The sequence below is a fragment of the Rhizobium oryziradicis genome, from assembly GCF_001939045.1.
In the GTDB taxonomy this organism is placed as follows: Bacteria; Pseudomonadota; Alphaproteobacteria; order Rhizobiales; family Rhizobiaceae; genus Allorhizobium; species Allorhizobium oryziradicis.
Genome location: NZ_MKIM01000028.1, coordinates 803,620 through 858,527 on the forward strand (window position 1 = coordinate 803,620; position 54,908 = coordinate 858,527).

The window sequence follows — 54,908 nt, forward strand, 5'->3', positions numbered from 1 at the left end:
CTTGGCGTTAATTGTATCATAATAGGGAATGTGTCACTACGGAACGGTTAGAAGGGCAGAACGCGCCCAAGCTTTGCGACTGCGCCTCTGTGATGCTATGGATATCCGTTGCATGACACGCGTATAAGAAGAGTGATGCGTGATCTGCTAAAATTCAAGCCAAGTGGCAATGGCTGAATGATCATGGTGTTAGCCGCGTTTGCCGGGCCTCAAAAGCGATCCGGTCAGGCAAAGCGGCCTGAGTAGGCGTAAACGAGGCGTACCTATGGCGAACAAAAAGACAAGCGAGTCGATTGACGATAGCGCTTTCCAGGCCCTCGAGGCAGCCCTGAGGATCGACTTCGAAAACGAAGACGATACGGCAGCGTATAGCGCCAGTTCTGAATCCGCGGAGGCGAAAGTGTCCGAGAGCCTGAAGCAAAGCAAGTCTGTGCAACGCGCCGATGCCGCTCTTCGCGAAAAGGAGCAGGCCGCCAAGCGCGCCAGCACCGCAGCGCCTCAGGCACCCGCTGCCAAGCCCGTGCCCCCTCGCCCGCAGTCCAAAGCTGCAAAACACCCAGCCATGGCACCGGCGGAGCCCGCACCAAAATCACCTTTGCTCGCCCCTGCCAATGATACATCGCGCCGCGCGCCATCAACGCTTTTGAAATCGCTGGACGGCGGCTCCATGAAGAGCGCCATGCGTAACGCCAGCATTGTTTCGCTGGTCTGGGGCATCGGCGGTTTCACCCTAACCCAATTGCTGTATAGCTCCACCATGTGGAGCGGTGGCCTGGCAGGCCTGTTTGCCAACCCCGGCATTATTGCCATTTTGGTCGGCACTGTTTTGCCGATTTTCGTCTTCTTCTCCTTCGCCATCATGATGTCGCGCGCTCAGGACATGCGCAACGCAGCCCGCTCCATGGCCGAGGTGGCTTTGCGTCTGTCCGAGCCTGAAACGGCTTCAAGTGATCGCATGCTGTCGATCAGCCAGGCTGTGCGGCGCGAAGTCTCTGCCATGAATGAAGGTATCGAGCGAACAATCGCCCGTGCCACAGAGCTTGAAGCGCTGGTGCAGAACGAAGTCAGCGCGCTGGAGCGCAGCTATTCGGACAATGAAACACGCGTTCGCAATCTAGTAAAAGAGCTGTCTGCCGAGCGTGACGCCATTGTCAACCACGCAGACCGGGTTCGCTCGTCCATTCTCGGTGCCCATGACCAACTCAAGGAAGATCTGTCGCTGACGACCGAGGAAATCGGCATTCGCCTTTCCACCTCGGGCGAAGCCTTTGCAACGCAGATGGACTCACGCGTTACAGCCATTGTTGAAAAGTCTGCAACGGCTGCCGACACGCTCGGCTCGCTTCTGTCTGCAAAGACGGACGATATGGTGCAGACGGTCAGCGCCGCCGGCTTCTCGCTGTCCACAGAGCTTGATGGCCGCCTCCAGAATTTGACAAGCTCCATGTCGAACCATGGCGAAGAGATTTTGCGCCAGTTTGAGACCCGTGCATCGACGCTCGACGCCAGCACTGAGAAGCTCAATAGTGCGCTGAGCGAACGCGCCAAACAGCTCAACGAAACCCTAGTGGCGCGCACCAAGGAAATTGCTCAGGGCTTCACCCAGGGCGAAACGATCATTTCCAGCAGTCTGGATTCCGCGCTGGAGCGTTTGAATACGTCTCTGGATCAGAAATCGGAAGCCTTTACCCGCAGCCTGCAATCCAACGCCGAAGATGCGCTGGTTGATATTGATCTTCGCGCCGGTCTGTTTGAAGACCGGATGCAGTCGACGATTGGTCAAGTCAACGCCAGCTTTGATCAGCGTATGACGCAGTTCACCGATGCGTTTGATCAGCGAGCAGGAACGCTGGACGAAAAGCTCACAGGCAGCCTTTCTCGTCTCAACGAGACGCTTGCCCATGGCTCTGACGCCATTGATGGTGCAATGAACAGCTCGATCGAGCGTCTCGGCAACACCATGAACGACCAGTCGCTGGCGATTGCCATGACACTGGGCAACGGTCAGGATGTTATGAATGAAGCGCTTTCCAGCCACTCCCGCGAGTTGGCCGAAGCGCTGGAGCGCCGCCGTCAGGAACTTGACGAGACAATTTCGCAAGCACAATTGCGCATTGATCAAATCATGGCAGAGCGCGCTGGTGCTCTGACCGAATCTCTGAACGAATCTCAGAAGCGGTTTGATGATACACTCGGCAGCCGTTCCGAAGCGGTTATCAGCCAGCTCACGGGCAGCCACGATCGTATCTCCGATATGCTCCAGAATGCTTCTTCCGGCATTATTGAAGCTGTATCGTCCTCGGAAGGACGGCTTGCCGAAACGCTGGATCGCAAAGCGCAGACGATTATTGACGCTGCAAATGGTGCGGATTCGCGCATTGAAGCCTCTTTGAACGACAAGGCAGACATCATTCGTGCCGCTTATGAAGAGAGCGAAGCACGGTTGAACAAAACGCTGGATGCCAAGGTTGAGCAAATCACCGACGCCGCCACCGATGCCGATCTGCGTATTGAAATGGCTATTGGTTCCAAGGCTGATGATATCCGCGCCGCTTATGAAGCCGGTCAGGCCCGTCTGGGCCAGACGCTTGATACCAAGATTGAACAATTGAGCGACGTGGCGACCGAAGCCGATATGCGCATCGAAATGGCCATTGGTTCCAAGGCTGACGACATCCGCGCCGCTTATGAGGCCGGTCAGGCACGTCTTGGCGAAACGCTTGATACCAAGATTGAACAGTTGAGCGAAGTGGCAACCGAGGCCGATATGCGCATCGAGTTGGCCATTGGTTCCAAGGCTGACGACATCCGTGCCGCTTATGAGGCTGGTCAGGCACGTCTTGGCGAAACGCTTGATACCAAGATTGAACAGTTGAGCGATGTGGCAACCGAAGCTGATATGCGTATCGAGCTCGCCCTTGGCAGCAAGGTCGATGCGATCCGCTCGGTTTACGAAGACAGCGAAGCGCGCCTTGCTGGCACCATCGATGCCAAGGTCAATCTGCTGTCCGAGACCGTGGACAATGCCGGCAATCGTCTTGAACAGGCTATTGGCAACAAAGCTGACAGCATTCGCGCTGCCTATGAAGAGAGCGAAGCACGGCTGAACAAAACGCTGGATGCCAAGGTTGAGCAAATCACCGATGCTGCCACTGATGCCGATTTGCGCATTGAAATGGCCATTGGTGCCAAGGCCGACGATATCCGCACTGCTTATGAGGCCGGTCAGGTCCGCTTTAGCCAGACGCTTGATACCAAGATCGAACAGCTGAGCGATGCGGCAACGGAAGCAGACATGCGTATTGAGCTTGCTCTTGGCAGCAAGGTCGATGCCATCCGCTCGGTTTACGAAGACAGCGAAGCGCGCCTTGCTGGCACTATTGATGCCAAGGTCAACCAGCTGTCCGAAACCGTGGACAATGCGGGAAGCAGACTTGAGCAGGCCATTGGCGCGAAAGCGGATTCCATTCGTAACGCCTATGAAGAAAGTGAAGCGCGGCTCACCCGCACGCTGGATGCCAAGGTGGATCAAATCACCGATGCGGCCACCGAAGCCGATATGCGCATTGAGCTTGCCCTTGGCACGAAAATGGACGCCATCCGTGCGGTCTATGACGACAGCGAAGGCCGCCTCAAAGGCACCATTGATGCCAAGCTGAGCGAACTGACCCAGACCCTCGGCAGTGCAGATGCACAGATCGAGCAGGCATTCGGCTCCAAGGCGGACCAGATCAGCGCCGCCTATGAGGCAGGTCAGGCCCGTCTGGATAAAACGCTGGACAGCAAAATCGAGCAATTGACCGATGTTGCAACCGAAGCCGACATGCGCATCGAATTCGCCCTTGGCAGCAAGGTGGATGCCATCCGCTCGGTTTACGAAGACAGCGAAGCGCGCCTTGCCAGCACCATCGATTCCAAGGTCAACATGCTGGTTGAAACCGTTGGCAATGCCGATGCGCAGATCACACAAGCATTGGGCTCCAAGGCAGAGCAAATCAGCGCCGCCTATGAAATAGGCCAGAGCAATCTGAACAAGACGCTCGATAACAAAATCGAGCAATTGACCGATGTCGCGACAGACGCCGATATACGGATTGAAATGGCGTTGGGCGGCAAAGTCGATGCGATCAAGGCTGCTTATGCCACAGGCCAGGCCGAGTTCGATAAAACGCTCAACAACAAGATTGAGCAATTGACCGACGCTGCCACAGAAGCTGATATGCGGATCGAATTCGCCCTTGGCAGCAAGGTTGATGCCATCCGCACGGTTTACGAAGACAGTGAAGCGCGTCTTGCAGGTACAATCGATTCCAAGGTCAATCAGCTGGTTGAAACTGTGGGGCAAGCCGATAGCCGATTGGAGCAATCGCTTGGCGCAAAGGCCGAGCAGATCCGCGCGGCCTATGAGACAAACCACGATCGCCTTACCTCCCTGCTCGACGGTCGCGTTGAGCAGTTGATGGATACAGCCGCTGAAGCCGATCTGCGTCTGGCACTGTCCTTTGGTGGCAGAGCGGATGATATTCGCGCGGCCTATCAAGAAAATCAGGGTCGCCTCGACCAGTCTTTGGAAGCCTATTCCACTCGTCTGGCAGAAACACTCAACACCTCAACCGACCGCGTCGACAGCCTGCTGGGCTCTGGCGTGTCGCGCATTGAGGACGGCTTGCACAGCAGTGTGTCGCGCCTTGCAACCACGCTGGACGAAAACCACACGCGCATCAGCCAAACGCTCAATGATCGCGGCGGCGCGATTGCGACGGCGCTTCAGGACGCCAGCACCAAGCTCGAAGACATTCTCTCCGACCAGGGCATGGCAATTGGCACATCCATCGCCGCCAGCGCTGGCATGTTGGAAATGACGCTGGAAGAGCAGCAGAAAAATCTGCGCGAAACCATCGATACCAGCGGTCGAGAGTTGCAGGACCGTCTACGCGGGTCTGCCGGTGCAATCGCATCCGAATTTGGCGAGACGGCGCGGGAAATCACCCGTACGGCCGACGAATTCTCGACCCGTGTGGAAAACACCCTGACCGGCGTGACCGATCGCTTGAGCGAAACGGGCAACCGTATGGAAACCAGTCTTAACAGTCTGGAAAGCCGGATCAGCAGCAGCATCGAAACCGTTGACCTCAAGGTGTCGTCTGCGGGCGAAACCGTCGCTGCCAAACTCTCCGAAAAAGTCTCGGATCTCGAACGCGTCAGCGCCGATGCAACGCAAAAGATCGAACAAACCCTTGGCACAGCTACGCAACGGGTTGCCGATACGCTGGATAGCCGCACATCGATCATTGATGAGCGTCTTTCAACCATGGACCGCGCGCTGAATGTTGGTCTGCAAAATGTGAACAACACGATTGAAGGCAAAGCTGCGGGTCTTGCCACATCCCTGCGCGAAGCCGTCATGGATGCCACCCGCGAAATCGACGCCGAAGCGCAAAAATCTGCCGAGTTGCTCAGCCGTACTGGAGAGCAATTCACAACATCTGTGAGCGCCAGGAACGAAGAATTCTCGCGCTCTGTGCTGGAGCAATCCGACAGCCTCGCGCGCCGTATCAGCGAAACCCAAAACCGCCTTGCCGGTCAGGGTGCGCAGCTTGCCCAGAGCTTCTCGGAAGCAGGTGACGCCATTGTTCGCAAGGTTGCCGATGCACAAACGACAATGTCAACGCAGGCTGGCAGCATTGCAGCCGCACTGAGCGACGCCGAAAAAGCCCTTGAAGCCCGCGGCGGTGCCCTGCAAGCCAACCTTTCCAACACAACAGCAGAATTTTCCTCTGCGCTGGATAGTGCCGACAAGGCACTGGAAGCACGCAGCAGCGCCATCCGCACCACGCTGGATGAACGCACACGCGAGTTGAATTCGATGCTGGCTGGTCGCTCCTCTGAGCTTGCACGCCTGATTGAAGAAAACGCCAAGCCAACGGTTGAGCAGTTCTCGCAAATCGGCCGTGATGCTGCGGAACGGATCGCGCAAGCGGCGGAGCAAAGCGCCAATCGTCTGCGTCAGGAAAATACGCAGCTGACGGACGCCCTCACCGCGCGTGCAGCCAAAGCTGCCGAGCAAATGAATGTGACAGAACAGACATTGGCCAACACAGCAGGCCACATGATCAATCGCCTCACAGAAACCAACGAGACGCTTTCTGCCGTTGTCTCGCAGGCCTCGCAGTCCATGGCTGAAGCGGACCGGCAGTTTGGCGCGACAACAGATCGCCTGGCGGCCACCGCCAGCAAGGCAGCAGATGTTCTTGGCAGCTCCGGACGTTTGCTGGAAAGCAATCTGGAACGCCTCACCAATGCCTCCGAGCAGGCCTTGTCACAGGTCACCGGCATTGTTGGCCGGTTTGGCGATCACGCCAAGGTGCTGGGTCAGGCATCGGATCTTCTGGCAGCGGCGCAATCCAATCTCGCTGGCACACTGGAAGAACGCCAACAGGCGCTGCGCGATTTGTCGATCGGCATCGTAAAGCGCTCCGAAGAAATCGAAAACACCATGAAGTCTCTGGCAGGCATGGTGGATGGCGCGTTTGATCAGGTTGAGCAACGCTCAAATCAGGTCGCAGGCAATCTTCGCCACGGCATCGAAACTTCCTTTGCCGACATTGGCCAGATCCTCGGTGAAACCGAGCAGAAGGCAAAGACCACGGCCGATTCCATGCGCGGTGCGCTGCTCTCTGCCGGTGAAGAAGCCACACGTTCGATCGAGCAGACACTCGGCACTGCCGAGCAGCGCTCGACAGACCTTGCAAATCGTCTGCGTGACGGCCTCTCGTCTTCGCTCAGTGATGTTGATCGCATCTTGACCGAAGCCGGTCAAAAGTCTGATGGCACAGCAAAGCACATGCGCGAAGCCATCCGCTCAACGGTGGAAGATGCACTTGGTCGTTTCTCTGGTGCGACCAACGAAATCCGTCGCTCCGCGCAGGAAATTCGCAACGAGCTGGATTTGACCCGCTCAGAATTGAAGCGCGGTGCCTTCGATCTGCCAGAAGAAGCGAAAGAAAGCGCCAGCGCCATGCGTCGGGCTGTCGCCGAGCAAATCAAGGCCTTGCAGGACATTTCGCAGCTGGTCGGACGTAGTGCGCAGCAGATGGAAATTTCCCAGCCTGCCCCACGCGCAACGCCTGTCAAGCCAGCGGCACCTGCTCCCAGAGCGGCAGCACCTGCGCAACAGACGAGAGCGACACCTGTTGCGCCGCCACGCCAGACACCGGCGCAACAGCTTGGCCTGCGGGGCAACCTGCCGATCGATCAGGCACCAGCCCCATCAGGTGCCGGTGAGCAGTCTGGCGGCTGGATCAGCGATCTTCTGCGCGGTGCATCATTGGAAGAGCAGACCGGCACCTCCACAAACCGGGCGCGCCCGGCGGCTGACGCTCCACGCAGCAATGACGCCCGCAATCCACGCCATATGGTCGAGTCTCTCAACTCGCTGTCCGTGGACATTGCCCGCGCCATCGACCACGACGCCTCTGTGGACCTGTGGCGTCGGTATCAGCGTGGCGAGCGTGACGTCTTTACCCGTCGTCTCTACACCCTGAAGGGTCAGCAGACCTTTGATGAAATCCAGCGTAAATATGATCGCGAGCCGGAATTCCGCACCGCCGTTGATCGCTATATCGCTGATTTTGAAAAATTGCTGTCTGATGTTGCCAAAACCGACCGTGACAAGTCGATCACGCAATCCTACCTCACCTCGGACACCGGTAAGGTCTACACCATGCTGGCGCACGCGGCAGGCCGGTTCACCTGATAACCGAATTGCAAGACACTCAAAACCGGGGCTTTCGCTCCGGTTTTTTGTTGCGCGCACTTGTTGCCCATAAAAGGCTCACAGCGACACTGAATATCCGCGGCATCATTTATTGGACCGATTGCGAAACGTTCCACTCGTCGGGATTGGTGGAAGTCGCAGTCCGCTACCTGATCCTGAGGGAATGCGACAGCATCTCGATTGTCGCATCAATTTTAGGGCTCAGTTGGCGTGCACGCGGCCAAACCAGATAGAGCGGCAAACCGTCCGCAGCCATCTGGGGCATAATCTCGACAAGCTCACCGGTTTCCAACGCATCCTGGATCAACCACGTCGCCAGCTGCGCAACGCCCAAACCTGCCTTGACGGCGGCAACTTGGGCCTCGGCACTGCCCAATGCAAGCCTACCTTCAATCGATTTGCTCTCAACCAAGCCATGCTCAGTCGCAACGCGCCAAGGCATGGTCGTGCCATCCGGCCGGCCATATAAAATGGCCATCCCATTCAGATCATCAAATGAATGAGGAGTACCGCAACGCGCCAGAAACGAGGGTGCAGCACAGATGATGAGCTTCTCCTGGCCCAAATACCGCCTGCCCAACGCCTCCGGCCAGACCTCCGAGGCTGTGATGCGGACAGCAACATCAACACTTTCCTCTACCACATCAACAAAGCGATCGGTAAAATGAACCTCCGGCCTTAATCCCGGATGCATTTCAGCGAGCGCAAGAATAATCGGCATAACCCGCATATGACCAAATGCGACGGGAACGTTGATCTTCAATCTACCGACAGGCTCACGATCATGAGCCACCATCACCGCTTCTGCTTCGGCCAAGTCAGCGAGTGCACGCGAGCATATGGCATAAAAGGCCTCACCAGCATCGGTCAGCGCCAAGCGCCGGGTGGTGCGCTCAAACAGCCGCTGCCCAAGCCGCGCCTCCAAGCGCGCGACACTCTTGCCAATAGCCGAATTGGTTAAATTGAGACGACGAGCAGCAGCTGTAAAACTCCCCGTCTGCGCCGCTTGCACAAAGGCCTCAATACCCTTCAACCGCTCCGTCTCAAACATACAATCTCGCTATTGTGGAATTGATGTCCATAGATACTGGAAAAATCACCGCAAGACGAGATCTATGATCCACATTATTGAATGCTCCAAGCATTTGGAGAGAAAACATGTCAATCAACCTTTCGTGTCAATCAGCAGCAGGCCAAAGATCCAGCGGCGGCATTTCCGTCATTTTTCTAGCCGTCTCTGCTTTTCTCATCGTCACGACGGAATTCATCATTGTCGGCATGCTGCCAGGCCTCGCCCGCGATTTGGGCATCTCCGTCTCCGCAGCGGGACAACTCGTGACGCTCTTTGCCTTCACGGTCATGCTTGCCGGTCCCTTTCTCACGGCGATGGTGTCGCATTTTGAGCGCAAGCGGCTCTTCGTGTCGATCTTGGCGCTTTTTGCCATATCCAATGCCATCGCCGCATTGGCACCCAATATCTGGGTGCTGGGCATCGGACGGTTTATACCGGCCTTGGCTTTGCCCGTGTTTTGGGGCACCGCGAGCGAAACAGCAGGACAACTGGCGGGATCAAAGCGCGCCAGCAAAGCCATCGCGCAGGTCTATATGGGGATTGCTGCAGCCATGGTCCTGGGTATTCCGTTGGGCACGTTGATTGCTGATGCCTTGGGCTGGCGAGGAACGTTCTGGACCCTTGCCGCGCTCTCGCTCTTAATGGCAATTCTCCTGGGATTCTTCATGCCAACCATGGCGAAGCCAGAAAAAATGAGTGCGCTGGCACAAGCGCAAATCCTGAAAGACCCATTTTTTCGCGGAAATATCATACTGTCAGTCGTGGTCTTCACGGCTATGTTCACAGCCTACACCTATCTCGCCGATATCCTCGAAACGATGGCAGGCGTGCCTTCAGCCCAAGTGGGTTGGTGGCTGATGGGATTTGGTTTATTTGGCCTGATCGGAAATTGGCTGGGAGGCAATATGGTGGAGCGCGGGCCCGTTATGGCGACAGGCGTTGCCACCATGGTTCTCGCGGGCGGAATGATCGCCGCGACAGCCTTTTCATCGTCTCATATTCTGCTCATTCCAGCACTTGCAGCCTGGGGCATCGCCAATACAGCGCTCTATCCGATTTGCCAGATACGGGTGATGAAAGCCGCATCCCACGCCCAGGCGCTTGCGGGTACACTCAATGTGTCCATGGCCAATGCAGGCATTGGCCTGGGCGCGCTCATAGGCGGGGCAGTCATTCAGCGCTGGAGTCTGTCTAACCTTGGCTATGTCGCCGCAGCGATTGCCTTGATGGCAATTCTCATATCGGTACATGTCGCGCGGCTCAAACCCCATATCGCGACGTAGGACGATTGCAGTATTTGTTCAATCGGAACCGATCTGAGGTGAACTTATGCAGCAGATCGAAAAACCGACAAAAAGCCTTTGTGCGCCAGAGATGGCGCACAGCATTCTCACGCGCTTGATTTACGCTTGGCGCGCCTTGCGATTGGCATAACGTTTGTCACGCTCGGCCTTCCGTGCCGCTTCGTCATCCAGGACGCGCGCAATACGGTTCTTGTCGGCCAGTTCACGAGCCAGATTTTCAGCATTCGCTTCAGCTTCCAGAGCAGCTTCGCGCTCCACGGCTTCAGCTTCAAGGCGAATTTTCTCATCAATCTTCGCCTGTTTGCGTTCTGCTTGCCGGGCGTCGCGCGCTTCGGCAATTGCAACCCGCTCAGCACGCTTTGCTTCGCGGGCTGGATCAACAGCAGAATGGACTGCCCGAAAAGCAGCTAACTGAGCAGCTTTTGCATCGGTCGCAGTGACGCGTCTGTCGTGAAGTTCATTATTTTTGACGTTTTTCAAATCTCTATTCCAGTTGAAATGTCATTCCGAATAAATTTCCGGGATCTGACATATTTTGAAAGTGGCGAGCCGATAGACAAATTTTTGTCTCGCAACTCTTGGCAAGGCACACTGCACTTAACCTGAAGCATCGGACCGAAAAGCGGGAAGCGGTTTTCGAATAAATCCGATGCGAAAACATAAACTTGGAGCATCGCGCTCAAAATCGGAATTGGTCCGATGTTTTAGAGCGCGTGCGCCATGTGTGGCGCGCCACAGAACACCTGAACGCGCAGTCGCACATATAAAAAAAGGCCAGGCTAGTCGCCTGACCTCAGATTGGTTTCATGCCTTCAACAATGCCAGTACATCCGTGGTCAAAGGAAAGCCGAGACCGAATTAAGCAGCCTGAAGGTTGCAAGCCGACATCTTGCCGGACTTGTTGTCACGCTCGAGATCGTAGGAAACCTTCTGGCCTTCAACGATTTCGCGCATGCCAGCGCGCTCTACAGCAGAAATATGCACGAATGCATCTTCGCCGCCGTTGTCAGGCTGAATGAAGCCGAAGCCTTTTGTGGAATTAAACCATTTAACTGTGCCAGTGGTCATGATGAACCCTTTCATAGCAATATAAGTGCCCACAACGCGGATGCGCTGCGGATCAAGGTAACGATTGTTTTAAAGGGAGGGTTCGTTAAGGGCGCGGTGCTAATCGCGCAACAACCAAAGCTCAGCAAGAAAATATCGATGTGCTATCAATAGAGCCTGTGCGCAGATATGTCAACTTTTAATTTTCCTCAAAAGAGAAATACGATTTTCAGTTGTTTCACGCAGCAATATCGCCCCATCGTCGGCATTGAATCATCGGGATGGTCAACCTATTTCCTAACAATGACCCCAGCACCGATACCCACCTATCATTACCCTATATCGATCTCACCCGGTGACATCGACCACATGGGCCATGTCAACAATGCCGTATACCTTCAGTGGGTACAGGAAGCCGTTGTGAGCTATTGGGAGCACGGATCCACGCTGGAGGCACGAGAGCAAATGCTCTGGGTCGCGCTGAAGCATGAAATATCCTACCGAATGCCGGTTTTTCTCAATGACCACGTTGAGGCACAGGTGACGGCCACAGGCACACACGGTTCAAGGGCATCCTTTACCACCCTGTTCAAGCGCGGCGATGATCTTGCAACAGAGGTTCGAAGCTCGTGGTGCTGTGTCGATGTCACCACACGACGGCCGCGTCGCATCTCGCCCGATATCGCCAATATATTTTTGCCTCAATAGAGCCTCCGGGCCGTTGCAGGCACCCCGCCGCCCTGAAATTAAGACGAAAAAACCCGCCTCTAAGGCGGGTTTTTGATTCTTCCTATAAGCCTGACGGACTTAAACCAGCCTGCTCTGCTCAAGGGCCGCTTCCACAAAGCTCTTGAACAAAGGATGTGGATCAAGCGGACGAGACTTCAGTTCTGGATGATATTGCACACCCACAAACCACGGATGATCCGGATATTCCACCGTTTCCGGCAAAAGACCATCTGGAGACATGCCCGCAAAAACCAGGCCACAATTTTCCAGCCGTTCCTTGTAGTCCACGTTCACTTCATAGCGATGGCGGTGACGCTCTGAAATCTCGGTAGAGCCATAGATGTCGGCAATACGAGAATTTTTCTTCAACGCCGCCTTATAGGCACCAAGACGCATGGTTCCGCCAAGATCGCCCGCGCTTGAGCGCTTTTCAAGCGCATTGCCCTTCATCCATTCGGTCATCAAGCCAACGACAGGCTCCGAGGTCTGACCAAACTCGGTCGAGGATGCCTCTTCAATGCCCGCCAGATGACGCGCCGCTTCCACCACAGCCATCTGCATACCAAAGCAAATGCCGAAGTAAGGAACCTTGCGCTCACGCGCAAATTGGGCTGCCAGAATCTTGCCTTCCGAGCCGCGCTCGCCAAAGCCGCCGGGCACCAGAATGCCGTGAACCTTCTCCAGATAAGGAGCCGGATCTTCCTTTTCAAAGACCTCGGATTCGATCCACTCAAGCTTGACCTTCACATGGTTGGCAATGCCGCCATGGTGAAGCGCTTCGATCAGCGATTTATAGGCATCTTTGAGGCCGGTGTATTTGCCAACGATGGCAATGGTAACCTCGCCCTCAGGTGTGTGAATGCGGTTGGATACTTCTTCCCACGCATCAAGACGGGGCTTCGGTGCTGGCTCAATGCCAAAGGCGGCCAACACTTCGCTGTCCAGACCTTCCTTGTGGTAGGCCATGGGCACGTCATAGATATTGGCAACATCCAGCGCCTGAATGACCGCAGACGGACGCACGTTGCAAAACAGCGACAGCTTGCGACGCTCTGGCTCAGGAATTTCCCGATCCGCACGCACCAGCAGAATATCAGGATGAATACCAAGAGCCTGCAATTCCTTTACAGAATGCTGCGTTGGCTTGGTTTTCAACTCGCCTGCTGCCGGAATGTAAGGCATCAAGGTCAAATGCACATAGATTGCAGTGCCGCGCGGCAGCTCATTGCCGAGTTGGCGAATGGCTTCCACAAAAGGCATGGCTTCAATATCGCCGACCGTGCCGCCGATTTCGCAGATCACGAAATCATAGTCACTATTGCCTTCAACCACGAAATCTTTGATTTCGTTGGTCACATGCGGAATCACCTGAACGGTTGCGCCGAGATAGTCTCCGCGCCGTTCCTTATCGATGATATTCTTGTAAATGCGACCTGTGGTGATGTTATCGGTCTTGGTAGCCGATCGACCTGTGAAACGCTCGTAGTGTCCAAGGTCAAGGTCTGTTTCTGCGCCGTCGTCGGTCACAAAAACTTCGCCGTGTTGAGTCGGGCTCATGGTGCCCGGGTCAACGTTGAGATAGGGGTCCAGTTTGCGCAGTCGCACGCGGTAACCACGTGCCTGTAACAAAGCCCCGAGAGCCGCAGCCGCTATTCCCTTACCAAGAGAGGAAACCACGCCGCCTGTGATGAAAACATATCGCGCCATGGGATTCACCGGATACCGTTTCAAATTCGATTCCGCCAGCCCTAAAATGCAAAGAGACGACGAAATACACACAAACAAACAAAAACCGGCGAGCTGAAAAGCTCGCCGGAGCGAAGAAGATTAAAACCGATCAGTTGCCGGTTGGAACGCTGTCTGGCTGCTTGGCTGGAGCGGCAGGTGCCGCTGTACCGGCAGCAGGAGCTGTCGTGGCAGGCGCTGCACCAGGAAGCTGATCCAGCACATTGCCGCTTGGAGCTTCCTGACCTGCGGGAATCCGATTGAGGATATCCGTTGGCTTGGCTTCAAACCGCGTCATGATGCCAAGACCAAGCGAGGTGATGAAGAAAAGCGCTGCCAGAATAGCCGTTGTGCGGGTCAATGCGTTAGCCGCACCGCGCGCCGACATAAAGCCTGAACCACCACCAATGCCGAGACCGCCGCCTTCGGACCGCTGAATCAGCACAACGCCAACAAGAGCCAGCACGATCATAAGGTGAATGACGATTAATACGGTCTGCATGGGTACGATCCATCCTGCCCAAGTTGGGCCAATTTCGGCGAAGTCAAAACAACGTTCGGCGGCTCTCTACAACAGGAGCCGCCGCAAAGAAAGCCCTTATCCGATTTTATCAGGCAAGGATTTCGGCATACGCATTGTATATGGCGAGGAAATCGCTGGCTTTCAAGCTGGCACCACCAATCAGCGCACCATCAACATTTTCCACACTCATCAATTCTTTTGCATTCGATGGCTTCACCGAACCGCCGTAGAGAATGCGCATCTTTGCGCCTTCTGCGCCGAATCGGCGTGTCAGTTCGGTGCGCATAAACGCGTGGGCCTCGGCCACATTTTCAGATGTGGGCGTCACACCCGTGCCAATGGCCCAGACAGGCTCATAGGCAATAACCGTGTTTTCAGCATCCGCACCATCCGGCACGGAGCCAGCCAGCTGACGCTTGAGAATATCAAGTGTTTGGCCACCCTTGCGCTCATCAGCGGTTTCGCCAATGCAGACAATCGCCGTAAGCTCGGCCGCATGCGCTGCAATCGCCTTGGCGCGCACCAGATGGTCGGTTTCAGCATGATCAGTGCGGCGCTCTGAATGGCCAACAATGACATGCGTGCCAAAGCAATCGGCAATCATATCGGCCGAAATTTCACCGGTGTGGGCACCCGCGGCGTTTTGATGGCAATCTTGCGCACCAATCCACAAAGGGCTGTCCTCGCAAAGGGCCGTCGCCACATAAAGCAAGGTTGCAGGTGGGCAGATCAGGCTTTCGACTTTTTCCGACAAGTCACCCTTCACACCCTCCGATATCGCCTTGATTTGATCCAGGGAATCCCGCGTACCATTCATTTTCCAGTTGCCAGCAACCAGTGGGCGCACATTCGGTGTCATATCGTCTCCAAACCCCAGAACCATCAATCTTACATTCTGCCATAAAAGAACGTGCGAGCAAAAAAGGCAAGTTGCAATGCAATATGCCACTAAATATAGCAAAAATTTAGGTATAAATAATGTAGCAGATCACGGCCTTCGGCTCACCGTATCAGCCAGTTCAGCGCAGCGCGCCAATCTGTCATGCGCACAGGTGTTCCATGGGAACCCGTCAAAAACAGCGTGAAACGACAAGGGTAGCCCGCCCGATGCAGGCGATCATAGAGGCCAATCTGATCTCCCGCCGCATAAACACTGTCTCGGCTGCCATGAGTAAACCAGATCGGCAGCTTCCGCTTGAAGGCAACACTGCCAATAAAGGCGGGATCCGATGCACCACCAAGGATAGCCATGCCCGATAATTGTGCAACTGCTTTAGCATTGCGTGTTATGCCCCAGCAAATGAAACTGCCCATGGAGGCGCAGGATAACACCACCGGCCGCCCACCCGAACGGGTCGAGGCATAATTGATCAAACCGGCAATCTGGGCCACACCCGCCTGATCAAATGATCGCACGCTGGGCGCATAATAGGTGCCGCCATTCTCCACCGCCAGATTTTTCAATCGATTGAAATTTCCGCCGAATTTATAATCATCCGCCCCCAGACGGCGATCACCGCCCCGGCCATGGATAAAAATAACGGTAAATTTCGCACCATCGCTGACACCTGTGCGAGTCACGTCTAGCGTGCCACCCTCGCCCAGATCAAGCGTTTCATCATGCTGCTGATGGCGCACGCCCAGCGATACATAGGCGGATTTGACTTTGCGCTCGGGAATTTCATCGCGACCATTGATGTCGCGCATTTCCTGGTAATCAATCGTCTGGAAATCACCCTTGTCGCGTGTTTCCAAAACAGCCTGTGATGAAAAAAGCTCATCTTTAAAGGGTTTCAGATTGGCAGCCGCAGCCGCCCCCTGAACAAGGCAAAGCCCAACCAAGAAAGAGGTAAAAGTCAAATGAACTGTGGACATCCGCATCCAGAATCGATCTCCTGCATATCGCAGCCTTGCCATGACGTTGCGACAAACGCAAAGATTTCTGTGAACGGAAACCGATCTTTTGACTATCAACAGTGAACTCCTTTTTGAGCGGGAAATTTTATCCGGTTTGAATTGAGGTGTTGCGCTCAGAAGGCAAGCCGCGTTACAAGGTGAACAAACCAGAAACCAACCTTAAAACCATCAGGGTGGCAACTGGATTTTCATGCGCAAGCGGCCATCCGACGTTATGCGATAGCGTCACAAGATCACAGAAAAAACGACAGAATAGAGACATGGACGAGAATAAAGATCTTTTCGCTGCCCTGCCCCTGACGACGCCAGCCGCGCCAGAGCCTGTGCAAACCGAAAAGACGACAGCCCCCGTAGCCCCCTCCAAACCCGCCTTGAAGGCTTCGGGTGAGGATGACTATGGCGCATCTTCCATTCGTGTTCTGGAAGGTCTTGAGCCGGTGCGCATGCGGCCGGGCATGTATATTGGTGGCACCGATGAAAAGGCCCTGCACCATCTGTTTGCCGAAGTGCTCGACAATTCGATGGACGAAGCGGTGGCAGGACACGCCAATTTCATCGAGGTCTATCTTGATGCAGAAGGGTTTTTGACCGTTTCCGACAATGGACGCGGTATTCCTGTGGAGCTACATCCCCAAGTGCCGGGCAAATCCACGCTTGAAGTGATCATGACCAAGCTGCACGCGGGCGGCAAATTTGACGGCAAGGCTTATGAAACCTCCGGCGGTTTGCACGGCGTTGGTGTATCTGTGGTCAATGCACTGTCTGATCTGCTGGAAGTGGAAGTCGCGCGCAATCGCAAGCTCTATCGCCAGCGCTTTTCCCGTGGTGTGCCGCTTGGGCCTTTGGAAGAGCTGGGAGATGTGCATAACCGCCGTGGTACGCGGGTGCGGTTTCATCCCGATGCGCAGATTTTTGGTGATCATGCCAAGTTTGATGCGGGCCGCATTTTCCGCATGGCGCGCTCAAAAGCCTATCTGTTTGGTGGCGTCGAGATCCGCTGGTCTTGCGATCCATCGATTCTGCCAGCTGGCGGCGAGATTCCCGAAAAGGCGGTGTTTCACTTCCCCGGCGGTTTGAAGGATTATCTGGCGGCAACGCTTGGCAAGGATTTCACCGTAACCCGCGAAATCTTTGCCGGAAAAACGGAAAAATCCGGCGGCCACGGTGCCATGGAATGGGCCATCACCTGGTATGGCGGTGATCCGGTGCTGCACTCCTATTGTAACACCATCCCCACCCCTGAAGGCGGCACCCACGAGGCTGGCCTTCGCATTGCCTTGACCAAGGGCCTGAAAAATTATGCCGAATTGACGCAAAACAAGCGCGCCCAGCAGATCAGCACCGAAGATGTGATGATCTCTGCCGTTGGCATGCTGTCTGTGTTTATTCGCGAGCCGGAATTTGTCGGCCAAACCAAGGACAGGCTGGCGACGGTTGAAGCCCAGCGTCTGGTTGAAAATGCGCTGCGCGATCCCTTCGACCATTATCTTGCCGACAATCCCAATGAAGCGGCAAAGCTGCTGGATTGGGTGATTGAGCGCGCCGAAGAGCGCCTGCGCCGCCGCAAGGAAAAGGAAGTCAACCGCAAGACGGCCGTGCGCAAGCTGCGCCTGCCCGGCAAACTGGCCGATTGCGCCCAAAACACCGCTGAAGGCGCTGAACTGTTTATCGTCGAAGGTGATTCGGCTGGCGGCTCCGCCAAGCAGGCGCGCAACCGCTCCAACCAGGCCATTTTGCCACTGCGGGGTAAAATCCTCAACGTGGGCAGCGCCAGCCGTGAAAAGCTGATGGCCAATCAGCAGATTGCCGATCTTATTCAGGCACTGGGCTGTGGCACGCGTGGCAAATATCGCGAAGAAGATCTGCGTTATGAGCGCATTGTGGTTATGACTGATGCCGACGTCGACGGCGCGCATATTGCATCCTTGTTGATCACCTTCTTCTATCAGGAAATGCCGGAACTGATCCGCGGCAACCACCTTTATCTGGCGGTGCCGCCGCTCTACGTCATTCGTCAGGGTGCAAAAACCGTCTACGCCCGCGACGACGCTCACCGGGCCGAGCTGATGGAAACGGTGTTCAAGGGCAAAAAAGTCGAAATCGGCCGCTTCAAAGGCCTTGGCGAGATGATGCCAGCCCAATTGAAAGAAACCACCATGGACCCGGCCAAACGCACCCTGCTGCGGGTGGGCATTGACGAGGTGGATTTCGAAGGCACGCGCGATGCTGTGGATGCACTCATGGGCACCAAACCGGAGGCACGCTTCCGGTTTATTCAGGATCGGGCAGCTTTTGCGGAGAATCTGGATATTTAAGGATGACGCATGGAGCGAAAGAGCATCCCTGCAATTTTACCGAATGGCAAGGGACACCAGTTTGTTATTTATGGTGACTCCTGCTCAGGGGTGCCTAGCCACTTACATGAAAAAACGTTCGCCTCTGTCAATGCAGTTGTGAGAGAAATTGATCCACAGCCGGAATTTATTATTTTCCCGGGAGACGAAATTATCGGCCTCACGCCAGACCGGGAAAGATTGCTTGATCAATGGAACCATTGGCTAAATGTTGAGACGGCGTGGCTCGATAGGACGAAAATTCCGATCTGGCACTCAACCGGAAATCACACAACCTATAACAAAATGAGTGAAGACCTTTTCAGGGAGGTTTTGCGACTGCCGGACAATGGACCGGCGGACCAAAAAGGACTGTCTTATTACGTCCGCCGTGGCGATCTTCTACTGGTTTTCATCAACACACTCTGGAGTGGTCTTGGTGGTGAAGGGCATCTCGAGACGCAGTGGTTAGCGCAAGTTCTCTCGACGCACGCCGACGCGCAACATAAGTTTGTGATAGGTCACCACCCAGTCTTCCCCGTCAATGGTTTCTCAGGAGCTTATCAAAGAGAAATCGGCCAGGAATATGCCAAGCCATTTTGGGATATTTTGATGAACGCGAATGTATTTGGCTATATTTGCAGCCACATCCTCGCCTTCGATGTTCAGGTGCACAGTGGCGTTTTGCAAATATGCACTGCGGGCGCTGGCACGGCCCATCGTATGCCTGAAGATGTCGAATATCTCCATTGTATTCAAGCAGCACTGGACGCAGATGGATTGCGCTATCAAGTTCTGGATACCGATGGCATTGTCCGAGAAAGCCTAAAGTGGCCACCGAAGCCAAAAGGCTTCACGCCGTGGGCCGCAGATCTAGCTGGTATTTACGAAGCGCCATTTTCTGGAAACTTGCATCGCGAAGCATTCGTAGAATTCAGGCTCACAGGAAAGACAGCTCAGCAAATCCATCCGGTTGAGCAGACGATTTTTTCTGCTGTCGAACCGGGTAGAATTGCGCCGGTCTGGCTTGGTTTGCGTGGACCGCGCCAGACGATGACCCTGATTGTCGGACAAACTCCGGGCAGAAGTCCTGCTTATTGGCTGGGCCCCGACTTTCCAAAAGATCAGGACTTTGACATGCATATCGCCTTCTGCCCCGCCATGGGTCCAGGAGGAATGCTGTTCCGCAATCATGACGACCGAGGCTGGACATCCATGAAATCGGCAACATCTCGTGGCGTAGAAACTCTGCTATGGCCGCAGAACTGGAGCATTGGCCAAGGAGAAGACGGGCCATCTGATCGCCCATTCAAAGGCGATACCCTGAAAATTCAATATCATCATCATTGATGAGACACCGTTTTCTCCATAAACATGCTCAATGGATCTGGCTTATACGGTTCGAAGGGTTCAATCTCGATAAAGCCCGCTTTGCGGTAAAGCCCGATGGCTTCTGGCTGGCTGATGCCGGTTTCGAGGCGAATGGCACGTAAGGCGAGGCTTTGTGCCTGCTCTTCCAAAGCGGCCATCAGCTTTTTGCCCAGCGATAGACCTCTTGCTTCGGGATCAACAAACATGCGTTTGATTTCGGCTGTACCATCGCCCGCCTCGACAAGAGCGGCACATCCAACGACCCGCCCCTCGTTGCGGGCCACAAAAAAATGCACAGCGTCTTTTTCCAGTGCCGATACATCCAGCAGATGGTTGCTTTCTGCCGGGTAGAGCGACGCCATATAGGCATCGGAGAGGGTTAAAAGCCTTATAACGTCGGGCTGGCGGGGAGATTCTCGGGTTATGATGATCGTCATGTTTTTTCCAAAAATACGTCAGATCGCAAGATCAATCTTGGTCCTGCCGTTCTCGCTCTTTAAAAGATAAAAGTCGATTCCATTGAAGGACGGACCTATGCAGGCTTCTCTTGTAATAATGACCATTCTGGGATGCAATGATAGCGTCAGCCAATGCCAATATATTGCCACGCCCGAGCAGCGATGGGTGACCGTTGAGCGCTGCAATGCCGATAGCGAAAAGGCACTCGCGGACTACTCAAACGCAAAATACCCAAGCGTTGTGGCCTTTTGCCAAAAGCAGACCATTGATCAGCCGCAGATTGCCGCTCCAAAGCCAGACGCTACGCCGCCGGTGGTTCCCGAGCAGGAAAAGCGCTCTTTGGCCGGGCGCGCCATTCGGACAATTCAGGAAGTCTTGCCTGGCAAGGCCGATATCAAGATGGTGTTCACCGCCCCGGTGCATGTTGTCACCGATACTTACGCATGGGCGGTCAAAATGGTCGGGCAATAAGCGCCCACTTCAGAGTTTGTCAGGCAAAAATGGTCACTGGCTTTCCCGGAAAGACAAAGGAAAACAAAGAAGCCTTGGGCATCGGCTGAAAAGTGGGAACCGGTTTTCAGAAAAATCCGATGCGTAATAAGAAACTTAGAGCATCGTGCCGATTTCGATTTTCAGTCCGATGCTCTAAAGTCCGTTTAGTTCAATCTCAACCTGACGGATTTTAGGCGGCATCAACAACCAGATGTGCGGCATAACGGCGAGCCTGACGTCGTTCATCATCGTGCATAAGGCTTTCCACCAGATCCAGCAGCTTTTGTGCAAAATCGTCACAAGCGAGACTGCGACCTTTGTGCAGCAATGCCTGGCAAATGCTGCCCATTTCACTGTGGCGTGCAGTTTGCACCGCATTGCGCCACAACATCACCGCCTCGACAAAAAGTGGCGCAACAGAGCGGTTTAACCCTGCCGATTCCAACAGGGCGCGCACAGCATGCATACGCCCGGTGGCGAGGATGGAGCGCACTCGGCGCTCGTGCACACCGCTCAGCGCTTCAATGGCTGCAGCAAAGAAATCCGCCTTGCCGCGGCAGAGAATCTCCATCAACAGGGCCGGGGTCAAATGGCCGTTTGCGCACATCTGCTCGACCAGAGCCGGGATTTCTTCAAACGCCACATCGCCCGCAATCACGGCTGCGGCAGAAACACCGGCCTCGCAATTGACGCGCGACAGTTTGGCCTCGCCCAACGCAAACTGCACCAATGACGAGGCAGCAAACGCATCTCCCACAGAGCGCACCAGCAGATGTCGCGCCTGCCCCGGAAGATCGGGCCGATCGAGAAGCGCACCGCGAACGGCATCATTGCGGCTATGGCGCTCAGTGAGCCTGATCAAACTGAATGGCGAGAGGTTTGCGCTTGGGTTCTCCAGCAAAATCAGGCATTCCGCCATCTCACCGATTTCAACCAGGGCGGCAGCCACGGCAAAGGAAAGGCCGGGTCTTGCAGCAATCAACGCACGGGTAAAGCTGGACCCTCGCCCCGCCAGATCGACCAGATCGCGATCATCCAGCACGGGTGAGCAAAGAAGTATCCGCGAGGCAATCTCAGGCTGATCCTCGGCCAGAGACAGAATCAAAGCGCGCGGTGCATCTGCGGCAGAGCCAAGGGTTTCGGCCAGCGCCAAACGCACTTTCGGCGATGGATCATCGAGCAGATAGGTCATTGCCACATAGGTTGAGCGGCGGTCATCATCAGACAAGGCCGATTGCAGATAGGCCCGCCCAAGCGCATTGGCCGCCTTGGCACGATCCCCGGCCTTTGCAGTTTCCGACCAGCGAAAGAAAGCCTTTACAAGCACCGAGAACCCCGATCAAAACAACAGATAACAGTTATGATGACGATGCTATAAGTAAAAAGTTTAAGATTGGTTCACCATGTCCATTAACCATAGCCAAATCCCGTCGCATCAGCATTTTTATCTTGGCTCGCGCCGGTGCCGCAGTATTTTGCTGATAGAGAATGAGAGAGAGGTCTTGCCGTGCACGCCGGATGCGCTGGCTGTGAATGGAGGCAACCTCAAAGCACGGGTGGAAAAACTCCGTCACAGCGCGCTGGGCACCCTGCCCCTTTTGCTGTGCATTTCCGCCACGCTGGATAATGACGCCTTCGCAGAGAGGCTCCGCGATCTGATGGGGCTGACGCCGGACGGCTTCATTCTCACGGATGCAAGTGACCACGCCGATGGGGAGCGGCTGGATGCAATGCTGCGTGTGGAAGAGGCTTTGGCGGGATTGCCAGATGGGCAAACGCGCTTTCTCGCAATGCTCGGTTTTGAAACCCGGGGCTTTGCTTCAACAATTGCCTTGGCACAAAGCTCAGCCCGTCTCATTGCCATAGGGCAAGACAGTCGGGCCATTGCAACAGCGATTGGAGCAAAGACAACGGAGGCGGCCGAGCCGGTTTTGCAAACCTGCCGCAGCCATGTTCAGCTCGCTGGTGCAAGTGCAAAAATTCCGGTGTGCGAAATTCTTGGCACCAGCCCACAGCCCTTCGCGAAGCAGGTGGAAACCTTGGTCAACCAAGGTTTTCAGACACTCATCACGGATGAGTCGCACAGCATTGCAATGATCAACGCTGCCTTTGAAAAAGCATCAAGCCTTTGAGGGGCGCGTCATCTGAAACACCTCGGTGACGGTTGCATAATCCATATAGCCAAGCCGTGCCAACGGCTGAACCAGCGTGACATCAAAACGTCCATCCCGCATGGCTCTGTCGGCAATATGAATTCCGACCACCTCGCCAAACACCACAAAATTAGAGGATGGTTCGCCTGAGCGCGTTTTGGGCGAAATCACCTCTGTGACTTGGCATTCCAAGACGGAATAGGCTTCACCCACGTAGGGCGCATCCACCAGTTTTCCAACAACAGGCGTCAATCCGGCCATTTCAAACTCACTCACGCCATAGCCCGCAGGAGCCGATGAAACGTTCATCGCATCGCGCAAATCATGGCTGACAAAATTGACTGTGAAGCAGCCAGTTTCTTCAATGTTGCGCAAACTGTCTTTTCGACCCAAGGATGAAAACATCACCATCTTTGGCACTTCGGATATGGCATTGAAAAAAGAATAGGGTGCCAGATTGAGAGAACCATCCTTGCCCTTGGAGCCGATCCAACCAATGGGGCGCGGCGACACAATCGCCTTGAAGGGATCATGCGCCATGCCATGGCTGTTGTTTTCAGTGTCGTAAAACATCAATCATCGCCTCCCACCCACGTGACAACATCGTCTAGGGATGGGCGGGGACGCTCGGTAATCGGAAACGTGGTAGAGCCCATGTGGATAAAGCCAGCAACGCGCTCGCCCGGCTGAATGCCAAGCAGCGGAAACGCATCACTGTCAAACGCGAACCACTCTGATAGCCAATTGGCCACATAGCCATGGGCATTGGCCGCCATCAGCACATTGATGCACACAGCGCCTGCGGACATCACCTGCTCCCATTCCGGCACCTTTGCATGGGCACTGGCCGTACTGACCACGCCGATCACCACGGGCGCGCGGGTAAAGCGCGAGCGTTCCACCGCAATCATGTCTTCGCTCAAGTCGGGCCGCTTTACCAGCGCCATGCTCAACAGCGCTTCACCAATTTCAGCCCGCCGATCACCCCGATAGACAATGAAGCGCCATGGAGCCAATTTGCCATGATCGGGCACCCGCACAGCAAGTTTCAATATGTCTTCAAGCTCACTTTTGGATGGCCCCGGCTCACACATCTGAAAAGCAGGCACGGACCGGCGCGTTGCGAGGTAATCTAGAAGTTTAATCTGTTCATACATATCGAATGTCTCTCACGGGCAAAGCAACTGGAATCAATCAAGCTGAGTTTTGCAGCAAACGCGCTGCAATGGGAAGCGCGACAGCGCATTTGAATTTGCCTTTCCGCATGCGTGCGCTCATCGAAAACCTTGAACCAGTGAAAACCTTGAATTTGCCATTGTCGCAAGATTGTAGTAATTGCACACCAAGGCAATGAAACGGTCGGAACTGTTATGATATCTTTTTCCTGCCGTCTTCCCGTGATCATGACCGTGATGCTGATGGCAGCAGGCCTGCAAGGCGCGCGGGCGGAAGACGCTTTCGAGACATTCAAGCAGTTGGATGGCAGCACCAAGATGCCAAAGCTCAACGCTTTTTCCAATCCATCCGTAAACCCGGTTCAATCCAATGCGCGATTGGTCAAATTTGAGGCAAAGCTGGACAAGGATGCCCAGCCCATGCAGCAAGGCCTGCAATGGCGCGTTTACAGCCCCATTGCAGGCAGCGATGGAAAATTGCCCATGATCGCCAGCAGCCAGGGCGGAACCGCCGATCTTCAGCTGGCCCCCGGCGATTATTTTGTGAATGTATCGTTTGGCCGCGCTGGTATCACCCGTAAATTAAGCGTTCCGGCTGAAGGCGATGTGGCAACGCAGGTGATGGTGCTTGATGCGGGCGGCATGGTCTTGAATGCCGTGACAGGTGAAAACACCCGGATCCAATCCACCAAATTGAAATTCAAAATTTATGCAGGCGATGGTCAGGACGATACCGGACACAACCTGATCATGGATAATGTTGAGCCCAACACGCTGATCAGCTTGAACTCTGGCACCTATCATGTCGTATCGGAATATGGCTCGGTGAACGCCGTTGTGCGCGCTGATATCAAGGTGGAAGCAAACAAGATCACTGAAGCCACCCTGCAGCACCGCGCAGCACAAATGAACTTCAAGCTCGTCTCCAATCCCGGCGGGGAAGCCATTGCAGACACTGCCTGGTCGATTCTGACATCCTCAGGCGACGCGGTGGCCGAAAGCGTCAGTGCTTTTCCCGTTCTGGTGCTTTCAGAGGGAAATTACACGGCAATTGCGCGCAACAAGGACAACATCTACCAGAAAGACTTCAACGTCAAAGCTGGCGTCAATACCGACGTTGAACTGGTGATGAAAGACAGCGCGCAGAACCTGCAAAAGGCCAGCATTTACGACACCAACTGACGCGCAACACCTCTTTGTCGTTCCCATTCTTGCCGCGAGAGCATCGGCTGAATAGTGGGAACAGGTTTTCAGATAAATCCGATGTGCAAACAAAAACTTGGAGCATGGTGCGTTTTATCGAATGCGTGGGGCTGTCGCTGTATCGTTGCGATCCATTTTTAAAAATGGAGAAACAATGATCGAATTGTGACTAAAAAAGCACGGGCGCAACAGTGTAAACCCTGGATAATCTTGACTACAAAGGTTTATTTTCGTTTCACTCATACATCCAGAAATACTGCGGCATTTTGCCAGTCTTAAATTCTTCAATCCCAATAACGACCTCTCTCAATGTTACAATTGATACATCATTGGGAGTGAAAAATGAAAATCTTATCCGTAAAATCTGTCATCGTTCTTCTCGCTGCCGTCGCGGTACCATCCATATCAATGGCCGCCGCATGCAAACCAGCGATCAGCGAAGCTGAAGTCAAAACCACGCAGGACAAATGGGGAAAAGGTCTGGTTGAAATCGGCGCGGCAAAAAATCCAAAAGCTGAAGCAGAAAAATTTATTGCGGATATCTATGCCTACCAGAATGGTCCCGTGCTTTTCAAACCAACAGTAGCATCAACAGACGAATTCCGCCAAACACCGGAAGAAGCGCTATCCTACTTCGTCACAGGTCAGGATAAAGAAGACAAAGGTTTTGCGCTGGCACCCTATACCAAGGTTCGTTTTGAAAACCACGCCATAACCTATGACTGCAATACGGCGGTCTCAATGGGCAATTACTATTTCACTGGCAAAGATGGCAAGGAAACAAAGGTAACCTACACCATGGGATTTGTGAAAGAACCGGATGGGAAAGTTAAAATCAACATCCAGCACTCTTCACTTCCCTATGTTGCAGAGAAAGCTAAAGACAAAAAGGGATGATCTTCACTGAAGACGTGAGGCATCTTGAATTCAAGAAAAGGGGCGCTTCAAAGCGCCCCTTGATTGTTTAAAGTTTCGCTGCGCGTTGTGCGGCTTTGCGCTTGACGTCTGGCGGCGTTGCTTCATCCACCAGCGAGGCAATCACCTCTTCCAGCGTCATCGACACCTGATCCTGGCTACCAAGGCGGCGAACATTCACCGTGCGCTCTTCAGCCTCGCGCTTACCGCAGACGATGATGGCAGGCACCTTGCCAACCGAGTGCTCGCGGATCTTGTAATTGATCTTCTCGTTGCGGAAATCGGTTTCCACTTCGAGGCCAGCATCACGCAGCAATTCGGCAACTTCTCGACCGTAATCGTCAGCCTCGGAGGTAATGGTGGCAACCACCACCTGCAAAGGTGCAAACCACAGCGGCATGTGACCGGCAAAATTCTCGATCAGAATGCCAAGGAAACGCTCCATCGAGCCGCAAATGGCGCGGTGGATCATCACCGGCTGGGTCTTTTCCGAGTTCTGATCAATGTAGAAAGCACCAAAGCGTTCCGGCAGGTTAAAGTCCACCTGCGTCGTGCCGCACTGCCAGTCGCGGCCAATGGCATCCTTCAACGTATACTCGAACTTAGGCCCATAAAACGCGCCCTCGCCCGGCAAAATGCCGGTCTTGATGCGACCGCCGGATTGCTCCTCGATGGTCTTCAAAACCTCCATCATCACGCTTTCAGCGCGATCCCACAGATCGTCAGAGCCAACGCGCTTTTCAGGACGAGTGGAGAGCTTGACCACCACTTCCTGAAAGCCGAAGTCTTCGTAAACCGACAGGATCAAGTCATTGATCCGCAGGCATTCTGCCGCCATCTGCTCTTCGGTGCAGAACACATGCGCATCATCCTGCGTGAAGCCGCGCACGCGCATCAACCCATGCAAAGCGCCAGACGCTTCATAGCGATGCACAAGGCCGAATTCTGCAAGGCGAACAGGCAATTCGCGATAAGATTTCAATCCATGCTTGAAGATTTGCACGTGGCCGGGGCAGTTCATGGGCTTCAATGCAAACACACGCTGATCGGCTTCCGGGTCATTCGGATTGGTGAACGCATGGGCGGATTTAACCGCAAACATGTTTTCCTGATACCAGCCCCAGTGACCGGATGTCTCCCATAGCGACTTGTCCAGCACCTGTGGCGCGTTGACTTCCTGATATTTGCCAGCCAGACGGCGGCGCATATAGGCGGTCAGGGTCTGGAACATCTTCCAGCCCTTGCCATGCCAGAACACCACGCCCGGACCTTCTTCCTGAAAATGGAACAGGTCCATTTCACGGCCCAGCTTGCGGTGGTCGCGCTTTTCAGCCTCGGCCAGAATGTGCAGATAATTGTCCAGCTGCTCCTGCTCGGCAAAGGCAGTGCCGTAAATGCGCGTCAGCATCGGATTGTTGCTGTCACCACGCCAATAGGCACCAGCCACCTTCATCAGCTTGAAAGCGGTGCCAATCTGGCCTGTGGAGGCCATGTGCGGACCACGGCAAAGGTCAAACCAATCGCCCTGATAATAGATCTTGAGATCCTGATCTTCCGGGATCGCATCAACCAGCTCAACCTTGTACTTCTCGCCCTTGGCGGCAAAAACCTCGCGCGCCTTGTTGCGCGGCCAAACCTCTTTGGTGAAAGGCTTGTTGCGCTGGATGATTTCCTTCATCCGCTTTTCGATCTTTGGCAGATCTTCCGGCGTGAAGGGTTCAGCCTTGGCAAAGTCGTAGTAAAAACCGTTTTCAATCACCGGACCAATAGTCACCTGGGTTCCGGGCCACAGCTCTTGCACGGCTTCGGCCATGACGTGGGCGGCATCGTGACGGATCAGCTCAAGCGCCCGTGGATCGGTGCGAGTCACGATCTCGATCTTGCCGTCTGTCACTGGGTCAGAAAGGTCACGCACTTCGCCATCAATGGCAATGGCAACGGCTTTCTTGACCAGCGATTTGGAGATGGATTCAGCCACATCACGGCCGGTTGCGCCAGCCTCATAGGTGCGCACAGAACCATCTGGAAATGTTAGGGAAATAGGGTTTGACATGCTAGGTCTCCTTATCCAGTCCCGCCAACCAATGCGGGTGGTGCAAAATGGCCGATTCCTGATCGGCAACAAACGTGGGCTGAATAGGCCGAAAGTGTTACAGAGTAAAGAATTTCTTCGAAATTCTCTAAACCGCCCAATAGGCTGATGCCTCCGGTGCCAGCTGATTCAGTGCCCGCTGAAAGGCTACAGGGTCTACCGATTGGCGCAAGGCGAAAGCCACATCGGCAATGGACGTGTCTGGCGAAAAATTATGGTCGCGGCGCAAGGCTTTGACCTCATGCGTCATGTCAGCCCGGCTGCCAAACGGTTTGATGGCGCGAGACATATCCCACTCGGACACAAAAATGGCCCGCAACACAGCTGGCAACGCTTGCGCAAACGCAATGGCCTCAGAAACCGTCAAGCGAGACCGAAACACCTGCAACACGCCCTGCACCATCGTATAGGTCTGGTTACGGGTGGTCAGGCCAGAGCGCTCACGCGCGGCCTCCATGAAGGCATCAAACTGCTCTGACGCATGGCGATATTCCATGGGCATCGGCATATGTTATATCCCAGCCTTGCGCTGACGCCCCACCGCCAAATAGCGCCATGGTGCCCACCAGACATAGCGTCTTTCCATCACCTCCGGCACGGCATCCACCCCCCATGTACCACCCGGGCCGCAGCGCCCCACCCGAAACAACGTGAGCCAACCGCCAGTCCATAATCCGTGCCGGGCTATGGCTTCATAGCCATATTCTGAGCAGGTTGGCATATGGCGGCAATGGCTGCCAACAAGGCTGGAGAGGGTCAGTTGGTAGAGGCGGATCAGCCCCATGCCCAGCAAGCGATCCGGCGTTTTTCGAAACGGGCCATGATAATTGCGGCCTTTATAATGTGGCTTCTCATCCTCATCATCAATTTCGCAGAACTGGCACATGAATCAGCCCACCAATGCCTGATCGCGGGCATCAATCTGGTCGAGACAGTCGCACACGGCGTCAAAGGTCAGCATGGTCGAGGCGTGGCGGGCTTTATAATCGCGCACCGGCAGGAGATAACGCATATCCTCAAACCGGCCGGATGGCCCCTCGCCGTCCTCTTTCAGCATGGCCAGCATATCGGCCCGCGCCTGGCGCAATTCGTCAAAGCTGGCCCCCACCACATGACGCGCCATAATGGAGGCCGAGGCCTGGCCCAATGCACAGGCGCGCAGCTCGTGGGAAAAATCTGTCACCACACCGTTTTCGGCGTTGAGGTAAACCGTCAGGCGTGAGCCACAAAGTTTGGAGTGTTTTTCAGCTCTGGCATCGAAATTATCCAGCGCCCCGATCCGGGCAATATTGCCAGCGAATTCCAGAATTTTGCCGTTATAAACATCATCCATCGCCAAACTTTGCTCCTGAAATGCTCAGTCACGCAAAACCAGACCTTTCAGACGATCCATATTTGCGCAACATTGGGTTGGCTGTAAGGGCTTAACCAGATACATGGTTTTTACCTGTATAGCATGTGTGCCGATATAACATGTATGAACGTGATCCAGAATATCAAACCTCGCGTAGTAAGCACCATAGCCACGGATTGGACTTGCCAAAATGGCAAGAATTACCCATTTAAGGCTCAGAGAGCTAAGAAGGGTTTCCTCCAGGGCACCTGAGCGGAGAACAACGGCATGGATGCCATCGTGAAAAAATTGACACCAGAAGCGGGTCGCCCCAGCCGGGCAGAAGCCGAAGATGCTGTGCGAACCCTGCTACGCTGGGCTGGCGAAGACATAACCCGCGAAGGCCTGCTGGATACGCCAAAGCGTGTCGCCAAGGCCTATGCAGAGCTGTTTTCCGGCTATCACATCAGTGTGGAAGATGCGCTTGGCACGACCTTCGAAGAGGTTGGTGGCTATAACGACATCGTGCTGGTGCGAGATATTCCGTTTTTCTCCCATTGCGAACATCATATGTTGCCGGTGATTGGCAAGGCCCATGTGGCATATCTGCCAGCGGGTCGCGTGCTTGGCCTGTCCAAAATTGCGCGCGTCGTGGATATTTTTGCTCGCCGCCTGCAGACGCAGGAAACCATGACAGCGCAGATCGCTGAAGCCATCGACACAAACCTGATGCCACGCGGCGTCGCTGTGATGGTTGATGCCGAGCATATGTGCATGGCCATGCGCGGCATTCAAAAATCCGGCTCGACCACGCTGACAACAACCTTCACCGGCGAGTTCAAGGACAATGCGGCCGAGCAGGTCCGATTCATGACCATGGTGCGTAGCCGCTGAACCTAAACCGGTTGCTCAGCCGAGCTATTGCTGTAATAACATAACGCGCACCCAGATGGATGCGCGTTTCTTTTTGCGGATACAGACAATGATTGAATTTGCCTCCCCTTCCACAGACAAAGCCATTCTCGAAGACAGCGGCGCATTGACCCCCAAGTTTGACGCGCATGGGCTGGTCACTGCGATTGTGACCGATCACCGCGACGGCGAATTGCTGATGGTGGCGCACATGAATGCCGAGGCACTGGCGCTGACAATTGAAACCGGCCTTGCCCATTATTACAGCCGCTCACGCAAGGCCCTTTGGAAAAAGGGCGAAAGCTCTGGCAACATGCAAAGCGTGAAGGAAATCCGGGTTGATTGCGATCAGGATGCCATCTGGCTGAAGGTTGAGGTCGCCGGCCATGATGCCACATGCCACACCGGACGCCGCTCCTGCTTTTATCGCCGCATTGAGCTGGACAACGGTGAAGCAAAAACAGTGATCATTGATGATCACCGGCACTTTGATCCCGATTCGGTCTATGGGAAAAATTAGATTAAACTGTAATCATCAAGGCTTTGGTAATCTCGCGGGTCCACAATGTTCTTGATATATGTTCAACCGAGGAGGGTCGATACATATGCTGAACTGGAATTTAAAAGGCCAAGTGGCAAAGAATGCTGTTGCCAGTGGCCCGACAGAACCTACCTCTACGGAGCGACCGCCACAGCCAAAACCGAAAATTGCACTGGCGCTCGGCGGCGGTGCTGCGCGTGGCTGGGCACATATCGGTGTTTTAAGGGCGCTGGACGAGGCTGGCATTGAAGTTGGCATGATTGCCGGAACATCCATTGGTGCGCTGGTGGGCGGCTGCTATCTGGCAGGCAAGCTGGACGAGCTTGAAACCTTTGCCCGCTCGCTGACCATGCGCCGCATTGCTGCCCTGCTGGATCTGACCATTGGCGGCAGCGGCTTGCTGGGTGGTATGCGCCTGACCAAGCGGATGCAGGAACATCTGCAAGGGCTCTCGATTGAATCCCTGCCAAAACCATTTGTGGCGGTGGCTGCCGAGTTGCACACGGGCCATGAAGTCTGGATCGATGGTGGCAGCCTGATTACGGCTCTTCGTGCATCCTACGCCCTGCCCGGTATTTTTGAGCCTGTTCGCAGTGAAAACAGAACACTGGTCGATGGCGCTTTGGTCAACCCGGTGCCGGTCTCGGTGTGTCGCGCCTATGAACAGCCGCTGGTGGTGGCCGTCAATCTTCATTACGACCTCTATGGTCGCTCGGCTGTGGTCAAACACAAGGTTGGCCCGATTGGCCCTGATACAGGGGCGCGACAAACCCAGAACCGCATTGGCGTCACCGGCGTCATGGTGCAGTCTTTCAACATTATTCAAGATCGTATTTCGCGCGCCCGCCTCGCAGGTGATCCGCCCGATCTGGCGCTGCATCCACGTGTCAACGAAATCGGCCTGTCAGAGTTTCACCGCGCAGGCGAATCGATTGACCGAGGCTATGAGGAAACACGAGCAAATATTTCCGCTATTCAGCGCATGCAGCAAGGCTGCGCGCGCTAATAAAGCAATGCGTAAAAGCGTTACAGCGCCCTTTGGGGCAGAGCGCTGCACTCTCCTGATCAACCGGCAATATAGGCCTTGATATGCTCGGCCTCCAACTCAACCTCACGGATGCGCTGTTTGACCACGTCACCAATGGATACGATGCCGATCAGCTTTCCACCGCTTTCGACGGGGACGTGACGAAACCGCTTGCTGCTCATCATTCCCATCAATTCGTTGACGGTGGTGTCTTCGGTGCAGCGAAACACATTGGCGGTCATCAGCTTGGAGACGGGAAGATCCATCGCCTCCACACCAAGCCGGCCAATGGCCGAGGCAAGATCACGCTCGGTGAAAATACCGACGATCCGGCCTTCCATGCCGACCACGACAACAGCACCAATTTTATTGTGATAGAGAACGCGGGCGGCATCTGCCACGCTGACGGTTGGCCCCACGGTGATAACGTCTCGGCCTTTTTCACCGAGAATATTCCTGACTGTCACAGACATTTGCTTTCCTCCTCAATTGCAGATCTCCGGGCATAGGACTCAGGCCTCTCCCCCTTCCCCAAGATAAGAAGCCTGAACGCCTATGCTGCCTGCATTTTCACAAGAACGCAACCGAGTGGGCAGTCAGCAATATTTATTTTCCCTAATTTGATGTGCGCAGCGGTTTAGGCTGGCGATCAAACAGAGCAAAACCGAAAAAGCCCACCACAAAACCGCCGATATGGGCATCCCAGGCAATGGCACCACCGGGATCACCAACCAATGGGATACCAAAGGCAATAATCAGATTGCCCGCCAGAAACATCAAAACGAAAACCAGAACCGTGCGCTGGGCAAGCGCTTCAAACACGCTCAATCGCACCACCCACGCATCATCTTCGCCAAAGCTGAAGCCAGCACGACCAGAGCCAAAGGCAAAGCGGCAGGCAGCCCCCATCAAGCCGGAAATGACGCCGGAGGCACCGATCAGCAAATCTTCAGAGCCCCAATTCAGCGCGGCATGGGCAAAGGCCGAGGCCGCCGCCGTCACCAGCCAGAACAGGACAAAGCGCAATGCCCCGATACGCCGCCAGACCGGCGTGCCAAAAGCCGCCAGCCAAAGACCATTGAAGGCCAGATGCTCAACGCTGCCATGCAACAGCGAATAGGTGAACGGGGTCCAGATCCATGCCAGATCCTGATCGGAAAACGGCGTGACGTAACGTATGGGGGAAAAACCGAATTCACGCATGATCCAGTCGGACAGTTCGGTGGAAACAATCCAGCTGGTGAGAGCAAAGATCAAAACCACCAAAAGCAGTGACAGCAGCACCCCGCCGGGCATATTGAAAACGGGTTCGCGCTTGCGGCCGGTGTTGACCGGGCTTTCGTCCAACCCCTCATCAGCATCGTCGGGGTCCTGATCCCAAGGCCCATTCGATTTATCGTCCATGCACTCGATTCCCTATGATGCGCGGCCCCTGCAATACGCCAGTTTGAGCATATAGCGATGCACCTTCAAAAGGAAATGGAAACCCCAAAACCTGTCAGAAAACTGTTACCTGACAACCCTATAGACGAGCCTGAATTTCGTCAATCGAGACCACAACACCCCTTTCAAGAGTTGACACTCTTCTAACAACTCGATTTATTTCGTCATGTTGACGAATAAAAACCGGAGCCCCGCGCTTTTCCTCTCGCTTATATTCGCAGAAAAGGCCTTTCATGACCCGTTTTCAGTCCATAGCTGCTGCCTCCGCCGCACTTTTGCTGGCCACCGCCCTGACCCCTGCCTTCGCAGATAACCTCTCCTTGCCAGCACCGCCGACCGGCGTTGGGCATGCCGAAACAGCGCCACCACCGGCCAATGTGCTGGCCTATGTTGACACAGGTGCCACCAACCAGCGCGGCGATGCTTGCCACGCCACCCTGGAAACCAACGCAGGTGTTCGGGTTCTCTCCGGCTTTCTCGCCGTTTGGACGCCCCGCACGCCTTTTGTCGACGCCGATCAGGACGCGCCAGCCAAGGATGGCTGCCCGGCGATCAAAAAAACCGATTGGGATGGCATTCCTGGCAGTGCGACCGATGGCGTGAAGAAGCGTCCGGATCTGCACAGACAAAATATTGCCTATTCCATCAAAGTCACGGGTGAGCACACGCCGGAGCGCGATCTTTCCGCCTATCTTGATGACCGTCGCGGCAAAAATGTCAGCGTCACTGACGGCCTTGGCCCACTGACCGATGCGTGGCGCAAGGGCGCACAGCAGACCACCACCATCACGGACATGCCTGCCGACGCAACAACGGTAAAATATGAAGATAAGGGCAACAATCGCGGGGTTGGTGCAAAAGACAATCCCGATCTGGGCAAGGCTGTTGATTTGATTGAAGCAGGCAGCGCCGATGGCTCCACCGAGCCCGCCAAGCGCTATTACAAATTCGCTCGCCCCTATCGCCAGAGCGACAAGGTGCGTGTTGTGCCGCAGCTGGTGCCGGCCGAAAGCTCCAAGCCGATTTCTGATGGAGGCTTCCCAAGTGGCCACACAGCCGAAGCCTGGCGCGATGCGCTGGTCATGGCCTATCTGGTGCCGCAGCGCTATCAGGAAATGGTGACCCGCGCCGCCGTTCTCGGCGAAAACCGCATTCGTGCCGGCATGCACCAGACATTTGACGTTCTCGGCGGCCGCGTCTTGGCAACGGCCATTGTGGCTTACAATCTCAATCTGCCAAAAAATGTGCCTCTGCGTCAGGAAGCCTATGAGCAGAGCCAGACATGGCTGATGAAGGCAACACACTCGTCTGACTTTCAGGCATTGATGGCCTTTGCCCATTCCGAGCCCAAGGCCAAGGATGCCTTGGCCGATTACGCTTGGAACAAGGCTTTCGTTGATGCGCGCCTGACCTATGGCTATCAACAGATCAGCGATCCAAACCTCGCCCCCACGGTGCCAAAGGGTGCAGAGGTGCTTTTGGAAACCCGCCAGCCCTATCTGAATGCAGAACAGCGCCGTGTTGTGCTTAAGACCACCGAAATCGCCTCGGGATATCCCATTATCAGCGATCCTGAGGGCTGGGGTCGTCTCGACCTGTTTCGGGCTGCCGATGGCTATGGCGCATTCAACGGCGATGTGACGCTGGTTATGGACGCCAGCAAAGGCGGCTTCAATGCTGCAGACACTTGGAAAAACGCCATCAGCGGCAAGGGTATGTTGCTCAAGCAAGGCACCGGCAGCCTCACGCTGGCCGGTAAAAACAGCTGGACCGGCGGCACGACGATTGAGGATGGCACATTGGTTGCTGCATCCGACACCGCATTTGGCAATGGCGATATATATCTGAGCGGTGGCAAAGCCGTGATCGACACACGGGGATTGCAGGTGCGAGGCAACATAACCGTGCGCAAACAGGCCAATGTTGAGATCAAACTGCAAGACAAGAACAATGTTCGCCTGCAGGTTAACAAGACTATGTCGATTGAGGGCGGCAACCTTGTGCTGACCGCAGCGCCTTCGCAAACGTTTAAGGCTGGGGATACGCTGAAACTGGTGAATGCCAGCACGGTTCAAGGAAAGTTCGATTCCATTTCACTTGCCGGGCACACGCTCAAGGTGACTTACAGCAAAAACGACATTTCCGCTCGAATCGTAAAATAATGCGATGCTGCGGTGCGCGCTCTGCGGCGCATACCAGTTGACCGCAGATTTAAGTTGAAACAAAACGCCCGGCTTTTGTCGGGCGTTTTGCTTTTCAGCGCAGCGCACGGCACAAGGGAAGCCGGATTTCGATAAAAATCCATACGAAAACAAGAAATGACAGCATCAGACTGGTACTCATTTTCGGCTGAGTGCTCTAATGCCTATTTCCAAAACCAGAATCGGTTACGGATATATGCCGTATCGGGCGCACCGCGCTGTTAACGCCCTTCTGGCATTATGGGTGAAGACTATATTAAGGGCTACCATCTAATATTCACCTCCAATCAAGGCTTCGAGACCCGGTCATGTATTCCTTTCAACAGACACAAAAAAGCGAGACAGAAAGGCGTCAGGTTCAACGCGCCTTTCAGCGTGTGTCCGTTAGTCTTGAAGGGCGCTTGATGGTGCCAAGCCAGGACGAATATGTTTGTCTGACCGTGGATATGTCGCCCGGTGATGTCCGCTTCATCTGCGCAGCCCGCCCGGTGGCCGGTGATCGCATCATTGCTTACATCGACAATATTGGCCGCATCGAGGGCAGTGTGGTGAAAACCACCGATGATGGCTTTGTGATCAGCATCGTTGCCACAGACCGCAAGCGTGAAAAACTGGCAGCACAATTGACCTGGATTGCCAATAAACACGAATTGGGCCTGCCGGAAGATCGTCGCCATGATCGCCTCACCCCGCGCAAGGCACGTGCCGAGCTGACACTGGAAGATGGTCAGAAATTCAGCTGCCGCATCATCGACCTTTCATTGTCGGGTGCCGCTGTGGAAATGGAGTATCGTCCGGCCATGGGCACAGCTGTCCGTCTGGGCAACACCCGTGGTCGCGTGGTCCGCCACTTTCTCGAAGGCGTCGCCATTGAGTTTACCACGCTCCAATCGCGCGATTCCCTGAAAGACTTTCTCTAGAGAATCGGCCGAAAAGTCAGAACCGGTTTTCGGATAAGTCCGATGCGTACACAAAAACTGAGAGCATCGCGTTTTACTGGATCCGCAAAGCAGCACCTCATCATTCTTTTTCCAGCACGTTACGCGCTCCGCTGACGTTTCGAACACGTCCGCGTCAAAACGAAAACCGCAAATCGCCAAGTCCAAGCCCATATCTGCTCATCGCCAGCAATGATGACGGCCCATTTCGCCTTGGCCCAAAAGCTTTACAAAAAGTATAGAAGAGCCTGCATGGCGCAAATATAGTGTCTATGCCTTTCGTTCATCAAGCATTCACCATCCCACAGCTTAATAAAACAAATAATCGCCCTAACAGAAGCGCATATTGCCCAAAGAGGCGAATTTTGCGTTCCAAATCGGGAATATCGCGCTCTCCCAAAACAGGAATGCGGCCAAAAGCGCACCAAAACGCAGCGCGTGCGCCGCATTAAAAAATTCGACTTTATATATTTATTTCAATTGGATAAATAACGAGAAACGGCAACGGGTGCCTCCACATACGCACAACCGCTTTGCTTGATTTCTATCTTTTCGCCTACCAATTTCATTAGAATTTTCGATAAATTTTATACTTAGTCTATTCAAAACTATACTTATTTTGAGCTCTAAATTTTGCGAGAGATAAAAACATCAGCGTCATTCTACTCCCAGAACGGGGAGACATCCAATGACAAAGAAAAACACAATCAGTTTCGCCATTATCACTGCTATCGCAACTCTCGTATCAGTGGGCAGCGCAAACGCCGGACAAGCGGCCATGACGATTGCTGGAAAGACCAGCCAGCCAATTGGTCATTATGAATTTTGCAAAACCCATGCTGCTGAATGCAAGCCTCTGGGGAAAGATTTCGGCCCCGCAAAACTGACACCTGAGCTTTGGAAAACCATTCTGGATGTTAACTACACTGTCAACACCACCATCAGACCTGAAACAGATCTGGAGCAATATGGTGTCGAAGAATTTTGGGCCTATCCGGTCACCGCTGGCGACTGCGAAGATTACGCGCTGCTGAAACGCCGCGAGTTGATGGAAAAAGGCGTGTCGGCATCGGATCTTCTGATCACCGTTGTGTTGCAGCCCAATGGCGAAGGCCATGCCGTTTTGACTGTGAGAACCGATCGCGGCGATTTCATTTTGGACAATATGCGCAACAAGGTGATGCTGTGGTCCGACACGGAATACACCTACCTGAAGCGTCAGGCTGGCGACAACCCCGGCCAGTGGATCAAAATTATCGACAGCCGCAACTCGGCGGTGGCTGCTCTGCAAACAAAATAAGCCGCACAAGACATCGCGTTTACTCGATACCGCTCTCGAATTGGTCCGGTCTTCCCCGCACACCTACCCAGACCGACCAAGAGCCGGTTCCGCTGCCACGGAACCGGCTCGCTTTTGTTAACCGCACATTAACCATAATGTCGCAACGCTATAGAATAACTCAGACATTCTTCAAGCGGAGCAGCGTTTCAGCGTGGAACATGCGCAAGACGACAATAGCCCAGGGCAGGAAAAGCCGCTTTTATCCTTGCGTCACAAAATCGCCCTTGCTGCAATCTTGGGATTTATGGCGCTGTTTTCGCTCACACTCACCTATTTCAGCGAAACACTTGGCCATCTTCTTTTGGTGGGAGATTACAGCGATCGCCAGACGGTTCGCCGCATCACTATCGGTCTCGATGAATTGCAGATCGAAGAAAATGCCATTCGGTTTGAGCGCCAGCGGCACGATGGCAAGGCGATGCGCCTTGATCTTGCGCTCATGTGGCCGGAGATGCGCGGCTATGACGTTGCAGACAGAATGCGCTTTGACAATGCCAGCCAGACCAACCGCTTGATTTTCATCCAAATCAGCCAAAGCACCATGTCGCAGGATATGTCTGGACGGGTGGCACCCATTTACACGCAACTTTTTGACGGCGCGCCACAGCAAGGGCCTTATGGCCTGACCATTCACCGCCTCAAACAGGGCAGCGGTTATGATGGTGAGATCCTTTACACAACACATCGGCCCGGTAACGCCGATTACGCCATACGCTGCATGGATGCCCCAAAACTGGAAGATCAAGCAATAGACGATTGCCAGCGGGATATTCACCTCGGCAAGGACTTGAGTGTTCTCTATCGCTTTTCTGCTCAAAATCTGGCGGATTGGCAAAAAATTGACGATGCCGTGACCGCCTATGTGAGCAAACGCATAACAGCAAATGCCAATCCATAAAAAATTGGTGAAAATCGCACAGTCTCTGGCAAGGAGTTGTTCATCATAAACCACTTGGTAACGCTGTCGTTCTAAAGTGGGAACAGTGTCGCTGGGGGGCGGCAAAATCGTGGATTCTGGAAAAAAGAGCATAGTGGTGAAGAAGCAAGTCGCGAGCCTCCTTGGCCGGAGTATGATGATCCGGTATATGACCCGTCTGTCTGTCGCTGCCCTCATTGCATGTGCCGCCAGCCTCAGCAGCACCGCCACGGCAAAGGCTGCCTACTCGCCGCCCTATGCCGACATCGTGGTCGACGCCAACACCGGCAAAGTGTTGAAATCTGCAGACCCTGATGCGCTCCGCTATCCTGCATCGCTCACCAAGATGATGACCCTTTATCTTGTGTTCGAAGAGTTGCAGAAGGGCAAGATCCGGCTCAACACCCCCATTCGGGTATCGGCTCATGCGGCATCACAAAAGCCATCAAAGCTCGGCGTTCGGCCGGGACAGACGTTTACGGTCGAGCAGGGCATTTTGGCCGTCGTCACGCGTTCCGCCAATGATGTGGCCACGGCCCTTGGTGAAGCACTGGGCGGCAGTGAAGCCCGGTTTGCCGAGATGATGACCGCAAAGGCGCGGTCTCTTGGTATGACGCGCACCACCTATCGCAACGCAAATGGCCTGCCAAATTCACAGCAGATGACCACAGCGCGAGATCAGGCGCGACTGGGCATGGCGCTGTATAAGCAATTTCCGCAATATTATCATTATTTCTCGGCCCAGCGCTTTGTCTATGGCAAGCAGGTTATCGGCAGCCATAATCGCTTGATTGGCAGCGTACGCGGCGTAGACGGTATCAAAACCGGCTTCACAAATGCCTCTGGCTTCAATCTTGTCAGCTCTGTGCATATTGATGGCAAGTCGCTGGTTGCTGTGGTGCTCGGCGGTGTTTCAACCCCTGCCCGCGACAATCGCATGCGCCAACTGATTGCCACCTATTTGCCGCAAGCCTCAAGCCGCGGCAACACCCGTGCGCTCATTGCTAGCCAGACATCGATACCGGAGCCAGTTGCCCACGCAGCGCGCGGTATGGAACCCGTGCCCAGCTTGCCAATGGCAGACGTGCCTGTTCCCGGTGCCCGCTATGAGAGCGGTCCGGCTTTGGGCGAAACCGCTTACGCCAATGATAACAACGATGATGGCGCGTCGAAGGCAATCTCTACCATTGCGCCAACGCCCAAACGCCGCAAGATGAGCGGCCATCACCCCGTGCCGCCTGCCAATGTGGATAACACAATGACGTTTTCCACAAAGTCCGAAGCAAAGCCGGAATCCGGTTGGACCGTTCAGATTGGCGTTGCCAATAGCCATAGCGACGCCATGGATTTGCTGGAGCGGGCAAAAGCCAAAGGCCACGCCGGATTGAAGCGGGCTCGCCCTCTGGCCGTCGCCTATGGCGAAGGCTCGGCGAAGATCTACCGCGCCCGCTTTGTGGGGTTTGATGATCAGCAAGCCGCTTTGAAAGCATGTCAATCTCTGAAAAAAGCCGGCGTAAGCTGCTGGGCCGCAATGCAATAACCACAACACCACCCACCTCGAAATGTCATGCGTGCGAGGAACCCAAAAATGGCAAACAACGAAAACTTTGAAACCATGATCTCAGAAGATACGGCCATGCCGTATAACCCGCGCAGCGTGTTGAACCCCTTGCACGAAGCGGCCTTCAAGCTGGCAGAATTTGGCACGAACAAGCCACGCTCAAAGACCCGCGAGTTGATGAACCTGCTGATGTGCCACGGTGCACGCGCCTGGCGCTACTCGCAGCCGGAAGCCAATATCCATATCCACATCGGCATGCAATCTGGTCGCATTCCGCTGACAATGCGCCTGAGATAATATCAATATTACCTTGATTGTTGGGGGATAGCATCATGCCACTTTACGCTTTGGGTGATCTGTCACCAGCTTTGCCAGACTCCGACCGGTTCTGGATTGCGCCAGATGCGCATGTGATTGGCAATGTCATTCTCGGTGAAGACGTTGGCATCTGGTTTGGCGCTGTGCTGCGCGGTGATAATGAAGCCATTACGCTGGGTGCTGGCACCAATGTGCAAGAAGGCGCCATGATCCACACCGATATGAGCTTTCCCGCAACCATCGGCCAGGGATGCACCATTGGCCATCATGCCATTATTCACGGCTGCACCATCGGTGATAACTCCCTGGTCGGCATGGGCGCGACGGTTCTCAACGGTGCGAAAATTGGCAAGAATTGCCTTGTTGGGGCCAATGCGCTGATTACCGAAGGCAAGGAATTTCCCGACAACTCCCTGATTGTTGGCGCGCCTGCCCGTGTGGTGCGCACACTGGATGACAAAGCCATCGAATCGTTACGGAAATCCGCCACCAATTACATTGCCAACTGGCAGCGTTTTGCCCGCGACCTGCGGCAGCTATAAGCCTGCGCAATTGGCGCAAACGCCCTTGATCTCAATGGTGGTTTTTTCGGCCTTGAACCCCCTGCCCTTGGTCCAATCCTGCAACTGGTGTTCAATGGCGTGATCGTGAAACTCCTGCACCAGACCGCAGCGCTCGCAAATGGCAAAGGCCACCGTACCATGGCTGCAGCAATCATGCTTAGGGTGGGAGCAGACAACAAAGGCGTTCAGGCTTTCCAGCCGATGCACAAGCCCAAATTCCAGCAGCTTTTCCAAAGCGCGATAGACCTGAAGCGGTGCGCGAAAACCGTGTTCGCGCAGTTTATCAAGAATCGTATAGGCCGAAAGAGGTGCATCTGCGCTCTCGAGAGCCTGAAACACAAGGGCCTGATTGCGGGTTAGTTGCGGCGTGGCCATAGACATCATCCTTTCCCGTTGGAGGCGCGAAGACCGCGCACGGGCAGCAGGCTTAAAAGAAACAACACAAGAGCCGCCACCACGATGGAAGGCCCGGACGGCGTGTCATAGGTCAGCGAGCCAAACAGCCCACCAATCACGGCCAGCCCGCCAATCACCGAGGCCATAACGGCCATGATCTCGGGCGTGGCAGCAAAGCGCCTTGCTGTTGCCGCCGGAATGATCAGCAAAGCCGTGATCAAAAGAATACCCACAATCTTCATGGCAATGGCGATGACAACCGCCATCAACAGCATGAAAATAAGTCTGGCGCGGGCGGGTTTCAAGCCTTCGGCCTCGGCCACATCCTCGTTCACCGTTGCTGCCAGCAGCGGACGCCACAGCAGGCACAGACAAACAATCACGAAAAAGCCGCCCAGCCAGACTGTGACGATATCGGTGGTGGTCACCGCCAGAATATCACCAAACAAATAGGCCATCAGATCAAGCCGCACCCAGGTCATGAACGCCACCAGCACAAGGCCAATTGCCAACGTGGAATGGCTTAAAATACCCAGCAGCGCATCAGATGACAGACCCTGCTTTTTCTGCAAGCCCAGCAACAACAGCGACACAATTGCTGCCACCAGAAACACGCTCAATGTCAAATTAATCGAAAACAGCAAGGACAGCGCCACGCCCAACAGCGCGGAATGGGCCATGGTATCGCCAAAATAGGCCATACGCCGCCAGATCACAAAACATCCAAGCGGACCAACGGTAAACGCCAACCCAACACCGGCAAGCAGTGCACGCACAAAGAAATCATCCATCATGGCGATCTCCATTCAATGCGGTTGCAGCCGTGCCTTCGCCATGGTGGTGATGTTTTTCCCCGTGATCATGATCGTGATGATGGCTTCTCTCATGGCCATGATGATGGCCGTCGCCCGGGTGGCAATTGTCGGTAATCGAGCCATCCTGATGCTGCACCCGCCCATCCGGCAAGTGGGTATGGTCGTGGCGATGATTATAGACCGCCAAGGTGCGGGCGGCAGCCGCGCCAAACAAGCGCTGATATTCCGGGCTTTGGCTGACAATATCGGGTGTGCCCCGGCAACACACATGGCCGTTCAGGCACACCACCGTGTCTGTCTCCGCCATCACCACGTGCAAATCGTGTGAAATCAGCAAAATACCGCAGCCGGTTTTGCGGCGAATGTCAGAAATCAAATCGTAAAGCGCAATTTCACCCGCGAAATCAACACCCTGCACAGGTTCGTCCAACACCAGCAAATCAGGTTTGCGCGCCATGGCACGGGCCAAAAGTGCGCGCTGAAACTCGCCACCCGACAGATTTTGCACCTGTGCGCGGGCCAAATGGGCAATGCCCACTGCATCGAGGGCGGCTTCCACCTCGCGCTTGCTCAGCTTTACGGTCAGCGTCATCAAACGCTCAACACTGAGCGGCATGGTCCAATCAACCGAAAGCTTTTGCGGGACGTAACCCACGGTAAAATCGCGCAATCGCTCGACACTGCCTTGGTCAGGCTTGAGAATGCCGATCGCCATTTTGGCCGTGGTGGATTTACCCGATCCATTCGGACCGATCAGAGTGACAATCTCGCCTTTGCGCAGCTCAAGCTCGACACCACGCACCAGCCAGCGCCCACCGCGCTGGATACCAGCATTGCGAAGAGTGACCAGCGGAGCTTCACCAGAGATATTCAGCACGCAAGCATGACCTTAAATTTGTCTGTTGCATCACGCTATGCCACACGTTATAGCGTTACGCAATCTATGTAATAACATTACATAGACATCAAGGGACATGACATACAGGAGATCTTCATGCGCGCAAAGCACCTTGCTTACCTTGGCTTTATGAGCAGTTTTTTGGCGTGCGGCTCGGCGTTTGCCTCTCCCAATGTCGTGACCTCGATCAAGCCTCTCAACTCGATTGTCGCCGCTATTATGCAAGGCGCGGGTACGCCCGATCTGCTGGTGGAGGGTGCTGGTTCTCCCCATAATTACAGCCTCAAGCCTTCGAAAGCCGAAGCGTTACAACACGCAGATGTGGTTTTCTGGATTGGACCGGGGTTGGAGGCGTTTCTGGATAAGCCTTTGGATGCATTGGCGGGCAAAGCCAAAGTGGTCGAGATGCAACATGCGAAGGGCGTCAAGCTTCTCCCAACACGCCAAGGCGGAACATTTGAGCCGCACATGCACGATGAAGATCATGATGCGGACGCGGGCGGTGAGCATCACGATGCAGAACACGCACATGACGACCATGCCCACGGCGACCATCACGAGCATGATGAAGCCTTTGACATGCACATCTGGCTGGACCCAAGCAATGCCAAAGCCATGGCGAAAGCAGTCGCTGACACATTGAGCCAGCAAGATGCTGCCAATGCGGCCCTATATGCCAAAAATCTGGCTGCTTTCGATGCCAGCGTTGATGCGCTGGACAAGAAACTAACGGCTGAACTGGCTCCCGTGCGCGGCAAGCCGTTTATTGTCTTCCATGACGGTTATCAGTATTTCGAGCATCACTATAAGATGACCGTTGCGGGCTCCATTACCGTCAGCCCCGAAACCGCCCCCGGTGCCAAGCGCGTGGCCGAAATTCACGCCAAGGTCAAAGAGCTGGGAGCCACCTGCGTGTTTGCCGAGCCGCAGTTTACCCCAAAGCTGATTTCTGTGGTGGCAGAAGGCACCAAGGCCCGCACCGGTGTGCTTGATCCCCTCGGCACAGATTTGAAGGATGGGCCAGACCTTTATCCGGCTCTGATGACCAATATGGCAAACGCCATCAGCACCTGCCTCAAGGGCTGATACCAAGTTCAAAAACGGCGGATGCAGACATCCGCCTTTTTAAGATTATCGAATGTAATGTTATTACATTAAGGAGTGAAAAATGACGCAGAGACTTCCAGTCACCGTTCTTTCCGGCTTTCTGGGCGCGGGAAAAACCACCCTGCTCAACCACATTCTTGGCAATCGCGACGGCTTGCGCGTGGCGGTGGTTGTCAATGACATGAGCGAGGTGAATATTGATGCCGCCCTCGTGCGGGATGGCGGCGCAAACCTGTCGCGCACCGATGAGCAATTGGTGGAAATGAGCAATGGCTGCATCTGCTGCACCCTACGCGAGGATTTGCTGACGGAAGTACGCCAGTTGGCCGCCTCCAATAAATTCGATTACCTGCTGATTGAGGCCACCGGCATTGCCGAGCCGCTGCCGATTGCCACCACCTTTGATTTTCGCGATGAAGATGGCCAGAGCCTCAACGATATTGCCCGTCTGGATACGATGGTGACGGTGGTGGACGCCGCCAATCTTCTCAATGATTACAGCTCCACCGATTTTCTCGCAGACCGAGGCGAAACGGCGGGCGAGGAAGACAACCGCACGCTGGTGGATTTGCTGGTCGAGCAAATCGAATTTGCCGATGTCGTTGTGCTCAACAAGGCCAGCATTGCAGGCCCTGAAAAGCTCGACGCCGCCCGCAAGATTGTCGTTGGCCTCAACCCCGACGCCCACATTATCGAAACGGATTTCGGCCATGTTGAACCCAGGCAAGTGCTTGGCACCAACCGCTTTGACTTTGCCCGCGCCGAAACCCATCCGCTTTGGTTTAAAGAGCTGCACGGCTTTAAAGACCACGTGCCGGAAACCGAAGAATACGGCATTCGTTCCTTTGTCTATAGAGCTCGCCGTCCTTTTGATCCCATGAAGTTTCAGGCGTTTATTGACAGCGTCTGGCCGGGCGTTATCCGTGCCAAGGGCTTTTTCTGGCTGGCCACCCGCCCCCACCATGTTGGCGAGATGAGTCAGGCTGGCCCCTTAGTGCGCACGGGCCGCATGGGCTTGTGGTGGGCTTCGGTGCCAAAACAGCAATGGCCTCAAGACCCCGGCTTCATGCGGGCCATGGCCCCTTATCTCGATCCGATCTGGGGAGACCGTCGTCAGGAACTGGTGTTCATTGGTGCCGATCCCATGAGTGAAGCCGATATCCGCGCAAAACTGGATGCATGTCTGGTGCCAGCTGATGGCTTCACGCCCGCTGTATGGCGCAATATGGAAGATCCCTTCGCGGAATGGGCAGCACCACAGATGGCAACAGCCTAATCAAGGCACCACGCGATACACGCTTTGCCAAGGCCGCCGCCTTATCTGTCAAAGATACAGGCGGCGGCAGAACCAAGATCAAGCATCGCGATCCGCGCGCTTCATCCGCTTTATATTGGCCACTAGATCGCCAAAGCGATCTCCCTGCACTGCGATATGATCTCGCAACACGTGACGGGCCTTCTCAGCGTCGCCATCAAGAATGGCTGCAACAATTTCACCATGCTCCCGCAAGGACGTTTTCATGCGATTGCGTACACGCAGTTGCAAACGGCGGTAAGGTCGAAGACGCCGATGCAACAGCACGCATTGATCTTTCAAAAAACCGCTATGGCAGGCCTCATAAATCGCATGATGAAACACCTCGTTTTCATAATAATAATCGTCGGTGTCTTCCTGTAGGCAAGCCCGCTCACACCGCGCATGCGCGTCCAGAAGCGCAATCCGATCTGCGCTGGTGTGGCGGCGTGCGGCGTGTGCGCCTGCCATGCCCTCAAGCTCCGCCATCACATCAAACATTTCAAAGACATATTGCGGCCCAAGATCAACCACCGCCGCCCCGCGCCGGGGCCGGATCTCAACCATGCCAATCGCACTCAACTGCATCAATGCTTCGCGGATCGGCGTGCGCGAAACGCCAAAGCGCGACGCAAGCTGCACTTCATCCAACCGCTCGCCCGGCACAAATTCCCCCGCCACGATACCGTTTTCAATTTCATCCCGGAGCTTGTGGAAAGTGTTTGAAGACATGGCGGATCTCTGCGTACAATATTGAAAATCTTGTATACAACATTATTGACATTGCGTGCAAGACAGGGGCATCATGATAAAAATCCGGCGGGGAGGCTGGAACCAAGGGAGGAAAAAATGAAAAAAATCAGACAGATACTTAAAGTCGGCGCGCTGGCCGCCATCGGCACCGTTGCGGCATGGAGTGCCCATGCAGACACGGTGCTGAAAGCGTCCCATCAATTTCCGGGGGGAAAAGGCGACATCCGCGATGAGATGGTTCAGCTTATCGCCCGCGATGTTGCAGCCGCCAATGTCGGGCTGACCATTCAGGTGTTTCCGGGGTCTTCGCTTTACAAACCCAATGACCAATGGAACGCCCTCACCCGTGGTCTTCTGGATATGACCTCTTTTCCGCTGGATTACGCCTCGGGTCGCAATCCGGAGTTTTCAGCAACCTTGATGCCCGGTCTCGTTGGCAATTTTGACCGCGCCAAGCGCCTCAACACATCACCCTTTATGGCCGACATTAAAAAGATCATTGAAAAGCAAGGGGCCATCGTGATCTCCGACGCCTGGCTTTCGGGGGCCTTTGCCTCCAAAAAGGGCTGCATCACCTCACCTGAAACCATAAAGGGACAAACCATCCGGGCCGCTGGCCCTGCCTTTGAAGAGATGCTGGTGGGCGCCGGTGCCTCCATTTCGTCCATGCCGTCTTCAGAAATTTACACCGGCATGCAAACCGGCGTACTGGATGCGGCCAACACATCCTCAGCCAGCTTCGTCTCTTACCGTTTGTTTGAACAGGCCAAGTGCCTCACGGCACCCGGAGAAAACGCGCTCTGGTTCATGTATGAGCCCGTTCTGGTTTCCAAGAAGACCTTCGACAAACTGACGCCGGAGCAGCAAAAAGCCATTCTGGCTGCGGGCAAAAAGGCTGAAGAATTCTTCGACAAGGAAGTGCGCAAAGGCGATCAGGTGATGATTGATGCCTACAAGAAGGCAGGCGTGCAAGTGGTTGAAATGACCAAGGCCGATTATGATGCCTGGCTCGAGATTGCCAAGAAAACCTCTTACAAAAACTTTGCTGAGAAAGTGCCAGGCGGTGCCAAGCTGATTGATGAAGCACTCGCCGTAAAATGATCGACCAAAGCATCGAGGGCTGCGGAAGCAATGCCGCACCCTCATGGCAAAAATTGGGGAATATCAAGATGGTAAAGGCCTATATTTGGACAATCAGCCAAATATCCCGCCTGTTTGCTTTCATTGCAACAGCACTTTTGATTGCGTCCATGCTGGTCGTCTGCCAGATGATTTTACTGCGCTATGCGTTCAATCTCCCCACGATCTGGCAAACCGATTTTGTGGTGTTCGCAGCCACCGCCGCCATGTTTCTCGGAGCGCCCTATGTGCTGCTGAAAGGCGGCCACGTTGGTGTTGATGTGGTGGAATTGATGGTCAGTGCACCGACCCGGCGCGGGCTGAAACTGATTGGCAGCCTTTTGGGTTTGCTGTTTTGTGTGATCATGCTGCTGGCGGGATGGTTTCAGTTTCATGATGCGTGGGCCGGTAATTGGAAACACTCCAGCGTCTGGGCACCGCCGCTCTGGGTTCCCCTGCTGTCTTTGCCCATCGGCTTTGGCCTTTTGAGCCTGCAATATACCGCGCAGATCCTGTCGCTTCTCACCCATCAGCCGCAAGACACCTCCAATGCGTCCGAAGATCCACATTCTGCACTCAAGGAGATGCCGCAATGAGCCCGACTGCTGCCGGATTGCTGATGATCTTTGCGTTGTTTGTGCTGCTGGGCACAGGCATGCCCATTGCGTTTGCGCTTGGCCTTGCCGCTGTTTCTGCGCTGTTTTTCCAAAGCGGTTTTGATATTTTCTATGTGCTGGGCGACACCATGTTCTCCGGCATTGCCAATCTGGCCTACGTCTCTATCCCAATGTTTGTATTGATGGGGGCCGCCGTTGCCTCATCACCTGCGGGGTCTGATCTCTATACCGCACTGGATCGTTGGTTAAACCGCGTGCCGGGCGGCCTGGTGCTCTCCAATATCGGTGCCTGCGCCATTTTTTCCGGCATGACTGGCTCTTCCCCCGCGACCTGCGCTGCCATTGGCAAAATGGGCATTCCCGAAATGCTCAATCGGGGTTATCCAAATTCGGTTGCAACCGGCTCTATCGCCGCCGGTGGCACGCTTGGTATTTTGATACCGCCATCGGTGACGCTGATCGTCTATGGCATCGCCACCGAATCCTCCATTGGCCGCCTGTTTATGGCAGGCGTGATCCCCGGCATCATGCTGACGATCATGTTCATGATATGGGCAGTGATTGACTGCAAGCGCAAAGGCTATGTGTTTGATGCTGGCGGTATTCGCTACACGTTAAAACAACGAATGGCATCTCTGCCGCGCATTCTGCCCTTTTTGCTCATCATTGCCGGAACGCTCTATGTGCTCTACGGCGGCGTAGCAACGCCATCGGAGGCGGCGGGCGCTGGCGCATTTCTCACGCTTGCCGTTGTTATCATCGCCTATCGGCTGTTTCGCATCAAACCCGTCGCCCAGATTTTTTCCTCGGCCATGCGCGAGAGCGTGATGATCATGATGATCATGGCGTCTGCAGAATTGTTCGCCTTCGCTCTATCGTCACTTTACATCACCCAATCGGTGGCAACCTTCATTGCCGATCTCGACGTGAACCGCTGGGTGCTGATGCTGATCATCAACGTATTCCTGCTGATCTGCGGCATGTTCCTGCCACCCGTTGCGGTCATTGTCATGACAGCACCCATGCTGTTCCCGATTGTGACGCAAGCAGGCTTTGATCCCTATTGGTTTGCCATTATTCTCACGATCAACATGGAAGTCGGGCTGATTACGCCACCCATCGGGCTCAATCTGTTCGTCATCAATGCCATTGCGCCCAAGATACCCACGCGCGATATTTTGTGGGGTGCTCTGCCCTATGTGATCGTGATGTTCATTGCCATCCTCATTTTGTGCGTCTTTCCCGATATTGTGACATGGCTACCCAATCATATGCTCGGAGCAATGTGATGAACACCACATCCTTCTTTGGCGACATGCTGCAAGCCATTACCGACAGGGGCCGCCGGCTGCTGTCCTTTGGCCCACGCAATGAAGATGACAATCCCTTGAGCACCATGGAAGTGCTCTGCGAGACCTTGCTCTCCAGCCGGGGTGAGGCATCGGGCATGGCGCTCGCCACGGACATTCTAGCCGCCTGGCAAAGGCTTGATTCGGCCCAGCAAAAAGCCTTCATGCACCTGCTGCTCACACGCTTTGGCCCCAAAACAGACCGGCTGGAAAAAGCGATAGACGATTACCGCGACAAACCCAGCCCCAAAGCCTTGCTGGAACTTCACTTTGCCTCCGAGCCGCGCCGTCAGGAGTTGATCCGGCGGTTTAACCTTGCTCCCAATGGCGTGGCATCCTTGGTGCGCATGCGCGAAGCACTTCTTGGCATCAAGGCCAGCGACCGTGATCTTGATGCGGTGGATGCCGATTTCGCCCATCTGTTCGGTTCATGGTTCAACCGCGGCTTTCTCATGCTGCGGTCCATCAATTGGTCCACGCCCGCCAATATCCTCGAAAAAATCATCCGTTACGAGGCTGTGCACCACATTGGTAGCTGGGATGAGCTGCGCCTGCGGCTTGCGCCAGATGACCGCCGCTGCTTTGCCTTTTTCCACCCGCAACTGGTTGATGACCCGCTGATCTTTGTGGAGGTAGCACTGACGCAGGAAATCCCCTCCAATATCGCCGGTCTGCTGCGAGAGGAACGGGCTGAAATCCACACCAAAGAGGCAACAACTGCCGTGTTTTACTCCATCTCCAATTGTCAGGATGGTCTACGCGGCATTTCCTTTGGCAATTTTCTGATCAAGCAGGTTGTGCAAGACCTGCGGCGGGATCTGCCCAAGCTTGAAACGTTTGTAACACTTTCGCCCGTACCCGCCTTTGCCACATGGCTTGCAAAGGAGCGAGACAATGACGCATCAGACGCCCTCACCGCCACAGACAAAGCCAAGCTGGCGGCACTGGACCAACCGGAATGGTGGAATGATGACGCGTTGTGCGAGCAAATTCGCCCCATCATCACCATGGCTGCCGCCTGGTACTTCTTGAAAGCGCGCAACAGCGAAGCCAAGGTCATCGACCCTGTAGCCCGCTTCCATTTGGGCAATGGTGCCCGCCTTGAGCGCATCAATTTTCTTGCAGACCGCTCACCCCGCGCGTTGAAGCAATCCTTTGGTTTGATGGTCAATTATCTCTATAAACTGGATGATATCGAGACAAACCACGAGGCATTCGCGGCCCGCAACGAGGTTGTTGCCGCGCAAACCATTCGTAAGCTCGTGCCAACAGATAAGGCACCGAGAAATCTGATTGCTCTGCCACAAGCCTTGACCGCCCCACAGGCCAAAGACGAGCATAAAACCGATAGCAGCAAGGAGTTTCATGTATGAGCAACCATCTTTTTGATGCCATCTGCGCTGGCATCCGTTCAGACGCGCCCTTTATCGAGACGTTGGAGGGTAAGTCCTGGACCTATGGTGATATGCTCACCCTCTCTGCCCGCCTGGCCTCTGCCCTTGTCAAAAGCGGTGTCAAACCCGGCGACCGCGTGGCCGTACAAGTCGAAAAAAGCCCGGAAGCCCTAATGCTGTATCTCGCCTGTGTGCGGGCCGGTGCTGTCTATTTGCCCCTTAACACGGCCTATACGCTGGCCGAGCTGGAGTATTTCATTGGCGATGCCGAACCAAGCATTGTTGTGTGCGCACCAACCGCCAAGCCCGGACTTTTGCCGATTGCAACAGCCAAAAATGCTGCCGTTGAAACGCTGGATGAAAAAGGCGGCGGCAGCCTGATGGAGCTGGCCGCGCAACAGCCCGATGCATTCGCGGACGTCGAGCGCGGAGCCAATGATCTTGCCGCGATACTCTACACCTCTGGCACCACAGGCCGCTCAAAGGGTGCAATGTTGAGCCACGACAATCTGCTGTCCAACGCCACCACCCTGCGCGATTACTGGAAATTCTCCAGCGCAGATCGGCTTATCCACGCCCTGCCGATCTTTCACACCCACGGCCTGTTTGTGGCATCCAATGTCATCATGCTGGCAGGCGCATCTATGTATTTCCTGCCAAAATTTGACGCCGACACAGCACTGCGCCTGATGCCGACATCGACAGTCATGATGGGCGTTCCCACCTTCTATGTCCGCTTGGTGCAAAGCCCCGATCTGACAGCTGAATCCACCGCCCATATGCGACTGTTCATCTCTGGCTCTGCGCCGCTGCTGGCCGAAACCCATCGCCAGTTTGAAGCCATGACCGGCCATCGAATTCTGGAACGCTACGGCATGACGGAAACCAATATGAACACCTCCAATCCCTATGACGGTGAACGGGTGGCCGGGACTGTGGGTTTTCCCCTACCCGGCGTCGCATTGCGCGTCACCGACCCCGAAAGCGGCAGGCCATTGGCAGACGGCGAAACGGGGATGATTGAAGTGAAAGGCCCAAATGTGTTTCAGGGCTATTGGCGCATGCCGGAAAAAACCCAAAGCGAATTTCGCACTGACGGCTTTTTCATCACTGGCGATCTGGGCAAAGTGGATGAGAATGGCTACGTCCACATCGTCGGCCGCGGCAAGGATCTGGTGATTTCAGGCGGCTACAACATCTATCCAAAGGAAGTCGAGAGCGAGATCGACATGTTGCCAGAGGTGGTCGAAAGCGCCGTCATCGGCGTTGCCCATCCAGATTTCGGCGAAGGTGTCACAGCCGTTGTCGTGCTCAAACCCGGCGCATCCTTGGATGAAAAAGGTGTTTTAACAGCCCTTCAAGACCGCTTGGCCCGCTACAAACAACCCAAGCGCATCATCTTTGTCGACGACCTGCCGCGCAACACCATGGGCAAGGTGCAGAAAAATATTCTCCGCTCCACCTACGCCGATCTGTATCAATCTTAAAAACTCGCGCGCCGTGTGGTTTATAAAACGCACGGCGCTTTTAAAAAAATCGGGTCATCTGCTCATTCTGCTCAGACCGAAAACGAATTATCCGACCCCTTCACGGAAAACGGTTCTTTTGCCGCATTCTGCATGGCACTGACACTGCCGACCCTTTGGGGCCGCACAGAAAGGGCCTTGTATAGGCGCTGAAACGCCATCATCTTTGCGCCGCAAATGCGCCCTTATTTCAGAAACATCGTAGTTTCAGGAACAAAGATATACCTCTCGTCGTTACGGTAATAAGCAAAAGAGAGGATAAGACCATGCTCCATTGGATATTGATTTTTCTATTGATTGCCGCAGCCGCCAGTCTTCTGGGCTTTCGTGGCGTAGCAGGCGCTTCGGCAGGAATTGCCAAGATCCTGATCTTCATCGTCCTGGTTATCTTCATAATCGCATTTGTTACCGGCATCGTGGTCGTCGCCTGATAAATGCGCGGTGAACGCTAAAACTATTCGATTATGAGCGGCTTAAGCCCTCGCTCTGACTCCTATCAATTCTGGTGGGGTTGGAGCGAGGCATAATTATGCGTGAACTTTTACTGGTCCGCCCCCCAAATAGGTAAATTTCAAGCACGGCTCCGAAGCGGAAGATGATGACGTGGTCTTGGTTTGTCCCGTTTCGGAAATGAACCTCTGATTTCATTGATCTTTTTTAGAACCTCACAAACAGGTCTGGGCATCAGGCTGGATTTAATTTGGGCACTTCCCTGCTCTGGGCACGAAAAAACCGCCATCGAGGCGGGCTATGAAGTCGATATGATCGGCTGGTATCAGATATTGAAGTCAGCCTGAGCGAGATCAGCCCGCAGGTAGGACCGCGCATTGGATCCCATCGGTTCAAAGATCGGCGCGACACCGAGCGCCTCAAGTTCAGACTTGACGGTGCACGTCGTCGTGCCAGGCGCGAACTCCGCCTCCTTGAGCCGTATCAACGTCTCATCGCCACCTGCCGTCCGACCGGCGTCGATCTCCAAAGCCCCCGGTCTTCAGCCGAAGCCGCCGAAATACAGGCTCCTCTCCGGGCACCATGAAGGCTTCGAGATTCCCGGAGAGGATCATTGCCACGAGGTTTCTATATTCGCGATGCATTGCCCGCGCTGCTTCGCGAAGCGACATCATACCTTCGTCATCCCCCACTAGGGTCGTTCGGTTGGAAATCCTAAGGATCAAATCGTCCATGTCCTCCACCCGGATGCGGGCGTAAGCCCGTTCGCCACCTCCCCTCGTCTCCACTTGATGAAGGATACCATCCTGAAGAAAGTAATGAAACGTCGCTTCCCCGAACCGCATCACCATGGCGCGATTAGCCAGCTGCTGATCACCCGTGAGCAGGTCCGCGACCTGAGGCGTTCACGAATAAATCGTGTGGAGAGGCCAATCCTCGATCTGCATGAGGTTTTTGAGGCGGTCCTCCGCGTCGAGGATGGCATTAGCACTGCTGTGTCGCTGGAGGTGCTGGGCCTCGTCGAGGTGGAGGAAGACGATACTGCGTTTTGGCCACCACGTAGCTCCTGAATTTTAATGGTGAGTTCGTTTGTGGCGGAAGCCTCGCCGTCTGAACGGTCGATATCGAATATGACGACTTTAAAATCCGCGTTGGAAAGGGCCACTTCCGCTGAGCGTCCTTATGATTTGCGCATTGCATTACGCCCTCATGGCGTGCATTTTTGAGCTAGGAATAAAATTGGGGACTAAAATGGATGAAGGCCATCTGGATAAAGAGACGAACTTTGGGATTGCTCTGATCGAGAGCGGGGTAGAGGCAAAAACCAAATCAAGAACGGTGGGCCCCGCTTAAGAGTTAGGGGCGCGGGAGAAAAGTGGGTCCCCTATCCTCAAGACCTTGACCTATCCATTCGGACCGAGATCGGAATGGTGAAATGCGCCTGAAGGTGCAAGTTTCAATTCCGCGGTTTCCCAACGATTCCATCTTCATCCGCAGACCCGAGAGCTTCGAACTCCCTCGTTTACGTTACATGGGGTGCGGTGACCGTGTTCCGCTGATGGAAACCTCGGCCCCTTCCCAATTTGACACGCATTTCAAAGTTCATGAGATACACGCTCAAAAAACACACGCCAGACCTTGACCTTTTAGGAATGCGGCTTAATTTTTCGCATTGGCGCGATTGCTACGCCAGATTGCGCGATCATTGCATTGATACGATGATTTGATTTTTGAGAACGACATTTTGGGGGCCTTTCGTATGGACGACGAACTCTCACCCGCCGATTTCATTCAGGCCAGTCGTGTTT

General features: G+C 54.6%; 50 protein-coding genes. 28 read left to right on the forward strand and 22 right to left on the reverse strand.

Annotated elements, in window-relative coordinates:
* Positions 1–265 precede the first annotated feature (265 nt).
* Positions 266–7,756 carry an apolipoprotein A-IV repeat region-like domain-containing protein gene (locus BJF95_RS19275; protein WP_075641015.1) on the forward strand — a complete coding sequence of 2,497 codons (7,491 nt, stop codon included), beginning with the start codon at positions 266–268 and terminating at the stop codon, positions 7,754–7,756.
* Positions 7,757–7,922: 166 nt separating this feature from the next.
* On the opposite strand, the gene BJF95_RS19280 is transcribed toward BJF95_RS19275, so the two are convergent.
* Positions 7,923–8,828, reverse strand: coding sequence for a LysR family transcriptional regulator (locus tag BJF95_RS19280; RefSeq protein ID WP_075641016.1), 906 nt, complete (start codon positions 8,826–8,828; stop codon positions 7,923–7,925).
* A 107-nt stretch (positions 8,829–8,935) separates the two neighbouring features.
* Here BJF95_RS19280 and BJF95_RS19285 point away from each other — a divergent pair, with 107 nt between their 5' ends.
* Positions 8,936–10,132, forward strand: a complete 1,197-nt coding sequence (locus BJF95_RS19285; RefSeq protein ID WP_075641017.1) for an MFS transporter — start codon at positions 8,936–8,938, stop codon at positions 10,130–10,132.
* 120 nt (positions 10,133–10,252) lie between these two features.
* Here the strand turns inward: BJF95_RS19285 and BJF95_RS19290 are convergent, their stop codons facing one another.
* Together BJF95_RS19290 and BJF95_RS19295 are read right to left on the reverse strand one after the other, a co-directional pair.
* Positions 10,253–10,633, reverse strand: coding sequence for a DUF6481 family protein (locus BJF95_RS19290; RefSeq protein WP_075641018.1), 381 nt, complete (start codon positions 10,631–10,633; stop codon positions 10,253–10,255).
* 378 nt (positions 10,634–11,011) lie between these two features.
* Positions 11,012–11,221, reverse strand: a complete 210-nt coding sequence (locus tag BJF95_RS19295) for a cold-shock protein (RefSeq protein WP_075641019.1) — start codon at positions 11,219–11,221, stop codon at positions 11,012–11,014.
* A gap of 282 nt (positions 11,222–11,503) precedes the next feature.
* Here BJF95_RS19295 and BJF95_RS19300 point away from each other — a divergent pair, with 282 nt between their 5' ends.
* Positions 11,504–11,908: an acyl-CoA thioesterase gene (locus tag BJF95_RS19300; RefSeq protein ID WP_075641020.1), complete on the forward strand. Its 405-nt coding sequence runs from the start codon at positions 11,504–11,506 to the stop codon at positions 11,906–11,908.
* Positions 11,909–12,007: 99 nt separating this feature from the next.
* Here the strand turns inward: BJF95_RS19300 and BJF95_RS19305 are convergent, their stop codons facing one another.
* The 4 genes from BJF95_RS19305 to BJF95_RS19320 form a co-directional block, all read right to left on the reverse strand.
* Positions 12,008–13,636 (reverse strand): CTP synthase, encoded by a 1,629-nt coding sequence (locus BJF95_RS19305; protein WP_075641021.1) that lies wholly within the window; start codon positions 13,634–13,636, stop codon positions 12,008–12,010.
* 130 nt (positions 13,637–13,766) lie between these two features.
* The gene (gene secG, locus BJF95_RS19310; RefSeq protein WP_075641022.1) at positions 13,767–14,156 is read right to left on the reverse strand and encodes a preprotein translocase subunit SecG; all 390 of its coding nucleotides are present in this window, start codon (positions 14,154–14,156) and stop codon (positions 13,767–13,769) included.
* 109 nt (positions 14,157–14,265) lie between these two features.
* Positions 14,266–15,036: a triose-phosphate isomerase gene (gene tpiA / locus BJF95_RS19315; RefSeq protein ID WP_075641167.1), complete on the reverse strand. Its 771-nt coding sequence runs from the start codon at positions 15,034–15,036 to the stop codon at positions 14,266–14,268.
* A gap of 143 nt (positions 15,037–15,179) precedes the next feature.
* Positions 15,180–16,058 carry a phospholipase gene (locus BJF95_RS19320; protein WP_075641023.1) on the reverse strand — a complete coding sequence of 293 codons (879 nt, stop codon included), beginning with the start codon at positions 16,056–16,058 and terminating at the stop codon, positions 15,180–15,182.
* Between the two features lie 296 nt (positions 16,059–16,354).
* On the opposite strand from BJF95_RS19320, the gene parE reads away from it, so the two are divergent.
* On the forward strand, positions 16,355–18,409 hold the full coding sequence (parE, locus tag BJF95_RS19325) for a DNA topoisomerase IV subunit B (RefSeq protein WP_075641024.1): 2,055 nt from the start codon (positions 16,355–16,357) through the stop codon (positions 18,407–18,409).
* Positions 18,410–18,418: 9 nt separating this feature from the next.
* The gene (locus BJF95_RS19330) at positions 18,419–19,777 is read left to right on the forward strand and encodes a metallophosphoesterase family protein (RefSeq protein ID WP_075641025.1); all 1,359 of its coding nucleotides are present in this window, start codon (positions 18,419–18,421) and stop codon (positions 19,775–19,777) included.
* On the opposite strand, the gene BJF95_RS19335 is transcribed toward BJF95_RS19330, so the two are convergent.
* Positions 19,771–20,235 (reverse strand): GNAT family N-acetyltransferase, encoded by a 465-nt coding sequence (locus tag BJF95_RS19335; RefSeq protein WP_075641026.1) that lies wholly within the window; start codon positions 20,233–20,235, stop codon positions 19,771–19,773. The two genes, BJF95_RS19330 and BJF95_RS19335, sit on opposite strands and share 7 nt — an antisense overlap.
* Positions 20,236–20,332: 97 nt before the next feature.
* On the opposite strand from BJF95_RS19335, the gene BJF95_RS19340 reads away from it, so the two are divergent.
* The gene (locus BJF95_RS19340) at positions 20,333–20,728 is read left to right on the forward strand and encodes a hypothetical protein (RefSeq protein ID WP_075641027.1); all 396 of its coding nucleotides are present in this window, start codon (positions 20,333–20,335) and stop codon (positions 20,726–20,728) included.
* Between the two features lie 211 nt (positions 20,729–20,939).
* Here the strand turns inward: BJF95_RS19340 and BJF95_RS19345 are convergent, their stop codons facing one another.
* Positions 20,940–22,076: a DUF2336 domain-containing protein gene (locus BJF95_RS19345; protein ID WP_075641028.1), complete on the reverse strand. Its 1,137-nt coding sequence runs from the start codon at positions 22,074–22,076 to the stop codon at positions 20,940–20,942.
* A 76-nt stretch (positions 22,077–22,152) separates the two neighbouring features.
* Here BJF95_RS19345 and BJF95_RS19350 point away from each other — a divergent pair, with 76 nt between their 5' ends.
* Positions 22,153–22,881: a hypothetical protein gene (locus tag BJF95_RS19350; RefSeq protein WP_075641029.1), complete on the forward strand. Its 729-nt coding sequence runs from the start codon at positions 22,153–22,155 to the stop codon at positions 22,879–22,881.
* Here BJF95_RS19350 and BJF95_RS19355 read toward each other — a convergent pair.
* Positions 22,870–23,475, reverse strand: coding sequence for a flavin reductase family protein (locus tag BJF95_RS19355; RefSeq protein WP_075641030.1), 606 nt, complete (start codon positions 23,473–23,475; stop codon positions 22,870–22,872). The genes BJF95_RS19350 and BJF95_RS19355 overlap by 12 nt on opposite strands.
* On the reverse strand, positions 23,475–24,059 hold the full coding sequence (locus BJF95_RS19360) for a nitroreductase family protein (RefSeq protein WP_075641031.1): 585 nt from the start codon (positions 24,057–24,059) through the stop codon (positions 23,475–23,477). Before BJF95_RS19360 ends, BJF95_RS19355 begins: the two co-directional genes overlap by 1 nt.
* A gap of 213 nt (positions 24,060–24,272) precedes the next feature.
* Between BJF95_RS19360 and BJF95_RS19365 the strand changes: the two genes are divergently transcribed.
* Together BJF95_RS19365 and BJF95_RS19370 are read left to right on the forward strand one after the other, a co-directional pair.
* A complete protein-coding gene (locus tag BJF95_RS19365; RefSeq protein WP_075641032.1) occupies positions 24,273–25,259 on the forward strand; it encodes a hypothetical protein in 987 nt (328 codons plus the stop codon).
* Between the two features lie 363 nt (positions 25,260–25,622).
* A complete protein-coding gene (locus tag BJF95_RS19370; RefSeq protein WP_075641033.1) occupies positions 25,623–26,177 on the forward strand; it encodes a hypothetical protein in 555 nt (184 codons plus the stop codon).
* A 67-nt stretch (positions 26,178–26,244) separates the two neighbouring features.
* Here the strand turns inward: BJF95_RS19370 and thrS are convergent, their stop codons facing one another.
* The 4 genes from thrS to BJF95_RS19390 all read right to left on the reverse strand — a co-directional run bounded on the left by thrS (position 26,245) and on the right by BJF95_RS19390 (position 29,620).
* Entirely contained in the window at positions 26,245–28,248 is a 2,004-nt protein-coding gene (gene thrS / locus BJF95_RS19375) for a threonine--tRNA ligase (protein WP_075641034.1), read from the reverse strand.
* Positions 28,249–28,375: 127 nt separating this feature from the next.
* Positions 28,376–28,795 (reverse strand): DUF2267 domain-containing protein, encoded by a 420-nt coding sequence (locus tag BJF95_RS19380; protein WP_075641035.1) that lies wholly within the window; start codon positions 28,793–28,795, stop codon positions 28,376–28,378.
* Between the two features lie 3 nt (positions 28,796–28,798).
* The gene (gene yidD / locus BJF95_RS19385) at positions 28,799–29,173 is read right to left on the reverse strand and encodes a membrane protein insertion efficiency factor YidD (protein ID WP_075641036.1); all 375 of its coding nucleotides are present in this window, start codon (positions 29,171–29,173) and stop codon (positions 28,799–28,801) included.
* 3 nt (positions 29,174–29,176) lie between these two features.
* A complete protein-coding gene (locus BJF95_RS19390) occupies positions 29,177–29,620 on the reverse strand; it encodes an iron-sulfur cluster assembly scaffold protein (RefSeq protein ID WP_075641037.1) in 444 nt (147 codons plus the stop codon).
* A 288-nt stretch (positions 29,621–29,908) separates the two neighbouring features.
* Between BJF95_RS19390 and folE the strand changes: the two genes are divergently transcribed.
* The 3 genes from folE (at position 29,909) to BJF95_RS19405 (ending at position 32,079) form a co-directional block, all read left to right on the forward strand.
* Positions 29,909–30,514 carry a GTP cyclohydrolase I FolE gene (gene folE, locus BJF95_RS19395; RefSeq protein WP_075641038.1) on the forward strand — a complete coding sequence of 202 codons (606 nt, stop codon included), beginning with the start codon at positions 29,909–29,911 and terminating at the stop codon, positions 30,512–30,514.
* Between the two features lie 88 nt (positions 30,515–30,602).
* Entirely contained in the window at positions 30,603–31,052 is a 450-nt protein-coding gene (gene hisI / locus BJF95_RS19400; RefSeq protein WP_075641039.1) for a phosphoribosyl-AMP cyclohydrolase, read from the forward strand.
* Between the two features lie 85 nt (positions 31,053–31,137).
* Positions 31,138–32,079 (forward strand): patatin-like phospholipase family protein, encoded by a 942-nt coding sequence (locus tag BJF95_RS19405; RefSeq protein WP_075641040.1) that lies wholly within the window; start codon positions 31,138–31,140, stop codon positions 32,077–32,079.
* 59 nt (positions 32,080–32,138) lie between these two features.
* On the opposite strand, the gene BJF95_RS19410 is transcribed toward BJF95_RS19405, so the two are convergent.
* Positions 32,139–32,573: a CBS domain-containing protein gene (locus BJF95_RS19410; RefSeq protein WP_075641041.1), complete on the reverse strand. Its 435-nt coding sequence runs from the start codon at positions 32,571–32,573 to the stop codon at positions 32,139–32,141.
* Between the two features lie 142 nt (positions 32,574–32,715).
* Positions 32,716–33,504 (reverse strand): rhomboid family intramembrane serine protease, encoded by a 789-nt coding sequence (locus BJF95_RS19415; RefSeq protein ID WP_075641042.1) that lies wholly within the window; start codon positions 33,502–33,504, stop codon positions 32,716–32,718.
* A 272-nt stretch (positions 33,505–33,776) separates the two neighbouring features.
* Here BJF95_RS19415 and BJF95_RS19420 point away from each other — a divergent pair, with 272 nt between their 5' ends.
* The 7 genes from BJF95_RS19420 to BJF95_RS19450 all read left to right on the forward strand — a co-directional run bounded on the left by BJF95_RS19420 (position 33,777) and on the right by BJF95_RS19450 (position 41,361).
* A complete protein-coding gene (locus tag BJF95_RS19420; RefSeq protein ID WP_075641043.1) occupies positions 33,777–35,705 on the forward strand; it encodes an acid phosphatase in 1,929 nt (642 codons plus the stop codon).
* Between the two features lie 347 nt (positions 35,706–36,052).
* Positions 36,053–36,664 (forward strand): PilZ domain-containing protein, encoded by a 612-nt coding sequence (locus BJF95_RS19425; protein ID WP_075641044.1) that lies wholly within the window; start codon positions 36,053–36,055, stop codon positions 36,662–36,664.
* A 706-nt stretch (positions 36,665–37,370) separates the two neighbouring features.
* Positions 37,371–37,982, forward strand: coding sequence for a transglutaminase-like cysteine peptidase (locus BJF95_RS19430; protein WP_075641045.1), 612 nt, complete (start codon positions 37,371–37,373; stop codon positions 37,980–37,982).
* 193 nt (positions 37,983–38,175) lie between these two features.
* On the forward strand, positions 38,176–38,922 hold the full coding sequence (locus tag BJF95_RS19435) for a hypothetical protein (protein WP_075641046.1): 747 nt from the start codon (positions 38,176–38,178) through the stop codon (positions 38,920–38,922).
* A gap of 187 nt (positions 38,923–39,109) precedes the next feature.
* Entirely contained in the window at positions 39,110–40,480 is a 1,371-nt protein-coding gene (locus BJF95_RS19440; RefSeq protein ID WP_245297374.1) for a D-alanyl-D-alanine carboxypeptidase, read from the forward strand.
* Positions 40,481–40,528: 48 nt separating this feature from the next.
* Complete coding sequence (locus BJF95_RS19445; RefSeq protein ID WP_075641047.1) at positions 40,529–40,798, forward strand: hypothetical protein; 270 nt, start codon at positions 40,529–40,531, stop codon at positions 40,796–40,798.
* A 35-nt stretch (positions 40,799–40,833) separates the two neighbouring features.
* Entirely contained in the window at positions 40,834–41,361 is a 528-nt protein-coding gene (locus BJF95_RS19450; RefSeq protein ID WP_075641048.1) for a gamma carbonic anhydrase family protein, read from the forward strand.
* On the opposite strand, the gene BJF95_RS19455 is transcribed toward BJF95_RS19450, so the two are convergent.
* Genes BJF95_RS19455 through BJF95_RS19465 form a run of 3 tightly spaced genes read right to left on the reverse strand, consistent with a single transcriptional unit; the run spans position 41,356 to position 43,470 of the window.
* On the reverse strand, positions 41,356–41,757 hold the full coding sequence (locus BJF95_RS19455; protein WP_075641169.1) for a Fur family transcriptional regulator: 402 nt from the start codon (positions 41,755–41,757) through the stop codon (positions 41,356–41,358). The genes BJF95_RS19450 and BJF95_RS19455 overlap by 6 nt on opposite strands.
* 5 nt (positions 41,758–41,762) lie before the next feature.
* Entirely contained in the window at positions 41,763–42,572 is an 810-nt protein-coding gene (locus BJF95_RS19460) for an iron chelate uptake ABC transporter family permease subunit (protein WP_075641170.1), read from the reverse strand.
* Positions 42,562–43,470, reverse strand: coding sequence for an ATP-binding cassette domain-containing protein (locus tag BJF95_RS19465; RefSeq protein WP_075641049.1), 909 nt, complete (start codon positions 43,468–43,470; stop codon positions 42,562–42,564). The genes BJF95_RS19460 and BJF95_RS19465 overlap by 11 nt, the downstream gene beginning before the upstream one ends.
* A gap of 117 nt (positions 43,471–43,587) precedes the next feature.
* Between BJF95_RS19465 and znuA the strand changes: the two genes are divergently transcribed.
* Together znuA and BJF95_RS19475 are read left to right on the forward strand one after the other, a co-directional pair.
* Positions 43,588–44,577: a zinc ABC transporter substrate-binding protein ZnuA gene (znuA, locus tag BJF95_RS19470; RefSeq protein ID WP_075641050.1), complete on the forward strand. Its 990-nt coding sequence runs from the start codon at positions 43,588–43,590 to the stop codon at positions 44,575–44,577.
* Positions 44,578–44,659: 82 nt separating this feature from the next.
* Positions 44,660–45,874, forward strand: coding sequence for a GTP-binding protein (locus tag BJF95_RS19475; RefSeq protein WP_075641051.1), 1,215 nt, complete (start codon positions 44,660–44,662; stop codon positions 45,872–45,874).
* 78 nt (positions 45,875–45,952) lie between these two features.
* Here BJF95_RS19475 and BJF95_RS19480 read toward each other — a convergent pair whose 3' ends face one another.
* Entirely contained in the window at positions 45,953–46,624 is a 672-nt protein-coding gene (locus BJF95_RS19480; RefSeq protein ID WP_075641052.1) for a GntR family transcriptional regulator, read from the reverse strand.
* 117 nt (positions 46,625–46,741) lie between these two features.
* Between BJF95_RS19480 and BJF95_RS19485 the strand changes: the two genes are divergently transcribed.
* From BJF95_RS19485 to BJF95_RS19510, 6 genes are all read left to right on the forward strand, one after another.
* Positions 46,742–47,746, forward strand: coding sequence for a TRAP transporter substrate-binding protein (locus tag BJF95_RS19485; RefSeq protein WP_075641053.1), 1,005 nt, complete (start codon positions 46,742–46,744; stop codon positions 47,744–47,746).
* A 68-nt stretch (positions 47,747–47,814) separates the two neighbouring features.
* Complete coding sequence (locus tag BJF95_RS19490; RefSeq protein WP_075641171.1) at positions 47,815–48,360, forward strand: TRAP transporter small permease subunit; 546 nt, start codon at positions 47,815–47,817, stop codon at positions 48,358–48,360.
* Positions 48,357–49,670: a TRAP transporter large permease gene (locus BJF95_RS19495; RefSeq protein ID WP_075641054.1), complete on the forward strand. Its 1,314-nt coding sequence runs from the start codon at positions 48,357–48,359 to the stop codon at positions 49,668–49,670. The genes BJF95_RS19490 and BJF95_RS19495 overlap by 4 nt, the downstream gene beginning before the upstream one ends.
* The gene (locus BJF95_RS19500) at positions 49,670–51,103 is read left to right on the forward strand and encodes a malonyl-CoA decarboxylase (RefSeq protein ID WP_075641055.1); all 1,434 of its coding nucleotides are present in this window, start codon (positions 49,670–49,672) and stop codon (positions 51,101–51,103) included. Before BJF95_RS19495 ends, BJF95_RS19500 begins: the two co-directional genes overlap by 1 nt.
* On the forward strand, positions 51,100–52,611 hold the full coding sequence (locus tag BJF95_RS19505; RefSeq protein ID WP_075641056.1) for a malonate--CoA ligase: 1,512 nt from the start codon (positions 51,100–51,102) through the stop codon (positions 52,609–52,611). Before BJF95_RS19500 ends, BJF95_RS19505 begins: the two co-directional genes overlap by 4 nt.
* A gap of 305 nt (positions 52,612–52,916) precedes the next feature.
* The gene (locus BJF95_RS19510; RefSeq protein ID WP_075641057.1) at positions 52,917–53,081 is read left to right on the forward strand and encodes a DUF1328 family protein; all 165 of its coding nucleotides are present in this window, start codon (positions 52,917–52,919) and stop codon (positions 53,079–53,081) included.
* A 344-nt stretch (positions 53,082–53,425) separates the two neighbouring features.
* Here the strand turns inward: BJF95_RS19510 and BJF95_RS19515 are convergent, their stop codons facing one another.
* Entirely contained in the window at positions 53,426–53,629 is a 204-nt protein-coding gene (locus tag BJF95_RS19515; protein ID WP_075641058.1) for a hypothetical protein, read from the reverse strand.
* 262 nt (positions 53,630–53,891) lie between these two features.
* On the opposite strand from BJF95_RS19515, the gene BJF95_RS19525 reads away from it, so the two are divergent.
* Positions 53,892–54,170: a hypothetical protein gene (locus BJF95_RS19525; RefSeq protein WP_139317562.1), complete on the forward strand. Its 279-nt coding sequence runs from the start codon at positions 53,892–53,894 to the stop codon at positions 54,168–54,170.
* The last annotated feature ends 738 nt before the right edge of the window (positions 54,171–54,908 follow it).

What these genes read in the sequence shown, in the direction of transcription:
- BJF95_RS19275 (WP_075641015.1), top strand. Translation starts at nt 266, where the DNA reads ATGGCGAACAAAAAGACAAGCGAGTCGATTGACGATAGCGCTTTCCAG.
- BJF95_RS19280 (WP_075641016.1), bottom strand. Translation starts at nt 8,828, where the DNA reads ATGTTTGAGACGGAGCGGTTGAAGGGTATTGAGGCCTTTGTGCAAGCG.
- BJF95_RS19285 (WP_075641017.1), top strand. Translation starts at nt 8,936, where the DNA reads ATGTCAATCAACCTTTCGTGTCAATCAGCAGCAGGCCAAAGATCCAGC.
- BJF95_RS19295 (WP_075641019.1), bottom strand. Translation starts at nt 11,221, where the DNA reads ATGACCACTGGCACAGTTAAATGGTTTAATTCCACAAAAGGCTTCGGC.
- BJF95_RS19300 (WP_075641020.1), top strand. Translation starts at nt 11,504, where the DNA reads ATGACCCCAGCACCGATACCCACCTATCATTACCCTATATCGATCTCA.
- BJF95_RS19305 (WP_075641021.1), bottom strand. Translation starts at nt 13,636, where the DNA reads ATGGCGCGATATGTTTTCATCACAGGCGGCGTGGTTTCCTCTCTTGGT.
- secG (WP_075641022.1), bottom strand. Translation starts at nt 14,156, where the DNA reads ATGCAGACCGTATTAATCGTCATTCACCTTATGATCGTGCTGGCTCTT.
- tpiA (WP_075641167.1), bottom strand. Translation starts at nt 15,036, where the DNA reads ATGACACCGAATGTGCGCCCACTGGTTGCTGGCAACTGGAAAATGAAT.
- BJF95_RS19320 (WP_075641023.1), bottom strand. Translation starts at nt 16,058, where the DNA reads ATGCGGATGTCCACAGTTCATTTGACTTTTACCTCTTTCTTGGTTGGG.
- parE (WP_075641024.1), top strand. Translation starts at nt 16,355, where the DNA reads ATGGACGAGAATAAAGATCTTTTCGCTGCCCTGCCCCTGACGACGCCA.
- BJF95_RS19330 (WP_075641025.1), top strand. Translation starts at nt 18,419, where the DNA reads ATGGAGCGAAAGAGCATCCCTGCAATTTTACCGAATGGCAAGGGACAC.
- BJF95_RS19335 (WP_075641026.1), bottom strand. Translation starts at nt 20,235, where the DNA reads ATGACGATCATCATAACCCGAGAATCTCCCCGCCAGCCCGACGTTATA.
- BJF95_RS19340 (WP_075641027.1), top strand. Translation starts at nt 20,333, where the DNA reads ATGCAGGCTTCTCTTGTAATAATGACCATTCTGGGATGCAATGATAGC.
- BJF95_RS19350 (WP_075641029.1), top strand. Translation starts at nt 22,153, where the DNA reads ATGTCCATTAACCATAGCCAAATCCCGTCGCATCAGCATTTTTATCTT.
- BJF95_RS19355 (WP_075641030.1), bottom strand. Translation starts at nt 23,475, where the DNA reads ATGTTTTACGACACTGAAAACAACAGCCATGGCATGGCGCATGATCCC.
- BJF95_RS19360 (WP_075641031.1), bottom strand. Translation starts at nt 24,059, where the DNA reads ATGTATGAACAGATTAAACTTCTAGATTACCTCGCAACGCGCCGGTCC.
- BJF95_RS19365 (WP_075641032.1), top strand. Translation starts at nt 24,273, where the DNA reads ATGATATCTTTTTCCTGCCGTCTTCCCGTGATCATGACCGTGATGCTG.
- BJF95_RS19370 (WP_075641033.1), top strand. Translation starts at nt 25,623, where the DNA reads ATGAAAATCTTATCCGTAAAATCTGTCATCGTTCTTCTCGCTGCCGTC.
- thrS (WP_075641034.1), bottom strand. Translation starts at nt 28,248, where the DNA reads ATGTCAAACCCTATTTCCCTAACATTTCCAGATGGTTCTGTGCGCACC.
- BJF95_RS19380 (WP_075641035.1), bottom strand. Translation starts at nt 28,795, where the DNA reads ATGCCGATGCCCATGGAATATCGCCATGCGTCAGAGCAGTTTGATGCC.
- yidD (WP_075641036.1), bottom strand. Translation starts at nt 29,173, where the DNA reads ATGTGCCAGTTCTGCGAAATTGATGATGAGGATGAGAAGCCACATTAT.
- BJF95_RS19390 (WP_075641037.1), bottom strand. Translation starts at nt 29,620, where the DNA reads ATGGATGATGTTTATAACGGCAAAATTCTGGAATTCGCTGGCAATATT.
- folE (WP_075641038.1), top strand. Translation starts at nt 29,909, where the DNA reads ATGGATGCCATCGTGAAAAAATTGACACCAGAAGCGGGTCGCCCCAGC.
- hisI (WP_075641039.1), top strand. Translation starts at nt 30,603, where the DNA reads ATGATTGAATTTGCCTCCCCTTCCACAGACAAAGCCATTCTCGAAGAC.
- BJF95_RS19405 (WP_075641040.1), top strand. Translation starts at nt 31,138, where the DNA reads ATGCTGAACTGGAATTTAAAAGGCCAAGTGGCAAAGAATGCTGTTGCC.
- BJF95_RS19410 (WP_075641041.1), bottom strand. Translation starts at nt 32,573, where the DNA reads ATGTCTGTGACAGTCAGGAATATTCTCGGTGAAAAAGGCCGAGACGTT.
- BJF95_RS19415 (WP_075641042.1), bottom strand. Translation starts at nt 33,504, where the DNA reads ATGGACGATAAATCGAATGGGCCTTGGGATCAGGACCCCGACGATGCT.
- BJF95_RS19420 (WP_075641043.1), top strand. Translation starts at nt 33,777, where the DNA reads ATGACCCGTTTTCAGTCCATAGCTGCTGCCTCCGCCGCACTTTTGCTG.
- BJF95_RS19425 (WP_075641044.1), top strand. Translation starts at nt 36,053, where the DNA reads ATGTATTCCTTTCAACAGACACAAAAAAGCGAGACAGAAAGGCGTCAG.
- BJF95_RS19430 (WP_075641045.1), top strand. Translation starts at nt 37,371, where the DNA reads ATGACAAAGAAAAACACAATCAGTTTCGCCATTATCACTGCTATCGCA.
- BJF95_RS19440 (WP_245297374.1), top strand. Translation starts at nt 39,110, where the DNA reads ATGACCCGTCTGTCTGTCGCTGCCCTCATTGCATGTGCCGCCAGCCTC.
- BJF95_RS19445 (WP_075641047.1), top strand. Translation starts at nt 40,529, where the DNA reads ATGGCAAACAACGAAAACTTTGAAACCATGATCTCAGAAGATACGGCC.
- BJF95_RS19450 (WP_075641048.1), top strand. Translation starts at nt 40,834, where the DNA reads ATGCCACTTTACGCTTTGGGTGATCTGTCACCAGCTTTGCCAGACTCC.
- BJF95_RS19455 (WP_075641169.1), bottom strand. Translation starts at nt 41,757, where the DNA reads ATGGCCACGCCGCAACTAACCCGCAATCAGGCCCTTGTGTTTCAGGCT.
- BJF95_RS19460 (WP_075641170.1), bottom strand. Translation starts at nt 42,572, where the DNA reads ATGATGGATGATTTCTTTGTGCGTGCACTGCTTGCCGGTGTTGGGTTG.
- znuA (WP_075641050.1), top strand. Translation starts at nt 43,588, where the DNA reads ATGCGCGCAAAGCACCTTGCTTACCTTGGCTTTATGAGCAGTTTTTTG.
- BJF95_RS19475 (WP_075641051.1), top strand. Translation starts at nt 44,660, where the DNA reads ATGACGCAGAGACTTCCAGTCACCGTTCTTTCCGGCTTTCTGGGCGCG.
- BJF95_RS19480 (WP_075641052.1), bottom strand. Translation starts at nt 46,624, where the DNA reads ATGTCTTCAAACACTTTCCACAAGCTCCGGGATGAAATTGAAAACGGT.
- BJF95_RS19485 (WP_075641053.1), top strand. Translation starts at nt 46,742, where the DNA reads ATGAAAAAAATCAGACAGATACTTAAAGTCGGCGCGCTGGCCGCCATC.
- BJF95_RS19490 (WP_075641171.1), top strand. Translation starts at nt 47,815, where the DNA reads ATGGTAAAGGCCTATATTTGGACAATCAGCCAAATATCCCGCCTGTTT.
- BJF95_RS19495 (WP_075641054.1), top strand. Translation starts at nt 48,357, where the DNA reads ATGAGCCCGACTGCTGCCGGATTGCTGATGATCTTTGCGTTGTTTGTG.
- BJF95_RS19500 (WP_075641055.1), top strand. Translation starts at nt 49,670, where the DNA reads ATGAACACCACATCCTTCTTTGGCGACATGCTGCAAGCCATTACCGAC.
- BJF95_RS19505 (WP_075641056.1), top strand. Translation starts at nt 51,100, where the DNA reads ATGAGCAACCATCTTTTTGATGCCATCTGCGCTGGCATCCGTTCAGAC.
- BJF95_RS19510 (WP_075641057.1), top strand. Translation starts at nt 52,917, where the DNA reads ATGCTCCATTGGATATTGATTTTTCTATTGATTGCCGCAGCCGCCAGT.
- BJF95_RS19525 (WP_139317562.1), top strand. Translation starts at nt 53,892, where the DNA reads ATGAAGGATACCATCCTGAAGAAAGTAATGAAACGTCGCTTCCCCGAA.